Origin of the sequence: Microvirga pakistanensis, from assembly GCF_004458765.1 — a bacterium.
Taxonomy (GTDB): Bacteria; Pseudomonadota; Alphaproteobacteria; order Rhizobiales; family Beijerinckiaceae; genus Microvirga; species Microvirga pakistanensis.
Genome location: NZ_SPJX01000186.1, coordinates 1 through 54,723, shown reverse-complemented (window position 1 = coordinate 54,723; position 54,723 = coordinate 1). Strand labels below are relative to the sequence as shown.

Sequence of the window (54,723 nt, the reverse complement as noted above, 5' to 3'; positions counted from 1 at the left end):
GTGTCGCCTCCTCCGGGAAGTTCCTAGAGTGTCAGCAAGAGGACAACGCCATGCTTGACACCCTGCGCGACATCACCATCGAACCCGCCGCCATCGACGTGCCGGAGGGCCCGCAAGCCGATTACGAGCGGGTGCGCCGGATCATCGCGTTCATCTCCGAGCGCTGGCGCGAGCAGCCCTCGCTGGAGGCCATCGCCGACCATGTCGGCCTCTCGACCACCCATGTGCACCACCTCTTCCGGCGCTGGGCGGGGTTGAGCCCCAAGGCCTTCCTCCAGGCGATCACCCTGGACAACGCCAAGGCGCTGCTCGCCTCCTCGGCGAGCGTCCTGGACGTGACCTACGAGGTCGGCCTCTCGGGCCCGGCCCGCCTGCACGATCTCTTCGTGACCCACGAGGCCATGACGCCGGGGGATTACAAGGCCGGCGGCGCGGGCCTGGCCATGCGCTACGGCTTCCACCCCTCCCCTTTCGGCGAGGCGATCCTGGTGGCGACCGAGCGGGGGCTCGCCGGCCTTGGCTTCGTGGATGACGGCGACCGGGAGGCGGCGCTCGCCGACATGACCCGCCGCTGGCCGAAGGCGCTCTACGTGGAGGATCATGCCGGCACCGCGCCCCTGGCCCGGCGAATCTTCGATCCGTCCCGGTGGGAGGCGGAACAGCCCCTGCGGGTCGTCCTGATCGGCACGGATTTCGAGGTGAGGGTCTGGCAGACCCTGCTGCGAATCCCCCGCGACAAGGCCACCACCTATTCGGACATCGCCCGCCACATCGGCAAGCCCGCCGCCTGCCGGGCCGTGGGCGCGGCGGTGGGCAAGAACCCGGTCTCCTTCGTGGTCCCCTGCCACCGGGTGCTCGGCCGCTCCGGCGCGCTCACCGGCTATCACTGGGGGCTCACCCGCAAGCAGGCGATCCTGGGGTGGGAAGCGGGGCGCACTTGGTGAGTTGCCCCCACCGGCGGCATCACCGGTCCTGTGCCGATGCGGCGAGGCACCCTCGCCCGTCGGGCCCGGCCTTGAGCCGGGCATGACGGAAGGGCCGGAACCGGAGAGGTCCTGAAGGGGTCTGCCCCCTGCAGGTTGGCCCTTGTGACAGCGATGCAACACGGCCTGTCCCCGATGAATTGAGCGAAACAAGCCCTCAACATCGTCTTGCAGCGCTTAAAACCCCTTCTTATATCAGCGCCAGCAGGGGGCTCCGGTCAGGGGCCGACCTGTTTCGTCAATCAACATGTAAGCCATGGGCCGGGCTGCTTTTAGGGCTCGGCGGTCTGCTTGAAAGTGAGGGATCCCGCCATGGGTAAGGTCATCGGTATCGACCTCGGCACCACAAACTCCTGCGTCGCTGTCATGGAAGGCACGACGCCCAAAGTCATCGAGAATTCCGAAGGCACCCGGACGACCCCGTCCATCGTGGCCTTCACGGACGAGGGCGAGCGCCTCGTCGGCCAGCCGGCCAAGCGCCAGGCTGTCACGAACCCGTCGCGCACCTTCTTCGCCATCAAGCGCCTGATCGGGCGCACCTTCAACGACCCCATGACCCAGAAGGACATGGGCCTCGTTCCATATCACATCGTGAAGGGCGGCAACGGCGACGCCTGGGTCGAGGCGGACGGCAAGACCTACTCGCCTTCACAGATCTCCGCCTTCACGCTCCAGAAGATGAAGGAAACCGCGGAGGCCCATCTCGGCCAGCCGGTGACGCAGGCCGTCATCACGGTTCCCGCCTACTTCAACGACGCCCAGCGCCAGGCCACCAAGGACGCGGGCAAGATCGCCGGCCTTGAGGTCCTGCGCATCATCAACGAGCCGACCGCTGCGGCCCTGGCCTACGGCCTGGACAAGAAGCAGTCCGGCATGATCGCGGTCTACGACCTCGGCGGCGGCACCTTCGACGTGTCGGTCCTCGAGATCGGCGACGGCGTGTTCGAGGTGAAGTCCACCAACGGCGACACCTTCCTGGGCGGCGAGGACTTCGACATGCGCCTCGTCGAGTACCTGGCGGCCGAGTTCAAGAAGGAGCAGGGCATCGACCTGACCAAGGACAAGCTCGCCCTTCAGCGCCTGAAGGAAGCCGCCGAGAAGGCGAAGATCGAGCTGTCCTCGGCCGCTCAGACCGAGATCAACCTCCCCTACATCACGGCGGATGCGTCGGGTCCGAAGCACCTCGCCCTCAAGCTCTCGCGCGCCAAGTTCGAGCAGCTCGTGGACGACCTCGTGCAGAAGACCATCGAGCCCTGCCGCAAGGCCCTCAAGGACGCGGGCATCAACCCCGGCGACATCGACGAGGTTGTCCTGGTCGGCGGCATGACCCGCATGCCGAAGATCCAGGAAGTGGTGAAGAACTTCTTCGGCAAGGAGCCCCACAAGGGCGTGAACCCGGACGAAGTCGTGGCTATCGGCGCGGCGATCCAGGCGGGCGTGCTCCAGGGCGACGTGAAGGACGTGCTGCTCCTCGACGTGACCCCGCTGTCGCTCGGCATCGAGACCCTCGGCGGCGTGTTCACCCGCCTGATCGAGCGCAACACCACGATCCCGACGAAGAAGAGCCAGGTCTTCTCGACCGCGGAAGACAACCAGAATGCGGTGACGATCCGCGTCTTCCAGGGCGAGCGCGAAATGGCGGCGGACAACAAGCTGCTCGGCCAGTTCGACCTCGTGGGCATTCCGCCCGCACCGCGCGGCGTGCCGCAGATCGAGGTCACCTTCGACATCGACGCGAACGGCATCGTGAACGTCACGGCCAAGGACAAGGCCACCGGCAAGGAGCACCAGATCCGCATCCAGGCCTCCGGCGGCCTGTCGGACGCCGACATCGAGAAGATGGTGAAGGACGCCGAGGCTCACGCCGAGGAAGACAAGAAGCGCCGCGAACTCGTCGAGGCGAAGAACCAGGGCGAAAGCCTGATTCACGCTACCGAGAAGTCGCTCACCGAGTACGGCGACAAGGTCGGTGAATCCGACAAGCAGGGCATCCAGACCGCCATCGACGCGCTCAGGCAGGCTCTCGCCGGCGAGGATTCCGAGGTCATCAAGGCCCGCACCACGGACCTGATGCAGGCTTCCATGAAGCTGGGCGAGGCGATGTACGCGGCTCAAGCGGCCGCCGGCGAGCCCGGCGAGCAGCCCGAAGGCGGCGACAACGCCCAGAAGGACGACGTCATCGACGCCGACTTCCAGGAAGTCGACGAAGGCGACAAGAAGAAGCGCGCGTAAGGATCATGCGCACCTTCTGACGATCTTCGGCACCCGGTTCATGGCCGGGTGCCGTTTTCATGAAACGGGCTTGAGAGGCCCACCACGAATGAACGAGCTGCCGCCCGATATCAGCGATGCCTCGGCCTGTGAACGGAACGCTCCGAGCCGGAGTGAGGAAGCAATGAAGCCGCAGATGCAATCGACCCGGATCGGCAGCATGACGGAGCGACCGACTGCTCCCAGGGGCGCCTGACATGTCCAAGCGCGACTACTACGACGTCCTCGGCGTTGCGAGGACCGCGACCGAAGCGGAAATGAAATCCGCCTTCCGTAAGCTCGCGATGCAATACCACCCGGACCGCAACCCGGGCGACCACGAAGCCGAGGTCAAATTCAAGGAAATCAACGAGGCCTATCAGACCCTCTCCGACGCGCAGAAGCGCGCGGCCTACGATCGCTACGGCCACGCGGCCTTCGCCAATGGCGGTGGACCGGGCGGACCAGGCTTCAACGGCGATTTCTCCGACTTCATGTCGGATATCTTCGAGAACTTCTTCGGTGATGCGGGCGGACGCGGCCGGGGTCGCGGCGCCGGCGGACGCGAGCGCGGCGCCGACATGCGCTACAATCTGGAGATCACCCTCGACGAAGCCTTCCACGGCAAGACCGCCGAGCTGAAGATCCCTACATCCATCACCTGCGAAGCCTGCTCTGGAAACGGCGCGAAGCCGGGCTCGAAGCCCAAGACCTGCCCGACCTGCGGCGGCGCAGGCCGCGTCCGGGCCACTCAGGGCTTCTTCTCCATCGAGCGCACCTGCCCGAACTGCCATGGGCGCGGCGAGGTGATCGACGACCCGTGCCCGTCTTGCGGCGGCGCAGGCCGCGTCACCCGGGAGCGTACGCTCTCCGTCAACATTCCGGCCGGAGTCGAGGACGGCACGCGCATTCGCCTGGCCGGCGAAGGCGAGGCGGGCCTGCGCGGAGGCCCCTCGGGCGATCTCTACATTTTCCTGTCGATCAAGCCTCACCCGTTCTTCCAGCGGGACGGCGCCGACCTGTTCTGCCGCGTGCCGATCTCCATGGTGACGGCGGCGCTCGGCGGCGAGTTCAGCGTTCCGACCTTAAGCGGCACCGAAGCGCTGGTGAAGGTGCCCGAAGGCACCCAGACCGGCAAGCAGTTCCGCCTGCGCGGCAAGGGCATGCCGGTCCTGCGCTCCCGGGACGTGGGCGACCTCTACATTCAGGTTGTTGTGGAAACTCCGCAGAAGCTCACCAAACGTCAGCGTGAGCTTCTTGAGGAGTTCGACAAGGAATGCTCGAAGGAAAATCATCCGGAGAGTTCCGGCTTCTTCTCGCGTTTTCGCGAGTTTCTCGATGGTTTGAGCGGATCAAGTTAACTTGACGGTCGTTTCCTTTGAGTTCTAAACAACCCGTGCAATCCGCCCGCTCGAGGGGTCTTCCCAGTGCTTCAGTCGTTCCAACGGCCCACGACCCGGAAAATCCCCCTCAAGAAGGACCGTTTTCAGGACGAGGCCCGCTTTCTGCGCTCCTGGCTTGAACGCCCGCTCGTCGTCGGCGCGGTCACGCCGTCGGGCAAGATCCTGGCGCGGACCATGGCTTCCTACGTCGATCCACGCATTCCGGGACCCGTCGTCGAGCTGGGCCCCGGCACCGGGCCGGTCACCGACGCCCTGATCCGGCGCGGCGTGGAGCAGGAGCGGCTGATCCTCGTGGAGTTCAATCCGGAATTCTGCCAGCTGCTGAAGCGCCGTTTCCCCAAGGCGACCATCGTGCAGGGCGATGCGTACGATCTCAAGGAGACCCTGGCGGGCGTCCTGAAGGAGCCGGCCGCCGCCACCGTGTCGAGCCTACCGCTCTTCACCAAGCCCATGGATCAGCGCCTGGCCCTGCTCGAGGCCGCGCAGGATCTGATGCATCCGAACGCACCCTTCATCCAGTTCACCTACGCGGTCGTGCCGCCGATCCCCGCGCGCTCGCAATCGCACAGGGCCAGAGCCTCCAACAGGATCTGGCGCAACCTGCCCCCGGCCCGCGTCTGGGTCTACAACAAGGTCTCCCATCCATGAGCAATGCTGTGTCTCCCTCGACGAATCCCGTTTCGAAGGAAGACATGCGCGACAGGCTCATCATCGGCCTCGACGTTCCGGGCGTCGAGGAGGCGCGCTCCATCGTGGAGCGCATCGGGGATGCGGGGACTTTCTACAAGATCGGCTACCAGCTCGCCTATGCCGGAGGCTTCGAATTCGCGAGCGAGCTGATCGGGCAAGGCAAGAAGGTCTTCCTCGATCTCAAGCTGCACGACATCGGCAATACGGTCGAGGAAGGCGTGCGCTCCATCGCCCGCATGGGCGTGACGTTCCTGACCGTTCACGCCTATCCGCAGACCATGCGGGCCGCCGTTGCCGGAAGGGCCGGATCGGACCTGAAGATCCTCGCCGTGACCGTGCTCACCTCCTACGACGACAACGATCTCGTCGAGGCAGGCTATGCCCCCGTCGCACCGGAGGAACTCGTGGCCCGCCGCGCGGAGCAGGCCCGTGACATCGGCATCGACGGCATCGTTTGCGCCGCCACGGAAGCGCCGCGCGTACGCGGCATCGTCGGGCGCAACCGCCTCATCGTGACCCCCGGCATTCGCCCCGCTGGCGCGGAAGCGGGCGACCAGAAGCGCATCGTCACCCCGGGCGAGGCGATCCGCGACGGCGCAACCCATCTCGTCGTGGCGCGCCCCATCGTGAAGGCCGCCGACCCACGCGCTGCGGCGCAAGCCATCGTGCGGGAAATGACCGGAGCGTGAGCGCCCTCCGTCAAGGCGTCGTTTCCAAGTGACAGAAACCGAGTTACAGAGCAGCGGACCATCTCGGCCATTCGGGAGACCGTCTTGAGCAGCCGCTATCTCATCTCGGACCAACGCGTCTTCTTCGCATTCACCGGCCCTGCCCGGCAGGTTGACGCCGCCTCTTTCCGACCCATCGGGGAGAAGGGCCCTGTCGCGGTGGACAAGGGCCACGCCTATTGGGGCCCATACCGGTTCGAGGCCGACCCTTGCACCTTGAGCTGCGTGCTGCCCGGTCTTCTCTATAAGGACAGCAAGGCCGTTTATGCCTATGGCGCGAAGCTCGGAAAGACGGATCCTGCCTCCTTCAGGCTCCTCAAGCATCCGCTTCCCTGGCTGGCTCTGGCCGCGGATTGTCATCAGCGCTTCATCTTCGAGAGTCTGACGGGCGGCTTCCTGGCTCAGTCCGAGTCCCTGGCCGCCAACCGGGCGAAGCTCACGAAGGTGCTCTCCATCACGCGTGTGCCGATCGAAGGGAGCGAAAGCGACTGGATCGAGAAGCTCAGGCAGGCCTACGTGCCTGCAAGCCTTCCCGCCGGCGAAGAGGAGGAGACGACAATGGTGCTGACGGACGAGGGATGCTGTCTCGAGACAAGACGCGTCGTTCCCTGCGACCCGTCGAGCTTCGAGGCGATCACGGACGACACGGGTCGGGACAAGGATCACTTCTTCCGAGGCTCGACGATCATGCCTGAAGTGGACAAGAATTCGGTGGAGCATGTCGAGGACGCCGTCTTCAGGGACAAGAACCATGTATTCTGTTTGTGGGGTCCCTACACACCTGTTCCGAAGGCCGACCCGAAGAGCTTCCGTCTGATCGAGCCGTACTTTTATCCGGTTCGCTATGCCATCGACGACAAGGCAGCCTATTGCTTGATGTACGGCGCGCAGCGCATGAAGGTGAAGCGGTTCACGCTTCCCGAGCCCAATGCCTTACGTCCGATCAAGTCCGAGCCTGACCAGGAGGGCCGAATCGTGCTCGGCCTTGCCACCGACGGCAACACCACCTTCAAGGATGGCGTGCCGGTCAGATCCGCTTCGCGCCCCTAGGGCATCGTGCGGAAAGGTGGACCCGGTTTTCCGCCCTGCACGATGCTCTTATCTAAGGCGAAAGCATCGGATCGATCCCAAAAGTGCAAATCCACTTTTGGGTCCGATGCTGCGGAAGAGCTTGACGCATCGCGCCCGCCGGGGTTCGCTGCACACCCCATCACAGAGGAGCCCTTCATATGCCCAAAGGCTATGTCATCGCCCGCGTCACCGTCACCAACCCCGAGGCCTACGCGGAATACGCCAAGGGTGCGACGGCGGCGATCCAGCAATATGGCGGACGTCCGCTGGTGCGCGGCGGGGCCTATGAGGCGCTGGAGGGCGAGGCTAGGCCCCGCAACGTGGTGATCGAGTTCGACTCGGTCGAGCAGGCCCGCACCTATTACCATTCCCCCGAATACCAGGCGGCGAAGGCCAAGCGCGACGGCGCCTGTGTGGCCGAGTTCGTGCTGGTGGAAGGAGCCTGAAGCGATGCCGAAGGGTTATTGGATCGGCCGGGTCGATGTGCAGAACCCGGATGCCTACCAGAATTATGTGAAGGCCAATGCGGTGCCGTTCGCCAAGTACGGCGCCCGCTTCCTGGTGCGCGGCGGCGGCTTCCGGGTGGCGGAAGGCGGCTCGCGCGACCGCAACGTCGTGATCGAGTTCCCCTCCTACCAGGCCGCGCTCGAATGCTGGGATTCGCCGGAATACCAAGCGGCCAAGGCGGAACGCGACGGGCATGCGGTGGCCGATATCATCATCATCGAGGGCTACGAGGGGCCGCAACCGAGTTGATCCCTGAAACATATGCCATCCGACCTGGGCGTGAGAGCGATCTCGGGGCTCTCGCGGATGTGGAGCGCTCCGCCTCCGTGACCTATTTCGAGGCCCTCGGAGGTCCGCGCCAGACGGCTGACGTTCTGCCCGCTGCCGTGGTCGAAGCATCGCATGCCGCGGGTCTCCTGTGGGTCGCAGCCGACCGGCGGGATGTGCCCGTAGGTTTCCTGGCGGCCGAGGCGATCAACGACTTTCTGTTCGTGAAGGAAGTCAGCGTCGCGCGCGAGCACCAGCGCGCCGGGCTCGGCCGCAGGCTGATTCAGGCAGCCGAGGATCATGCGCGGGCGGCGCCTTATGGTGCGATAGCCCTGACCACTGATCGCTTCATCCCATTCAACGGTCCCTTCTACGAGAGAATCGGCTTCCGGGAAGTGCGCGCTGAACAGGCTCCACTTAGCCTCAGGACTCTCTTGGCGCAGGAGATCGCGAGCGGCTTCGAGGGAAAGCGACGGATTTTGATGCTGAAGCCCGTCGCAGCTTTGCAGGACTCCACCATGCCGCTATATGCCTCACGCAGGCAAACAGGAGATCGAGCATGAGCGAAATGCGACTTGTCGTGGTCGGAGCGGCCGGACGCATGGGGCGCATGCTCATCAAGGCCGTGACTGAGGCGGAGAACTGCCGCCTCGTTGGCGCCATCGAGCGCGAGGGCTCCCCTGCCCTGGGGCAGGATGCGGGTGTGCTCGCAGGGCTTGCGCCTCTCGGCGTGAGCGTGACGGCGGATCCCCTGCCCGTCTTCGCCCAGGCCGACGGCGTCCTCGACTTCACGTCGCCCGCCGGCACCGTGTCCTTCGCAGGTCTCGCCGCCCAGGCCCGCATCGTGCATGTGGTCGGCACCACGGGCCTGCAGGAGGAGGATTTCGCGAAGCTCGAGGCCGCCGCCCGGCACGCGCGCATCGTCCAGTCGGGCAACATGTCGCTCGGCGTGAACCTGCTCGCGGGCCTCGTGCGCAAGGTGGCCGAGACCCTGGGCGAGGACTTCGACATCGAGGTGCTCGAGATGCATCACCGCATGAAGGTGGATGCGCCCTCGGGCACGGCGCTTCTGCTCGGCGAGGCTGCCGCGGAGGGGCGCGGGATTTCCCTCAAGGAGCGCTCGGTGCGCAGCCGCGACGGCCATACCGGCGCGCGCAACCCGGGCGATATCGGCTTTGCCACCCTGCGCGGCGGCTCGGTGGTCGGCGAGCATTCCGTGATCTTCGCTGGCGCGGGCGAGCGCCTCGAGCTCTGGCACCGCGCGGAGGATCGCAGCATTTTCGCGCGCGGCGCCGTGAGAGCCGCCCTCTGGGGCTTCGACAAGAAGCCCGGCTACTACACGATGGCCGACGTGCTCGGCCTCAAGGACCTCTGAGACAATCATCACGAAACGGAGACGCTGAGAGATGGATCGCCTTCTTGTGCTCGCCCGCCATGGCCAGAGCGAATGGAACCTCAAGAACCTGTTCACCGGCTGGAAGGATCCGGGCCTGACCGATCTCGGCATCGAGGAGGCGCGCAATGCCGGCCGCCGCCTGAAGGACATGGGCGTTCGGTTCGACGTGGCCTACACGTCCGCTCTCGGACGCGCCCAGCGCACCTGCAAGCTGATCCTGGAAGAGATCGGCCAGCCCGATCTCAAGACCATTGCCGACCAGGCGCTCAACGAGCGCGATTACGGCGATCTCTCGGGCCTGAACAAGGACGATGCCCGCGCCCGCTGGGGCGAGGAGCAGGTTCACGTCTGGCGCCGCTCCTACGACGTTCCACCTCCCGGCGGCGAAAGCCTCAAGGACACCGTGGCCCGCGTCCTGCCCTATTACATCCGCGAGATTCTCCCCCGCGTGATGCGCGGCGAGCGCGTGCTCGTGGCCGCTCACGGCAATTCGCTGCGCGCGCTCGTGATGGTGCTCGACGGCCTCACGGCCGAGACGATCCCGAGCCTCGAGCTCGCAACCGGCATCCCGCTGGTCTATCGCCTCAATGCCGATACGACGGTGGCCAGCAAGGACGTGCTGGAGGGATAAGACAGCTCTTCGCACCTCTCTCCTGTCATGGTCGTCCCCGGACGTGATCCGGGGATCAGTCCCGGCCATCCCTTGCCGGAAAGGCACTTCGCACCCGCGATCGGGATCACCGGCCCGAGGCCGGCGACGACAGGGGAGAACGAGGCGTGCCACGATAACCCGATGTCTCCGCTGACCCTCGCTCCCGGCCTCGTCTATTACCCGGATTACCTGGACCGTCCGGCCCAGGAACTCCTGCTTCGATCTCTGCGCCAGATTACCCGCACTGCGCCCCTGTTCACGCCGCGCATGCCGCGCACGGGCAAGCCCTTCTCGGTGCGCATGACCAATTGCGGGAGGCTCGGCTGGGTGTCGGACATCGCGGGCTATCGCTACCAGCCCACTCATCCCGAGACAGGCGAACCCTGGCCCGCCATACCCGATCAGGTTTTGCAGGCCTGGGCCACGTTGAGCGGTTACGTCCATCCGCCCGATGCCTGCCTGATCAACTTCTACAATCCCGAAGCCCGCATGGGCCTGCATCAGGACAAGGACGAGGCGGAGTTCGACGCTCCCGTCGTCTCGCTCTCGTTGGGCGATACGGCCTTGTTCCGCCATGGCGGGCTCGACCGCCGGGACCCGACCCGTTCGATCCGCCTCAGGTCCGGTGACGCAATCGTGTTCGGCGGGCCGGCCCGCCTGATCTATCATGGCATCGACCGGCTGATCTCCGGCAGCTCGGACCTGCTGCCGCAGGGTGGGCGGCTCAATCTCACCTTGCGCAAGGTCGAAAAACCGCTCTAGCCTTTTCTGCCACAAGAATGCTCAAGGGGCCTCCATGAAAATCCTTTCTGCTGCTGCATTCGGCTTCATCCTGTCCGTTCAGGCGGCTTTCGCCGCGGACCCCGTCTTCCCGCCGGCCTCGCGCATCGGCCTTTCTCCCCCGCAGGACATGACCCTGTCCAAACGCTTCAGCGGGTTCGAGAACGAGGAGCGCGCCGCCGCGATCACCTTCGCGGAAATGCCGGCCGGGGCATTCGGCCAGCTCGCCTCGGGGTTGAACAAGGACGTGCTGAAGAGGCAGGGCCTGGAGCTGAAGACCAGAGAGAATGTGAAGCTCGGCTCCAACGAGGCCATCCTCGTCAGCGGCACGATGCTCAAGCCCCGGATGGGCCGCAAATGGCTTCTTCTGGTCAAGGACGAGGCCTTGACCGGCCTCGTCGTGGCCGAGGTGAGCGGCGGCCAGGACGGCTACAGCGACGAGGAGATCCGAAACGCCCTGAAGAGCGTTGCCCTGCGCCATGACGTGTCCCTGGAGGAGCAGGTCTCGGCCCTGCCGTTCCGGGTCGTCGAGAAGGCCGGCTTCCGGCCCGTCCGCGTGGTCGCGGGCAATTCCGTGCTGTTCACGGATGGGCCGAAGGACACGATCAAGGCCGTGGAGCAGCCGCTGATGATCGTCGGATCGTCCCTGCAAGCCGTGCCATCGTCCGGCGAGCAGCGCAAGCAGTTCGCCCAGGCGGCTCTTCATGCCAACCAAATCTTGAGGGACGTCCGGATCGAGCGCTCGGATTCCTTCCGTCTAAAGGGTCAGGATTGGCACGAGATCGTCGCGAGGGCGGTCGAGGCGGAATCGGGCCAGCCCATCGTGGTGATGCAATCCATCCGCTTCGACGCGGATCGCTACATCCGCATGGTCGGCCTCACCCGCCAGGAGCAGAGAGATCAGAATCTTCCGCGCTTCCGAGCCATCGCCGATGGGATCGAGTCCAAATTCTAGGGCCTCGGACGTGCATTCGAACTCACGTCTGGGGCTTTAAGTTCTCGATTGTTTAGCATCTTTTCACGCGAAACCGGTTCCCACTTTCGCACCCGATGCTCTAAGCCTCCCGGCTCGGAAACGCCGGGAGCGACCATCCGCGCAGGATCGCAAACGCCCTCAGGCCGAAGGCCGCGCCAAAACCTGCGGCCGCCCCCCAGATCGGCGGAAGGCCGATCACCTGCAGCGTCACCGTAACGGCGGCTCCCAGCGCCGCTGCGGTCACATAGATCTCCTGCCGCAGGACGAGAGGCGTGCTCCCCGCGAAGATGTCGCGGATGATGCCGCCGAAGGTCGCCGTGATGGTCCCGAGCGCGATGGCCGACAAGGCGGGAACGCCGGCGGCAAGAGCCTTGGCCGTGCCGGTAATGGCGAAAAGGGCCAATCCCAGGGCATCCGCCCACAGGAGCACGCGGCCCCGCCTGCCGCCTTCGAGAGCCGCAACGTTCTTCGGACCCAGGGCAAAGACGGCCTCGGCGACGACCAGGCAGACGAGCACGTCCGTGGGATCACCCACCCAGAAGACGGGCCGAATGCCGATCAGAAGGTCCCGCACCGTCCCGCCGCCCACGCCCGTGAGCGTCGCCAGCAGGGCGAACCCGAACGGGTCCATGCCCTTGCGGGCCGCCATCAGTGCGCCCGTCAGCGCGAAGACGGCGACGCCGATGACCTCGAAGGGGATCTGCTGGAGAAGCTCCACTGAGGATTTACGAAGCGGAGGAAGAATTGTCGGCGGTCTCGGAGCCTGCCCCGTTCGCCGGAGCCTTGGGGCCGCCCTTGGCCACGCCGACCAGGGCGGGACGCAGGACGCGGTCGCCGATCACGTAGCCGGACTGCACTACCTGCACCACGGTGCCGTTCGGCACGTCCGGGTTCGGCACTTCGAACATGGCCTGATGCACGTTCGGATCGAACTTCTGGCCCTGCGGCTCGAGCTTCTTCACGCCGTGGCGCTCCAGGGTCTTGAGCAGGTCGCGCTCGGTGAGATCGATGCCTTCGATGAGGCCCTTGAAGGCTCCCTCGGCGCCAGCCCGGGCCTCCTCCGGCACGCTCTCGATGGCGCGGCGCACGTTGTCGGCCACATTGAGCATGTCCCGCGCGAAATTCGCCACGGCATAGGTGCGGGCGTCCGCCACCTCGCGCTCCGTGCGGCGGCGCAGGTTCTCCATATCTGCCATGAGACGCAGGAATTTGTCCTTCAGATCGGCCTTTTCGGCCTCGAGAACGGCGATCGGGTCGGCCTGAGATTCAGCGGCGGTCACGGTTTCGGCGCCGTTGGCGGTCTCGGCCTGGGGATTGATGGTCTGGTTTTCCGTGTCGTTCGGGTTCATGGTCGATCAACTGAAAGGTGGCAAAAAGGGTCAGGGCACATATCAGGTCGAAGCGCTCACAAATCAAGCGCTTCGCCGGTGAAACGGCTCCGCTTCCTCCGTCTTGAACACGTCGAGCAGAACGCGGCGGATCGTGGCCTGGCGGCCCGCATGGGTCACCTTGGTGCCCGTCAGATCCGTCACGTAGAACACGTCCACCGCCTTCTCGCCGAAGGTGACGATGTGGGCCGAGGCGATGTTGAGGTTGAGCTTTCCCAGAGCCGTGGTGAGATCGTACAGCAGGCCCGGCCGGTCGAGGCCCGAGATCTCGATGACGGTCTGCCGGCTCGAGAGCGAATTGTCGATCGTGACCTCCGGGGGCACGTGGAATGCTTTCGAGGGTTTCGCCGGACGCTTGCTCTCCACGAGATCCGCGATCTTCACCTCGCCCTTCAGCGCGCGCTCGATGGCCTTTGCGACGCGCTCTGCGCGGCGCAACTCATCCTCGTCGCGGTCGAAGGCCCGCGACAGCACGATCGTGTCGAGCGCCATGCCGTCCGTCGTCGTGAAGATCTGCGCATCCACGATGTTGCCCCCCGCCGCGGCGCAGGCGCCGGTGACGATGGCGAGCAGGCGCGGATGGTCGGGCGACAGGATGGTGAGCTCCGTGACGCCCCGGAAATGATCGGTCTCGTAGGATGTGGTGACCGTGCGCCCGGCCTTTTCCGCATCGCGGACGAAATGAGCCTGCTTCACGCGTCGCTCGTCGTCCGTCTTCAGCCAATAGGCCGGCGTGTGGCGGGCCGCGTAGGCCTCGAATGCTTCGCCGGACCAGTCGGGGAGCGCCGCCCGCAGCTGCTCCTGCGCGAGGCGGATCCGATCGGAGCGCGCCACGTCCGCCGCGCCGCCGCCGAGCAGCACCTCGGTTTCGTGATAGAGCGTGCGCAGGAGCTGGCCCTTCCAGCCCGTCCAGGTGCCGGGGCCCACGGCCTTGATGTCGGCGATGGTGAGCACGAGCAGCAGCTTCAGGCGCTCCATGGTCTGCACCACATCCGCGAAGCTCTTGATGGTGGCGGGGTCCGACAGATCGCGGCTCTGGGCCGTATTCGACATGAGCAGGTGATGCTCGATGAGCCAGGCCACGGTGTTCGTCTCGGCCTCCGTGAGGCCGAAGCGCGGGCCGAGCTTGCGCGCGATCGCGGCGCCGGCGATCGAGTGATCCTCCGGGCGCCCCTTGGCGATATCGTGCAGGAAGACGGCGACGTAGAGCGCCCGGCGGTTCTGGATCGTGCCGAAGATCTGGTTGGCGAGCGGATGCTCGTTGCCGAGCTGCCCCGCCTCGATTTCCGTGAGCACGCCGATGGAGCGGATGAGGTGCTCGTCGACCGTGTAGTGGTGATACATGTTGAACTGCATCATCGCGACGATGCGCCCGAAATCCGGGACGAAGCGGCCGAGCACGCCCGCCTCGTTCATGTGCCGCAACACCACCTCCGGCGCGTTCCTGGACGTGATGATGTCGAGGAAGAGCTTGTTCGCCTCCGGATCGCGGCGCAGTTTCTGTCCGATGAGCTTCAGGGAACGGGTCGCCAAGCGCGTCGCATCGGGATGGATCGCGAGATTGTGCTTGTCCGCGAGCCAGAACAGGCGAATGAGATTGACGGGATCGCGCCCGAACACATCCTCGCCGCTCACATTGATGCGGTTGTTGTCGATGACGAAATCGTTGCCTTCGAGCGCGCCGCCGCGACGGCGGCGAAAGCGCCCGAACATGCGATCGAGCATGGGACGCTTCTTCGTCTGGCGCGCCTCAAGCTCCGCGCACACGATGGCCGTCAGGTCGCCCACGTCCTTGGCGATCAGAAAGTAGGCCTTCATGAAACGCTCGACCGCCGACAATCCACCGCGAGGCGAAAATCCGATGCGCTCGGCGATGATGCGCTGCAGATCGAAAGTCAGGCGCTCCTCGGCGCGGCCCGTCGCGAAGTGCATATGGCAGCGCACGCGCCACAGAAACTCCTCGCATCGCAGGAAGAGCTTGAACTCGTCGGGCGTGAAGAGCCCCGCCTTCACGAGTTCCCGCGGCTTCTTCACCTGATAGACGTATTTGCCGATCCAGAAGAGCGTGTTGAGATCGCGCAATCCTCCCTTGCCGTCCTTCACGTTGGGCTCGACGAGATAGCGCGACGCGCCGGCCTTCGTCACGCGCGCATCGCGCTCCTTCAGCTTGGCATCGACGAATTCCGCCGCGGACGTGGCGACGATCTCCCGGTCGAAGCGCTGCACGAGAGTGTCGAAGAGCGCGCGATCCCCGAACAGGAAGCGGACCTCCAGAAGCGAGGTGCGGATCGTCATGTCGGCCGCGGCCTCGCGCATGCAATCCTCCACCGAACGGGTGGCATGGCCGACCTTCAGCTTGAGATCCCACAGCACGTAGAGCATCGCTTCGACGACGCTCTCGCTCCAGGCCGTCTGCTTGTAGGGGAGCAGAAACAGCAGGTCGACGTCGGAGCCTGGCGCCAGGGTTCCACGGCCGTAGCCTCCGGTCGCCACCACGGCGATGCGCTCGCCCGATGTCGGGCTTCCGGCCGGATAGAGATGCCGCACCACCGCCTCGTGCACGAGGCGGACGAGATCATCCATATGCGCCGAGAGAAACTTGGCGCAGACGAGGCCGTCCTTGGCTTCCAGCAGCTGCTCCTCCGCCTGCGCGCGGCCTTCCTCGAGGTAGAGCTTGAGTTCGGGCACGAGCCTGGCTCGCAGCTCGCCCGCATCGCGGATCGGCTGATCGCCGAGGCTCTTCAGGATGGCGTCTGGATTCTGGAGCGGCATGGAACAACCGTGATCGGAAACGTGTTCTGGCTTATCACCGTGTGCGCCGGCCCCCAAGAGCGGGCTGGACTTATCCGGTAGGACGGATAGAGTGTTCTTTATACGAAATTCTGTTTGACAGAAGAAACTCTCTGTTTCATATAACGAACACGCGCCGATTTGAGCAAGCAGCTTGCGGGCGCGAAACAAGTGCAGCTAAAGCGCCGGGCGCGGCAGGATCCAATCCCAAGCTCCCATGCGCACAACATGGGACCTTCCACATGAGCCTGACCCGCCGCCTTCTCCTGGCCGCTTCCATCGCCACAGGCCTGACCTCCTTCGCCACCGGCGCGTTCGCACAGCCGAAGGAGATCAAGATCGACTTCGCCACCTATAATCCGGTGAGCCTCGTCCTGAAGGACAAGGGCTTCCTGGAGAAGGAACTGGAGAAGGACGGCATCGGCGTCCGCTGGGTCCAGTCGCTCGGCTCCAACAAGGCGCTCGAGTTCCTCAACGCGGGCTCCATCGATTTCGGCTCCACCGCCGGCGCCGCGGCCCTGATCGCCAAGATCAACGGCAACCCGATCAAGTCGATCTACGTCTATTCCCGTCCGGAATGGACCGCCCTCGTCACCCGCAAGGACACGGGCATCGCCAAGGTCGAGGACCTCAAGGGCAAGCGCGTCGCCGTCACCCGCGGCACCGATCCGCACATCTTCCTGGTGCGGGCCCTCCAGGAAGCCAAGCTCACCGAGAAGGACGTGAAGCTCGTCCTGCTGCAGCACCCGGACGGCCGCACGGCCCTCGAGCGCGGCGACGTGGACGCCTGGGCCGGTCTCGACCCGCTGATGGCCGCCGCCGAAGCGGAGAGCGGCGCGCAGCTCTTCTACCGTAACGCGGCCGCCAACACCTGGGGCGTGCTGAACGTGTCCGAGAGCTTCGCCAAGGACAACCCGGCTCTCGTCGGCCGCGTGCTGAAGGCCTACGAGCAGGCCCGTCAATACGCCCTCGCCAATCCGGCCGAGTTGAAGAAGTCCCTCGTGACCTACACCAAGCTGCCGGAAACGGTGATCGATCGCCAGCTGGAGCGCACGGAACTCACCCATTCCGCCATCGGTCAGCCGCAGGCCGACACGATCATCGCCGCGGGCCTTGCCCTGCAGCAGGCCGGCGTCGTTCCCGCCGACACCAACGTGCGCGCCGTCGTCGATACCCTGATAGATCGCCAGTTCGCGACAGCGGCCGCTCAATGACTTCGTCACGGGAGAGCGCCGTGTCAGGCCAAGCCACAAGCCACGCCTGGTCCTCCCAACAGGGTGCCGCCGCTCTCGCGGCTCCCTCCCCTGCCGAGAAGCGTCGCGCCTTCGACTGGCGCATCCTTCTCGGCTTTTTGCTTCCCGTCGCGGTTGCGCTTCTCTGGGAAGCCGCCGTGCGTTTCGGCCTCGCGCAGGGACGCCTCGTTCCGCCGCCGAGCCGCATCGCCGCGACGCTCTGGGCCCTCGCGGAGACGGGTGAATTGTGGACCCATGTCGGGGTCACGCTCTGGCGCATCGCCAGCGGGTTCGTTCTGGGCGCCGCCGCCGGCATCGTCCTCGGCGCGCTCTCCGGCGCCAGCAGCACGGTCCGCCGCCTGCTCGATCCCACCCTTCAGGCCCTGCGCGCCATCCCGTCCATCGCCTGGGTGCCGCTCTTCATTCTGTGGCTCGGCATCTTCGAAGCCTCGAAGGTGGCGCTGATCGCGGTCGGCGTGTTCTTCCCCGTCTATCTCGGCATTGCGGGCGCGATCCTGTCCGTCGACCGCAAACTCGTGGAAGTCGGCCACGTGTTCCGCCTCTCGCGGATCCAGCTCGCGAGGCGTATCCTGCTGCCGGCCGTTCTGCCGGAAGCGGTGATCGCGCTGCGCTCCGGCCTCGGCCTCGGCTTCATGTTCGTGGTCGCGGCCGAGTTCATGGGCGCCTCGGAGGGGCTCGGGTACCTGCTCGTCGACGGGCAGCAGATGGGCAAGCCCGATCAGATCCTCGCAGCCATCATCGCCTTCGCCCTTCTGGGCAAGATCGCCGACAGCCTGCTCGTCGGCCTCACCAAGCCCCTCGTGCGCTGGCAGGATACCGTGCGGGAGAGACTGTGATGCTTCAGCTCGAACACCTCTCCAAGACCTACGCCGACGGCACGCGCGCGCTGTCCGACATCAATCTCTCCGTTCGCGAGGGCGAGATCGTGTCTCTCATCGGGGGCTCGGGCTGCGGCAAGACCACGTTGCTGCGCCTCGTCGCCGGTCTCGACCAGACGAGCGCGGGCGCGATCCGCCTCGACGGCGAAGCTCTCTCCGGCCCGCATCCGTCCGTCGGGATCGTCTTCCAGGAACCGCGCCTTCTGCCATGGCTCACGGTGTCCCAGAACATCGCCTTCGGGCTCGCCCATCTCAGCCCGGCCGGGAGGAAATCCCGAGTGAGGCATGCGCTCGAGAAAATCGGCCTGTCGGAACATGCCGAACGCTGGCCACGCGACCTGTCGGGCGGCCAGCAGCAGCGCGTCGCGATCGCCCGCGCCTTCGTGACCAACCCGAAAGTGCTGCTTCTCGACGAGCCCTTCTCGGCCCTCGACGCGTTCACCCGCGCGAGCCTGCACGAGCATCTGCTGGGGCTGTGGGAAGAGACGCGCCCCACCGTCGTTCTCGTGACGCACGACGTGCAGGAGGCGGTGACGCTCGCCGACCGCGCCGTCGTCATGCAGCCGAAGCCCGGCCGCATCTTCGACGAATTGCCGCTCACCCTCGCCCGCCCGCGCGACAAGACGGGCTTAGCCTTCGAAAGTTCCGTTCGTCGCGTCTTGACGGCGCTCGATCATTCCCTCAACACGCCTCAACAGCAGCCGCAGCGCGAGCGCGACCGACAGGCCGCGGCGCTGTGGTGGTAACAAGGATAGGCCCCATGGACTCGACCGAACTGCGCGCCCTCCAGGCGCCGCTGAAGGACCAATACCGCAGCAATCCGGACGCCGCCGTCATCACGCTGAAGGCGCAGGGCACCCTCGACGACCAGCACATCGCCTGCAAGGTCGAGACCGGCCGCGCGCTCGCCGTGGCGGGCCTTCACCCGGCTACCGGCGGCTCGGGCGCGGAGCTGTGCTCCGGCGACATGCTGCTCGAAGCGCTCGTCGCCTGCGCGGGGGTGACCCTGAAGGCGGTTGCGACCGCGCTCGAAATCGATCTGCGTCATGGGACCGTGAAGGCGGAGGGCGACCTCGATTTCCGCGGCACGCTCGGCGTCGACAAGACCGCGCCGGTCGGCTTCAAGAACATCCGTCTCTCCTTCGAGGTGGACACGGATGCGCCGCAGGAGAAGATCGATCAGTTGCTCAAGCTGACCGAGCGCTATTGCGTGGTGTTCCAGACCCTCAACAACAAGCCCGAGCTGAGCGCGACGCTCGCGCGCCAATAGACCTTGCGGTCAGTAGCCCGCCATCAAGGTGCGCGGCGCGGTGCTGATGAGGGCAGCCGTACCGCCCCGCACCTCCTGAACGGTCAGGGCGCGGTCGTTGGTGCCGTTGGGGTTGAACCGAAACACGCCATCGGCCCCGGCGAAGCCCGCTCCGCTCGTGAGAACGCTGGCATTGTAGGCCTGCGGTCCCTGCATGCGGGCGAGCGCCGCCGCCAGCGTCACCGCATCGTAGGACAGGGTCGCGAGGCGGACCGGCTCGCTGCCGAAGCGCGCCCGGTAGCGGGCGGCGAAATCCATGAAGCCACGCTTGTCCGGCGCCGCGAACCAGCCGCCCTGGAGCGCCGGCAGCCCGAACACCCGTGCCTCGTCCCACACCCCGGTCCCGAGCGGCTTCACCCTCTGCGGATCGAAGCGGACGGTCTGCAGCGCCTGCGCGACCGCAGGCAGGCCGTCGCCATTGTCGGGGATGAACAGGGCATCGGCCTGTGGCGATGCTCCCCCGATGACGGTGCCCAGGCGCTGCACGGCGCTCTGCGGCTGCCCGGCCGGATAGCGTTCGATGGCGACGATGCGCATGCGGTTTTCGGCAGCCGCTTCCCGCAGCTGCGCCTCCGCCACGGCACCATAGGCCGTGGCGGGAATCAGGGCCGCGACGGAGCGGCGGTTCTGCGAGGCGGCATACGCGATGATGCGGTCGACCTCCACCTGGACCATGAAGCTCAGGAGATAGACGCCTTGCGTAGCGGCGGCCCTGTCGGAGGAAAAGCCGATGAGGGGCTTGCCCGCCTGCTGAGCCGCCTGCCCCGCCGCCTGGACCGAACCGGCGAAAAGCGGACCGAGGATGAGTTCAGCGCCTTGTGCAAGGGCCTGATCGGTGGCCTCCCGAGCGCCCTCCGGCGTACCGCGATCGTCCTTCACGAGAACGGTGAGGTCCGCAGCCTGGAATTCGCTGATCGCCAGCTCGGCGGCGTTGCGCATGCTCTGCGCCACCATGGCTCCTTGCGCGGAACCGGACAGCGGCAGGATCAGCGCGACTTTCACGGGACCGTTGCCGATGGTGCTGCTGCCGATCGGCGTATGGGGGCTCCCAGGAGCGAAATCCCGTCCGGGAGTGCCCGGCAGCTGACCGGTCGAGGCGTGCTCAGGAGGGATATCGGCACGAGAGGCGGGCTCATGGGAAGCGGATTTCTGCGCGGGCCTGCTCGGCTTGTGCGCCCGGCGGGGAGACCCCATGCATCCTTGCAGCGCCAGCGTGCCCGTCAGCAGCAAGGCCAGTGCCACCCGAGCGACTGGACTCCTCGCCCCGCCCCTGACATGCGATGCCATCTCCGCCCCCTTCTTGGAAACAGCTCATCGGATCTGGAGTCAACCTTGGCCGTAAAAGGTAAACATTGTTCTCAAGACCCCTGTTTCGGCAGAACGAGGCTGCTTCCGCCCCGCAGGGCGTTCATGCGAGAATGAACGGCAATGACACAGAGAATCGACAACCGGACCAAACGGCGCGAGCCGGCAGAGCGGACCGCCACCTTCACGGCCTTCGGGTTGGCCGCAGAAGCCAAACCCCTGACGGCAGGCCTCTACGTGGTCGCGACGCCTATCGGCAACTTGCAGGACGTTTCCTTCCGGGCCCTGAACGTGCTGGCGGCGGCGGATGCGATCCTGGCCGAGGACACGCGGGTGACCAAGACGCTGCTCGCCCATTACGGCATCACCACGCCGCTGGTGGCCTACCACGAGCATTCCAACGATGCCGTGCGCGAGCGGATGGTTCATCGGATCCGCGAAGGCCAGGCCCTGGCTCTGGTGTCGGATGCCGGCACCCCGCTCGTCTCGGACCCCGGCTACAAGCTCGTTCAGGCGGCCATCGAGGAGGGTTTGCCGGTCACGCCCATTCCCGGACCCTCGGCGGTGCTCACGGCTCTCGTGGCCTCGGGGCTGCCGACCGACCGCTTCTTCTTCGAGGGCTTCCTGCCTCCGAAGAGCGCGGCACGGCGCGCGCGGCTCACCGAGATCGCCGCGATCCCCGGCACATTGATGCTCTTCGAAGGTCCGCATCGCCTTCCCGAGATGCTGGCGGACGCCGCGGCCGTTCTCGGCGAGCGGCAGGCCGTGGTTGCGCGCGAGCTCACCAAGATGTTCGAAACGATCCGGCGCGGGACCCTGCCGGAACTCGCGGCGCAATTCGCGGAAGAAGGCCCGCCGAAAGGCGAGATCGTGGTGCTGATCGGCGAGGCCACGAAGGAGATGCACGCGGCGGAAGCCGACGCCGCGCTCGACGGCAGGCTCGAAGCGGCGCTCAGGAATCATTCCATCAAGGATGCGGCCGCGCTGGTTGCGGCGGAACTCGGCCTGCCGAAGCGCGAGGTTTATGCCCGCGCGCTCGAACTCGCGAAAAGAGACGCATGAGGACGGCTCTCGAGCGCCGGCGCGTCACGTTCCTGCGCGGCCATCGCGCGGAATGGATCGCCCTTCTGTTCCTCCTCGCGAAAGGCTATCGCCCACTCGCGCGCCGCTATGCCGCCGCGGGCGGCGAGATCGATCTCATCGTCACGCGCGGCGACACCATCGCCTTCGTCGAGGTGAAGGCGCGCGGAGCGATGGACGACGCGCTGTCCGCCATCACCGCCATGAAGCGTCGGCGCTTCTCCCGCGCCGCGCGGGCCTGGCTGGCGCGCCATCCGCGGGCGCAGGGAAAGACATGGCGCGCGGACGCGGTGTTCATCGCACCGCGCTGCCTCCCGCAACACCTCGTCTCGGCGTTCGAACTGGAGATGATCTGAAGGTCACACGTTCCGTGTGACGGCATGAGAGCTGCGCGCTGCGCTCTCCAAAGGTGGAGCATCGGATTGAACCCCAAAAGTGGAGTCCCCTTTTCACGTCCGATGCTCTAAGCCGCCAGCTTGCGCGGATCCCTCACCGCATCGCGGATCATGCGGGCCATCTCCTGCACAATGTGATTGCCGCCCCCCTTCGGCAGGTAGAGATTGACCATGAAGGGGGGAAGCAGCGGCAGGCCCGTCTCCGGACCCAGCACTTCCAGGTTGGCCGGCACGGTGGATGCCATCCAGGCCATCACGGCGGTATCGGCGGCAACGGTCGCCACCTGCGCCGAGGTGTTGGTGGAATCGAAAACCTGCCGCCACTCGATCCCGGCCTTCTGGAGGGCCTCGCGGATCGGAGCGCGGAACGCGCAATCGGAACAGCCGATGGACACCGGCAGCGGCCGCTTCCAGGCCGCCTCGCCTCCACGCGCGCCGACCCAGACGAGACGGTCCATCACGAGGTTTTCACCGTCCGCGTCGCACAGAAGTTCGGTCGCCATCACCACGTCCACCTTCCCGGCCGCGAGCTTTCCGCGAAGCTCGGCGCTCGATCCGCTGTGAAGCGTGATCTGCACGCGCGGATAATTGCGCGCGAAGCCCTTCAGGAAGGTGGGCAGGTAGGTGGTGATGATGTCGCTGGGAATGCCGAGCCGGATTTCACCTTCGAACTCGGGCGTCGTCATCTCGGTCCAGATCTCGTCGTTCATGGCGAGCAGGCGTTTCGCCCGCCCGAACAGCCGCTCGCCCGCCCGCGTCAGGGTCACGCCGCGCCTGTCGCGCGTGATCAGCTCTTCGCCCAGGGTCTCCTCAAGCCGCTTGATCTGCTGGCTCACGGCCGCCTGGGTCAGGTTGAGGACACCGGAGGCGGCCGTCATGCCGCCCGTGTCCACCACCGCCACGAAGGCCCTTAGAAGGCTGACGTCGAGGTTGTGGGGCATGGCTCACCTCCATAATGGATGTTTATCTTACATATAATGAACATTCGTTTCACTTATGCAAGGGCCGGGACCATACTCTTCTCATCACCTCATGGAGAGTGTCATGTCGAACTTCTCAAGCACCTGCACGGAAGCCTATTGCGAGACCTCGACGGCGCCCGCTTCCGGCCTGAGGAACCTGTTCTCCGCCGTGATGCGTGAAATCCGCATCCGCCGCGCCCTGCGGGAAGTGGCGGCTCTGGACGATGCCTTGCTTCAGGATATCGGCCTCGGGCCCGGCAATTTCGAGGATGCCATCCGTCACGGACGTAATCGCTAAGGCGCGAACACCGTGACGGCCGAGGGCCTGATGGAGAAATGCGCGGGCGTCCGGGTCACGATCTCGCCATCCGCATTGATGGGCCGCGGCCTCCTCGTGCGGATGTCGAATTCCCTGGCGCGGATGGCCCGCACCTCGCTCCAGGCGCCGTGTTCGCCGGAGCGGAACGAACGCGCCATGAAGGCGAGCTTCCAGGCGCGCTCGAATTCCAGGCTGTAGAGATCGAGATGCTGGTCGTCGATCGCCGCATCCTTCTCCACGGCATTCCCCCCGCCATAGAAGCGTCCGTTCCCCACCGCGATCTGCAGGGTGCGCACGCGGACGGACTCGGATTCGCTCGTGATCGTCGCGCGAAAGGGTTGGGCCTGCGCCAGAACCTTCATGGCCACGAGCGCATAGCCGAGCCGCCCGAAGCGGCGTTTGATGTCTCGGGTCAGTTGCTGCGCCAGCTCCGCCGAGAGCCCCAGGCTCGCCACGTTGAAGAAGGGCTGGCCGTTCACGAGGCCGAGATCGATTCGGCGGGTATGCCCGTCGGCGATGACCTGCGCCGCGCTGTCCAGATCGAAGGGAATCTCGAGCGTCCGCGCCAGATCGTTGGCCGTGCCGAGCGGCAGAATGCCGAGCGGCAGGCCGGCCTCGATGACGCCGAGAGCCGCCGCGTTCAGGGTTCCGTCTCCCCCGCCGACCACGGCGCACTCGACCCCGTCCCGATGCTTCACGATGAGAGGCGACAGATCCTCACGCCGGCCGCATTCCACATGAACGGGCTCGATTCCATGCGCCTCGAGGGCTTCGATGGCTGCCTGCGTCTGGGCTTCGCCGCTGCGGCTCTTGGCGTTGACGATGAGGAGGGCGCGGCGTGACATGATCTATCAGATGTGGAAGCTTGGGCTTTTCCGCAAGGGATCCAGGATCCTCAAGCGGAGCCATTCGATAACACGTCTCCGCCTTTTTCGTTCATTCAGGCCCGCACAAGAGTTGCGTTCCCCGAGAATCAGGCCAATAAACCCGCTTCTCCAAGGAGGCTTGCCCCATGACCCTCACCGTTGCGATCCAGATGGATCACATCAACAGCATCAAGATCGCGGGCGATACCGGATTTGCTCTGCTGCTCGAAGCGCAACGGCGAGGTCACCGGATCCTGCACTACACCCCGGACCGCCTGTCGCTGCGCGACGGCAAGGTGATCGCAATGGTGGATCCCATTGAAGTGCGGGACGAAGAGGGGAACCATTTCACGTTGGGCACACAGGAGCGGGTCGACCTCTCGACCGTCGACGTGGTGCTCATGCGCCAGGACCCGCCCTTCGATCTCGCCTACATCACCGCCACGCATTTCCTGGAGCGCATCCATCCGAAGACGCTGGTGGTGAACGATCCGGCGCATGTGCGCAACGCGCCCGAAAAGATCTTCGTCACGCAGTTTCCGCATCTCATGCCGCCGACCCTGATCTCCCGCGACAGGGCGGAAATCGAGGCGTTCCGCCGCGAACATGGCGAGGTGGTGATGAAGCCGCTCTACGGCCATGGCGGCGCCAGCGTGTTCAAGGTCGGCCGCGAGGACCCGAATTTCGGCTCGCTCTACGACCTCTTCGCCAATCTGTTCCGCGAACCGTGGGTGATCCAGCGCTTCCTGCCCAGGATCACGGAGGGCGACAAGCGCATCATTCTCATCGACGGCGAGGCTGCAGGCGCGATCAACCGCGTTCCGGCCGCCAACGACATCCGATCCAACATGGTGCGCGGCGGTGCGGCGAAACCCACGGATCTCACGCCGCGCGAGCGCGAGATCTGCGAGACCATCGGCCCCGATCTCAAGCGCATGGGGCTCATCCTGGTCGGGATCGACGTGATCGACGGCCATCTCACCGAGATCAACGTGACAGCCCCGACCGGCATCCGCGCCATCAAGCGCCTCGGCGGCCCGGATCTCGCGGTGAGCGTGTGGGATGCCATCGAGGGCAAGGTGAAGCGCGGATAACAGATGTGGTCGCGGATGAAGCGCAGGGAGCAGCCGGCATCATTCAGCGATACCGCCTGCGTCATGGCCGGGCTCGTCCCGGCCATCCCGAGGAAGAAAAGCGCGGCGCCTCACGGAAGCGGAATCACCGGCACACGGCCGGTGATGACGTGGCACTGAACGTTCAAGCCGCCAGTTCGGCGATCACAGCATTAAGCACCGGGAAGCCCTTCTCCGTCACCGCGAGGCGTGCGGTGTCGAGGCGGATGAGCCCCTCCTCCTGCATGATACGCAGGCCGCGCTGATTGAGCGGCTTTCCGGTGAAGGCCTCGTAGCGGCGCGGATCGATGCCTTCCTTCAGGCGAAGCCCCATGAGGAGGAACTCGTCCCCCTCCGCCTCCGAGGTCAGCACCTCCTCGTCGATCACGCCGTGGCCTTCGCGCTCGACACGCTCCAACCACGTCTCGGGATGCTTCTCGGTGGAGGTGGCCAGCCGCGCATTGCCGGTGACGAGGCGACCGTGGGCGCCGGGGCCGATGCCTGCATATTCCCCATAGCGCCAGTAGAGCAGGTTGTGCCGCGACTCCGCGCCGGGCCTGGCGTGGTTCGAGATCTCGTAGGCCGGGAGCCCGTGCTTCTCGCAGGTCTCCTGCGTGATGTCATAGAGCGCGCGGCCCGTCTCCTCGTCGGGCACCGTGATCTTGCCGGCATCGTAGAGCCGCTGGAACCAGGTGCCCGGCTCGATCGTGAGCTGATAGAGCGAGAGGTGCTCCACGGCATAGCCGATGGCCTGCTCGAGCTCGGCCGCCCAGGCCTCAGGCGTATGCCCGGGGCGGGCATAGATCAGATCGAAGGAATAGCGCTCGAAAATAGAGGCAGCGATCTTCACGGCGGCCAGGGCCTCGTCGACGGAATGCATGCGCCCGAGGCGCTTCAGGTCGGCATCGTTGAGCGCCTGGACGCCGAGGGAGACCCGGTTGATGCCGGCCCCGCGATAGCCGCGAAAGCGCTCGGCCTCGACGCTGGTGGGGTTGGCCTCCAGCGTCACCTCGGCCTTCGGATCAATGGACCAGGCTTCGCCGATGGCGTCGAGGATCGCGCCGACCGTCTGCGGCCTCATGAGCGAGGGCGTGCCGCCGCCGAAGAAGATGCTGGTGACCGTCCGTCCAGGAATGCGCGCCGCCGTATGGGCGATCTCGCGCTTGAAGGCCGCCAGGAACCGCTCCTGATCCACCGGCTGGTGGCGGACATGGCTGTTGAAATCGCAATAGGGGCATTTGGAGGCGCAGAAGGGCCAATGGACATAAACGCCAAAGCCCACATCGCGCGTCGGATGATCGATCATGCGGCGTATATGGCAGCTCTTGCCCCTCACGTCACGGGTGGCGTTGTCGCGTGGTCGATACCGGCGCACCCCATCCTGCCTCTGCCTCGCAGGAATACAGAAACGAGGCACACACTTTGGTGAACCTCTTGCCGAAGCAGTTGTTCATCCTTCATGAGGCTTCCACCCTAGCCTCTGCCGAGGCCCGGGCTTAGGATCGGCGGCAGTAGAGTTCAAAGGACCCATCATGCGGCACTGGCGCGGCCCATTCGACCGGCAGGGCTATCACCACGGAAATCTGAAGGAAGCCCTGATCGAGGCAGCGCAGCGCTTCATCGCCGAGCGCGGCCTTGGCGGCTTCACCCTGGCCGATGCCGCCAAGCTCGTCGGCGTCACCCCGGCGGCCCTGTATCGCCATTTCCGCGGCCGCGAGGCGCTGGTGGCCGAAGTGGCCTTTCGCGGCTTCGACGAGCTCGCCAAGCGGCTTGGCAAGGCTCTGCAGAGCGAAGGCACGGCGCTCGAGCGCTTCACCCGCATGGGCGAGGCCTACCTCGCCTTCGCGGAGCAGGAGCCCGGCTTCTATGCTGCCATGTTCTCGGCCAAACCCGTGGACGGCGCGGATTGCGGTCCCTGGGGCAAGGGCGCTTCGGAGAAGAGCGGTCCGGAGGGGCCTCGGACGGCCGGCAATGCCTTCGACTATCTGGTTCAGGCCCTCTCGACGACCTTCCCGGAAGGATTCCAGGGCGTCGACGCCCGCTTCATTGCCATCGAGGTCTGGGCGCTCTCCCATGGCATTGCGACCCTCGACGCCGCAGGGCAGCTACCGAAGGGACCGGGCCTGCCGGACAAGTACGAGCTGCTGCGTGCGGGCGTGCTCGCCCTGGTCCATGGGGCTTTGAAAGGCAAGGCGCAGACGGCCGGCCGCTGATCCTCCCCGACCGAGCCCAACTGCCTGCCCCATTCACGTGGAAAATTCGAACGACCTTCCCTTGAAAGCGCCAAGATCGATACGCATGTTAATGTTGTTAGCATTAACATAGCGAGACCCAACGATGTCTGACTCTGCTTCAACCGCCTGGAATCAGGGCCCCCATGCGGGGCCTTGGAATACCGGCGCTCACCGCCGCTGCGGGCGCTCACCCCGACGCGGTCTGGAGATCGTCGCCATCATCCTGGGCTTCATCTTTGCCTGGCCGCTCGCGCTGGCCTACCTGGTGTGGAAAATGTGTGGATATCCCAAATACGACGAGGCGAAAGCCTTCTTCCGCGACACCCTCGGCCGCGCGTCTGAGGATCTGTTCGGGTCGCGCCGCGCCGCGGGCGGCTTCGCCTATGCGAGCTCCGGCAATGCGGCCTTCGACGACTACCGCCGCAGCGAGTTGGAGCGCCTCGAGGAAGAGCGCCGCAAGCTCGACGAGGAGGCCCGCGCCTTCCGTGACTTCGTGGAAGAGCTGAAGCGCGCCAAGGACCGCGAGGAGTTCGATGCCTTCATGGCCAAGCGCCGCGGCAACGGTCCGACCAACGTTTAAATTCTTAAGCCAGGAGAAGCGCCCCGTCGGGGCGCTTCTTCGTTCAAGCGCATCGTTTGCATCGCCGCCACCGGATTTGATCCGAGGATCAGTCCCGGCCGTCCCTGCCTGGGGACGCACGGTGCCTCACTGAGGTGGGATCACCGGCACAAGGCCGGTGAAGGCATGGAGATGCTTGCGGAGCCTATGTTCTCTTCAAACACCCCGCCGCGAGCGTCACGAAGGCGCGCGCCCGGTGGGAGAGCCCTTCCGGCTGCGGGTTCGACCAGTCGATGCCGTGCTTTTCCTCGGACGACAGCTCGCCGAAGGTCTGGGTGAAGCCGTCAGGCCGGAACATCGGATCGTAGCCGAACCCCTTATCGCCCCGCGGCGGCCAGACGACCTCTCCGAAAACGCGGCCCTCGAACAATTCCTCATGCCCGTCCGGCCAAGCGATGACGAGAGCGGACACGAAGTGCGCCCGCTTGTCCGTGGCCTCGCGCTTCTCCAGTTCCCGCTGGACTCGCTCCATGGCGGCCCGGAAATCCCGGTTCGGGCCGGCCCAGTCCGCTGTGAACAATCCCGGCGCGCCGTCGAGCGCATGGACGCAGAGCCCCGAATCGTCGGAAAGCGCCGGCAGGCCCGTCGCCTTCGAGGCGGCGTGCGCCTTGATGGCGGCGTTCTCGGCGAACATGTGCCCGGTCTCCTCGGGAACGGGCAGGCCGAGCTCGCCCGCCGACACGGCTTCGATCCCGAACGGCGCCAGCAGCTCCTGCATCTCGCGAAGTTTGCCCCCATTGTGGGTGGCGATGACGACCTTGCCGGTGAGAGGACGGTGCCGCATCACGCTACCGCCTTTTTCTGTAGCTCGACAAGCTGCGCCACGCCCTCCTTGGCAAGGCGCAGGAGGTTCAGGAACTCGTCTTCCGAGAAGGGCTTGCCCTCCGCCGTGCCCTGCACCTCGACGATCCCGCCGGAGCCCGTGATGACGAAGTTGGCGTCCGTCTCGGCCGCGGAATCCTCCGCATAATCGAGATCGAGCACCGGCTGTCCCTGGTAGATGCCGCAGGAAATGGCGGCCACCGGCTCGCGCAGGGGATTGATCGAGATGATCGAGCGGCCCTGCATCCAGGTGAAGCATTCGTGCAGGGCCACCCAGGCGCCGGTGATGGAGGCGGTGCGGGTGCCGCCATCGGCCTGGATCACATCGCAGTCGAGCACGATCTGGCGCTCCCCGATGGCCGGCAGGTTCACGACCGCGCGGAGCGAGCGGCCGATCAGGCGCTGGATCTCCTGGGTCCGGCCGGAAGGCTTGCCGGAATTCACCTCGCGCTTGGTTCGCTCATGGGTGGCGCGGGGCAGCATGGAATATTCCGCCGTCACCCAGCCCCTGCCCGTCCCGCGCAGCCACGGCGGGCCCTTTTCCTCGAGCGAGGCGGTGCAGAGCACCTTGGTGTTTCCGAAGGAAACGAGGCAGGATCCCTCCGCATAGCGCGCGACGCCGCGCTCCAGGGTGACGGGACGCAGTTCGCCGGGGGCGCGATTGGACGGGCGCATGGTCGTGATCTCCTGAGGCTTGCCTGGATGCCTGTTTGGGGCCAGAGCACGCATTAGGCAAGCTCAAGCCTTGCCTAATGGGCCGCCGATCCGCACATAATGCTCACTTGCAGGGTGGAAGTGTGAAAGCGTAGAACCCTTACATGCATGCAACCGGTCCCCTCTCGAACCTCTCGGACAGCCGCGCCATCGCGGAGCTGAACGACCGTTCCCGCGAGATTTTCCGCCGGATCGTCGAGAGCTACCTCATGACCGGCGAGCCGGTCGGCTCACGCCATCTCTCGCGCATCCTGCCGATGACGCTCTCTCCGGCCTCGATTCGCAACGTGATGGCGGATCTGGAGGCCGCAGGCCTGATCTTCGCGCCTCATACCAGCGCCGGGCGCCTGCCGACGGAAATCGGCCTGCGCTTCTTCGTCGACGCCATGCTGGAGATCGGCGACGTGTCCGCCGACGAGCGGGCCCGCATCGAGGCTCAAATGCGGGCCGCCGCGAGCGGCCACACCATGGAATCCGCTCTGGCCGAAGCCTCGGCTTTGCTGTCGGGGGTCTCGCGCGGCGCAGGCGTGGTGGTGACGTCGAAATCGAATGCCCGCCTGAAGCATATCGAGTTCGTGCGGCTCGATCCGACCCGCGCGCTCGTGGTGCTGGTATCGGAGGACGGCTCCATCGAAAACCGCCTTCTCGACCTGCCCGCAGGCCTGCCCGCCGGTGCGCTGACGGAGGCCGGCAACTTCCTCAATGCACGCATTCAGGGCAAGACGCTGGGTGACCTCAAGCGTGAGATCGTCACGCGCCGCGAGGAGATGGAGCGTGCGCTCGATGAGCTGACCGCCAAGCTCGTCGAAGCGGGACTGGCCACGACGGTCGGATCGGCGGAATCGCGCCAGCTCATCGTGCGCGGCCAGGCCAACCTGCTCGACGACCTGAAGGCCGCGGACGACCTCGAGCGGATCCGTTTGCTCTTTTCCGATCTCGAAACGCAGACCGATGTGATCGATCTGCTCAGCCGCGCCGAAGGCGGCGAAGGCGTGCGCATCTTCATCGGATCCGAGAACAAGCTCTTCTCGCTCTCCGGCTCCTCGATGATCGCCGCGCCGTTCCGCGACGGCAACCAAAAGATCGTCGGCGTTCTCGGCGTGATCGGTCCGACACGGCTGAACTACGCGCGTATCGTGCCGATGGTGGATTACACCGCCAAGGTGATCTCGCGCATTCTTGAACAGGGACGCTGAACCTCAAGCGACGCTTCACGCCAGTGGCCGGCCCGTGTTCACAAAGCCTTGAAAATCAAGGATCGGACGCTTGAAGCGTCCCGCTGTGATGGCGTCCTTCCATGGCGATCGCGTGCAACACATTGACCCAAATAGGAAACCATTGCCTCCCCAGGCGTTAAACCTCCGGCCCGCGGAAAGCGGCCCTTTCCCATCATCGCAGGAGGTTTCTGTGAAGACGCTCTCGATTATCGCCAGCACTGGTCTCATGGTGCTCGGAACCATCGGCCTTGCACAGGCCCAGGTCAGCGGGACGCCCGCGTCTCCCTTCCCGAACGCGGCTCCGCACGAGATCCGCACGATCAACGGCGTTCCGTGCCGCACTGTTCTCGACCGCGAGAGCGGAGCTCGCGTTCCGGTGCAATGCGCCGCGCCGACCGGCATGGTCGGCATGGATCCCACCTCGACCGGCAGCATTCTCGTGAGCCCGCCGGCCGGCGGCGTGGTATCTGGCTCCCCGAACGCTGCCTTCCCGCTTGCGGCCCCGCATGAAATCCGCACCATCAATGGTGTTCCGTGCCGCACCGTCCTCGTCGAGGGCACGAGTGAGCGCGTTCCCGTCGAGTGCGCTCGCTAACGGAACCCTTCAAAGCATGGCAAGCGCGTTCTCAAGCCTGCGCTTGTCGTGCCTTGGGCCGGAACAGCCCATAGAGCATTAGAATTCCCACAAGCAGCCCTCCGGCCAAGACTGGCGCCCGCCAGTCGCCAGTTGCGACGCGCACGATCACGAGGCCAGCGCAAACAACGCTGCCGAGGACCGGCAGAATCAACGGGATTTCGAACCGCCCGCGCGGTTCGCCGTCACGGTTCTTCAAGATGACGAGCGCACCGTTGAGAAGCGCGAACACCGTCAGCAGCAGGAGCACCGTCGCCGCGGCGAGCTGGCCGATGGTGCCGACGAGGGCAAGCGGAGCGGCAACGGCGAACAGCGCCAAGATGGCGAGATGGGGCGTGCGGCGCCGTTGGTGGACCCGCCCCAGCCAAGCCGGAAGCAATCCCTGGTGAGCCATGCCGTAAGCGAGGCGCGAAGCGGTCACGTAGTTGACGAGAGCGGTATTGCCGACGGCAAACAGCGTAATGGCCGTATAGACGATCGGCGGCAGCCAGGGTGCGGCCCTGTCCATCACGGCCGTTAGCGGCCCTGGTGCGGCCGCAAGCTCCCGCCATGGCAGAACCGACACGGCCGTGACTGATACTGCGACATAGATCACGGCGGAGATCGCCATGGCGGAGATGAGGCCAATGGGAATGGTGCGTTCCGGATCACGGCATTCCTCGGCCACGTTGATGGTGTCCTCGAACCCCAGGAACGCGAAGAACGTCAGCACCGCGCCCTGGAGCACGAGCAGGATCATCACGTCGCCTGCGCCTTCTCCCGGAGGCGGCGTCTCCAGAAGATCGACCGACCCCCAATGGCTGATGCCGACCGCCACCACCAGCAGAAGCCCGCCCGCCTCGATGCAGGTGCACAGCACGTTGACCCACATGGATTCGCGGATGCCTCTCAGCACCAGGCCCGTGAGAAGAAGCAGAAAGCCCAAGGCGAGCAGGGTCACGGTTTGCTCTCCGCCGCCGGTCAGGCTTGCGAGATTGGCCGCGAGGACACGGGACTGGGTGGCGACGGAGGTGAGGGCCGAGCAGGCGACGGCCAGCCCCACCACGAACCCGACGAGAGGCGAGCGATAGGCGCGCTCGGCAATATAGGCCGCACCGCCCGCACGCGGATAGCGCGAGCCGAGAGAGGCATAGGTCAGTGCCGTGAGCAGAGCGGCCACCAGTGCCACTAGGAAGGCAAGCCAGACCGCATTGCCAACCTGCCCGGCCGCCTGTCCAATCAGGCCGTAGATCCCGGAGCCCAGCATGCTGCCGAGGCCATAAAGCGTCATCTGGAATGGGCCGATCGAGCGGTGGAGTTCCGGGCGCTCGTTCTCGCCGAAGGCATCCGAGACATCCGTCATGAGGGGAGGATTCGCCATGGCAACCTTCCGCAACGCCTGTGATCCGCAGGATTAGGTAGGGCGGACAAGGCTATTTCGAAGCGGGCACCCCAGCCCATGCACTGAGAACATGCCCTGACGCCCTATTGTGGCTTGCCATGCGTTATCCTGCTGTTATGGAAGGGGTATGATTCTTGCTGCCGCCTCTTTGGAACCTTTGCGGATGACGCCGCCGTAGCGCGTCCCGTGCGCCTTGAATCGACATTCCGAATCCCGGTTCCGGCCAGCCTGCCCTTCGCGGCGGCAATCCGCTCATGCGCGGCGCCCTTCAACAGCCCTGGTGCACAGGGCACGAGACCTTTCCCATGACCGATCTGTCCCGCCTCAAGGCCGAGTGGTTTCCGAACGTCCGCAGCGATCTTCTCGCCGGGACGGTGGTGGCCCTCGCGCTTATCCCTGAAGCCATCGCCTTTTCGATTATCGCAGGAGTCGACCCTCAGGTCGGACTCTACGCCTCCTTCTGCATCGCCGTCGTCATCGCCTTCGCGGGCGGGCGACCCGGGATGATCTCCGCCGCCACGGGCGCGATGGCGCTCGTGATGGGATCGCTCGTGAAGGATCACGGCCTTCAGTACCTGCTCGCCGCCACGCTTCTGACGGGCGTCTTTCAGATCCTGGCTGGCCTCCTGCGCCTTGGCGACCTGATGCGTTTCGTCTCCCGCTCGGTTGTGACGGGTTTCGTGAACGCGCTCGCCATCCTCATCTTCATGGCGCAGCTGCCCGAATTCAACGGCGCGGGGCCGCTCATGTTCGGCATGGTCGCCGTCGGGCTCGCCATCATCTATGGATTGCCGCGCCTGACGAAGGCGGTTCCCTCCGCCCTCGTCACCATCGTGCTGCTGACGGCGGTAGCCATCTCGTTCGGGTTCGATCTTCGCACGGTCGGCGACATGGGTCAGCTACCGAGCGATCTGCCGACTTTCGCCCTGCCGGACATTCCGCTGAACCTGGAGACCCTAAGGATCATCCTGCCCTATTCGCTGACGCTTGCCATGGTGGGCCTGCTCGAATCTCTCATGACGGCCGCCATCGTGGACGAGATGACGGATACGGACAGCTCCAAGAACCGGGAATGCGCTGGCCAGGGCATCGCCAACATCGTGGCGGGTCTGTTCGGCGGCATGGCGGGCTGCGCCATGATCGGCCAGTCGGTCATCAACGTCTCGTCCGGCGGACGGGGGCGCCTGTCCACGCTTTGGGCCGGCGCGTTCCTGCTCTTCCTCATCCTGGTGCTCGACAAATGGGTGCGCCAGATCCCCATGGCCGCGCTGGTGGCGGTGATGATCATGGTCTCGATCAACACCTTCCAGTGGGGTTCGATCCTGGCCATGCGCCTTCAGCCGAAAAGCTCCAGCATCGTCATGCTGGCGACCGTCGCCGTGGTGGTCTTCACCCACGATCTGGCCAAGGGCGTGCTGGCGGGCGTGATCCTCAGCGGCATCTTCTTTGCCCGCAAGGTCGCCAAGTTCTTCAGCGTGGCCTCGACCCGCGACGGCAAGGTGCGGACCTACCGGGTGGATGGCGAGATCTTCTTCGCCACAGGCGAGGCCTTCCACGGCGCCTTCGATTTCCGCGAAGAGGACCTGGACAGGATCGTCATCGATGTCCACGCGTCCCATTTCTGGGACATCACCGGCATCAACGCCCTCGACCGGGTCGTGCTGAAGTTCCGCCACCATGGCATTCCGGTGGAGATCGTGGGCCTCAACGCGGCCAGCGCCACGCTGGTGGATCGACTGGGCACCCACAACCGGGAAGGCGCCACGCTTCCCTTGGGCCACTGACCCCATCCCCGTCGCGGGCCACTCGTCAGAAGACGGGGGATTCCTGAAGGTCAACCGGCTCATGTCTCTGGGGCCGGTTGACCTTGCGGACCGTCCATCGGGCAGCCTGATTTGCAGGCCGATGGGTTTAAGCCGGCGCCTGCCCTGCCTACATGAGGGAGTGTGTCGTCCTTTCGGGAGACCAAGCATCATTTTCGGGCTTTCAGGCCTGTCTTCGGCGCTCCTGTCCTGGCGCGGCACCAGCTTCCCTTGGCTTTAGAGAGCCTTGCTGCTATTGCGGCCTCAACAGTTCTTATCCTTGTAAGATTATGACCGCTCGCACCTTCGACAACATTCGGAACTTCTCCATCGTGGCGCATATCGACCACGGTAAGTCGACCCTGGCCGACCGGCTGATCCAGACCACGGGCGCGCTCTCCGCCCGTGAGATGACGGAGCAGGTGCTCGACAACATGGATATCGAGCGCGAGCGGGGCATCACCATCAAGGCGCAGACCGTTCGCCTCGAATACAAGGCCCAGGACGGCAAGACCTATATTCTGAACCTGATGGACACTCCCGGCCACGTGGACTTCGCCTACGAGGTCTCCCGGTCGCTCGCCGCCTGCGAGGGCTCGCTGCTGGTGGTGGACGCCTCCCAGGGTGTCGAGGCCCAGACCCTTGCCAACGTCTACCAGGCCATCGACGCCAACCACGAGATCGTGCCCGTCCTCAACAAGATCGACCTGCCCGCCGCCGATCCGGACCGGATCAAGGAGCAGATCGAGGAAGTGATCGGCATCGACGCCTCGGACGCCGTTCCGATCTCGGCAAAGACCGGCATCAACATCGAGGGCGTGCTGGAGGCCATCGTCCACAAGCTGCCGCCGCCGAAGGGCGACCCGGACGCGCCGCTGAAAGCGCTTCTCGTCGATTCCTGGTATGACGCCTATCTCGGCGTGGTCGTTCTCGTCCGCATCGTCGACGGAACCATGAAGAAGGGCCAGACCATCAAGATGATGGGTACCGGCGCCTCCTACGGCCTCGACCGCGTCGGCGTTTTCAACCCGAAGATGAACGAAGTGGCTCAGCTCGGGCCGGGCGAGGTCGGTTTCTTCACCGCTTCGATCAAGGAGGTCGCCGATACCCGCGTCGGCGATACGATCACCGACGAACGCAAGCCCACCGCTCAAGCGCTGCCCGGCTTCAAGCCCGTGCAGCCCGTGGTGTTCTGCGGTCTCTTCCCGGTGGATGCCGCCGATTTCGAGAACCTGCGCGCGGCCATGGGCAAGTTGCGATTGAACGATGCGAGCTTCTCCTACGAGATGGAGACTTCAGCCGCACTCGGCTTCGGCTTCCGCTGCGGCTTCCTGGGGCTGCTGCACCTCGAGATCATCCAGGAGCGCCTGGAGCGCGAGTTCAACCTCGATCTCATCTCCACCGCACCGAGCGTGGTCTATCACCTGCGCATGACCGACGGCACGGTGAAGGAGCTGCATAACCCGGCTGACATGCCGGACGTGATGAAGATCGATGCCATCGAGGAGCCGTGGATCCGCGCCACCATCCTCACCCCCGACGAGTATCTCGGCGCGGTGCTCAAGCTCTGCCAGGATCGCCGCGGCGTGCAGATCGACCTCAACTATGTCGGCAAGCGCGCCATGGTGGTTTACGACCTGCCGCTCAACGAAGTGGTGTTCGACTTCTACGATCGCCTGAAGTCGGTTTCGAAGGGCTACGCCTCGTTCGACTACCACATCTCCGATTACCGCGAGGGCGACCTCGTGAAGATGTCCGTACTCGTCAACGGCGAGCCGGTGGACGCGCTCTCTATGCTGGTGCACCGCACCCGCGCTGAAGGCCGCGGCCGCGCTATGTGCGAGAAGCTGAAGGAGCTGATCCCGCCGCACATGTTCCAGATCCCGGTGCAGGCGGCCATTGGCGGCAAGATCATCGCCCGCGAGACCATCCGGGCGCTGCGCAAGGACGTGACGGCCAAGTGCTACGGCGGCGACGCCAGCCGCAAGCGCAAGCTGCTCGACAAGCAGAAGGAAGGCAAGAAGCGGATGCGCCAGTACGGCAAGGTCGACATCCCGCAGGAAGCCTTCATCGCAGCGTTGAAGATGGACAGCTGAGGCCGCTGCTTTCTGTAGCGATGGTAACGACGCAAGAGCGTACCGGTGCAAGCCGGCACGCTCTTTGTTCGTGCGACAACCGTCACCAGGATCTTGGGAAACGCACGCCGTTCCCACTCTTGGGAGGCCGCCTGCCGACGCAGGGTCCAGGCTCACTCCCGAAAGAGTGGAACCCACCCCTCCGGTTCGAGTTCAACCAAGGCACAGGGCCTGCTCCCACCATAACCCAATCAGCACAGCGTCTTCTTGGTTGCTGAGCTTTCGCGCCATGGAGCGCTCGACGGGGAGCAGGCCTGGAGAGACCATTCCAAGAACTCCGCCTCAAGGAGAGCCCATGCCGACCTCCCTGCGATCCGTGCTGCCCACCCTGCTCGCGCTCCTTCTCGGCTATGCCCTCATGCAGATCGGCAACACCCTGCAAGGCACCCTGCTGAGCGTGCGTGGGAACCTCGAGAATTTCTCGCCCACGCAGATTGGCGCCGTCGGCGCCGCGTTCTGGGTAGGGATCGTCGTCGGCTCCCTTTGGGTCGGTCGGGTGATCCAGCAGGTCGGCCACGCGCGGACCTTCGCGGCCCTTGCGGCGGTCGCTTCCTCCGCTGCGCTGCTTCATCTTCTGGTGGTCACGCCGACGGTGTGGATGGCCGCACGGGCGGTCACCGGCTTCTGCTTCGCCGGGTTGTTCATCGTGGTGGAAAGCTGGCTCAACGCCTCCGCGACACCCCAGAACCGCGGACAGATCATCGGCCTCTACGGCATGACGGGCCTGATCGCCGGGATCGGCGGGCAGATGCTCCTGCCCGCCGGCGATCCTGCCGGGTTCAGGCTGTTCTGCTTCGCGGCCATGCTCATCTCGCTCGCGCTCGTGCCGATGGCCCTTTCGCGGGCCAGCGCGCCCGCCCATGCGGTCGGCGAGGTGTCGATCAACCTCAGGCGCCTTTACCGCCAATCTCCCTTCGGCGTCGTGGCCGCCGTTCTCTGCGGCATCACGACGAGCTCGTTCTTCGCCCTCGGGCCGGTCTGGGCTCAGCAGCGCGGATTGAGCACGACCGAGATCGCGGTCTTCATGGCTTTCGGCACGTTGGGCGGCTTCCTGACCACATGGCCGCTCGGCTGGCTCTCCGACCGCATGGACAGGCGCCACGTGATCATCGGCGCAGCCGCCATGGCAGCCTCGATCCTGGGCGCACTCGTTCACTTCGTGCCGGAAGACGTCGCCACTTGGCTGCTGTTCATCTACGGGGCGATCTTCGGCGGCAGCGTCATTCCCACCTACAGCATCGTCACCGCGCACGTGAACGACATGGTCAGGCCGGGAGAGTTCGTCTCCGCCTCGGGCGGTCTTCTCATTCTTCAGGGATTGGGGGCCGCATCGGGGCCGGTGATCTCCGGCATCGCCATGTCCGAGTTCGGGCGGATCGGGCTTCCCTATGTCGTCATCGTCGCGCAGGCCCTCATGGCGGTCTGGGGCGCCTATCGGAGCCTCCAGCGTCCGGCCGCGTCCGAGGCCGACAAGGAAGGCTTCGTTCTCGAACCACCCATCCCCGTGGGCACGGCGCTGGCGCCGGCCCACGAGGGCGCTCACTGACAGGAGATCTTCAGACCAGCAGCGATTGCCCGCCGTCGATCCAGACCGGCGTGCCGGTGATGTGCCGGGAGCGGTCGGAGGCCAGGAAGAGCACGAGTTCGGCCACATCCTCGCTCGTGCCGGGCTCGCTCCCCGTGAGCGGAATGGGACCTCGAGGATACTCGGCCGGGACCTTCGCCTCCTCGGTGTTCCGCTGCTGGGTATTCTCCTGGATCTCGGTGTCGATCTTGCCCGGGCAGACCACATTCACCCGGATCTTGTGCTTGGCGAGCTCGACCGCGAGCATCTGCGCCATGGCCACCTGCGCGGCCTTGGTGGCGGAATAGGCGGTCGCGCCCGCACTCGTGAAAGTGCGTGAGCCATTGATGGAGGCCGTGATGATGATCGAGCCGCCGGCGCGCTTCAGATGCGGCACGGCATGGTGCAGCGTCAGATAGGTTCCGCGCAGGTTCGTGTTGATGGTGCGGTCCCATTCCTCCGGCTGCAGCTCGTCGATGGGAGCCCACACGCCGTTGATGCCCGCATTGGCGAAGACCACGTCGAGGCGCCCATAGGCCGCCACCAGATCGGCAACCGCCTTTCTCATCTGACCGTCATCCGCCACATCCGCCACGAGCGGAAGGGCCTTGCCGCCAGCATGCCCGATCTCGTCCGCCGTCTTGCGGATTTCGTCTTCGGTGTGGCTGAGCACCCCCACCATCGCGCCCTCGCGCGCCAACCGCAGGGCTGCCGCCTTGCCGATGCCCGACCCTGCGCCCGTGACGAGCGCAACCCGACCCTGAAGCTCCATGTCAATCTCTCCTCGATCACGGACCGCTATGGACCTGAACCATGGGAGAGAGCGCTGGTTCCTCGGCGTCTCAGGCCGTCCCTGCCCGGCGCCCGGACGCATCCACCACGAGTTCGCCGTCCTCCTTGCGGAACTCGCCCTGCTGCGCAGGCAGGATGTCGAGCACGGCTTCCGAAGGGCGGCAGAGGCGCACGCCCAGCGGGGTGACCACGATGGGACGGTTGATCAGGATGGGATGCGCCGTCATCGCATCGAGCAGGTGATCGTCGCTGACGGACGGATCGCCGAGGCCGAGTTCATGATAGGGCGTTCCCTTCTCGCGGATCACGTCGCGCACGGCCACACCCATGCGCGCGATGAGTTGGCGCAGGAGAAGGCGCGTCGGCGGCGTCTTCAGGTACTCGATGACGTGAGGCTCGATACCGGCATTGCGGATCAGGCCCAGCGTGTTGCGGGAGGTGCCGCATTGCGGATTGTGATAGATGACTACGTCCATGATCCGTCTCCTCAGGGCTCCGCCAACGGAATTTTCATCAGGCATTCCAGCCCGGTCGAAGCATAGTTCGTTTCGATGCCGCCGCCGAGCTCGTGCACGATGCTGCGATCGATGAGGCGCGTGCCGAACCCCCGGCGCTCGGGCTTCGTGACAGGAGGGCCGCCCTGCTCTCTCCAGCGGATGAGAAGCTGGCGCGAGCCGTCTCCGAGAGTATCCACGTTCCAGTCGATCGAGAGACGCCCCAGAGGCGCGGAGAGCGCCCCGTACTTGCTGGCATTGGTCGCCAGTTCGTGAAAGGCCATGCCGAGGCTCAGGGCCTGCTGGGGTTTGAGCCTGACGGCCTCTCCCCCGGCTTTGATGCGCTGCGGGTCGATGCCGCCATGGGGCCGCAATTCGGCTTCGAGCACATCGCGCAGAGATGTGCTTTCCCAGTAACTCTGCGTCAGCAGATCGTGAGTGGCTGAAAGCGCCATCAGCCGCGCCATGAAATTGGACTGAAGCGCCTCCGGATGCGGGCTGCTGCGCATCGTCTGGATGGCGAGGGACTGGACTGTCGCGAGGGTGTTCTTGACCCGGTGATTGAGCTCGTTGATCAGGAGCGACTGACGCTCCTCCGCCTTCTTGCGGCTCGTGATGTCCAGGCAAGCGCCGATCATGTAAAGCGGATTCCTCTCGGCATCGTAGGTGACGCGGCTGCGATCGTAGATCCAGCGCTCCTCGCCTCCGGGAAGCAGGGCCCGGAACTCATACTCGATCGTCTTGCCGGTCTTGATGGCATCTCCGATCACGCTCAAGGCATAGTTGCGGTCGTCGGGGTGAATGAGGTCTGCGAACTCCTCCACATTTCTCGGCATCTTCCGGACTCCCAAGCCGAATACATTGACCATGGCCGGATCCCATTCCACAGCATCCTGCTGGATATCCCAGCGCCAGGTGCCGGTGCCGGAAGCGTCCAGGGCGGCCAGGAGCTTTTCCTGGGCTTCCTCCAGGCGCTCGACGGCGCGCCTCATGGATGTCGCCGCGAGGACCATGAGCAGAGCTCCCAGCGTAAAAAAGGCAATGCTGGTCACGTCCGCGGCCGAGAAGGGGTCAAGGCCGCCTTTCGGCAGGAAAAACAGGTACCAGGTCGCCGCAATGCTCAAGGCAATGGCCAGCAGACCAGGCCCCAATCCTCCGATGACCGCTGCCAGCAGGACGGCCGGGAACATCGTGATGAAAGGGGTCGTGGGACCAATGACCGCCGTCAGCGCGACGCGCACGAGTGCGGCGACGGCAACGCAACCGGCAGCCGTCGCCATCGCGAGGGGCGAGTTGGCAGGAACGAGCTTGGTGTAACGGGTGAGCAAGGAATGAGCTTCGCGAGAGAGAATGATGAAGCGTTCTTCATAGAGCAAGGCGGCACAAGAGGAAAAAGCGCCCTGGCCCGATCCATCCTCTCATCTTTTCGTATTGCCCCTCGGGCATCTTCCTTCGCAGAAGTGCGGTCCGTCAGAAAGCCGCATGGCCGGCGCAGCTCGATCCCTGCTGCACCCTCAGCCCCGTCAGAAGGCTGCGGACGAGGGCATCATGCTCTTCCCTCGCATCCAGGTTGGAGAAGGAGAGTTCGAGCACCCAATCGTCCGACAGGGGAACGATGAAAGCCTCGATCGTCATGGGACCGGCCGGCAGCTGGGCGTCGATCCAGGTTGCCGACCATCGTGCCGCTCCTGGGGCGAGGGACGCCAGGGATACCGACTGCGCCGGACGCCCGAGAAGGGTCTCATAATCCCGTTGCAGCAGCGCGGCATCCCGGCTTGCCAGATCGGGCTGCGGCAGGCCGCGCAGCTCATTGGAGGAACGAAGGTTCACCACGAGCTCCGCACCGGAGAGAGCCGATTTCAGGCGCGCTTCCATGCCGCCCGCAATCGAGCGCCACTCCTCGGGCAGCGTAAACGAAAAACATTGGCGGGAGTCCGCCCGGCCGGCGACGCGGGTCCGGCGGGCCTGGGGATCGAACCGGACCTGAACGCCGTCCTGGGCCTCGAAGGACGTCGGCAACGGGAGCTTTCCCGCGTGAGCCTTGGTCCCGCCGCAGAGGGCAGCCGCCACAGCCGCAACGCAAGACAGCACTGCAAGGTTCTTGCCCATCATCGATGATCCCTGCCATCGTTCCGCTGATAACAACGCCCAGGAACTGTCCTGGTTGCTTTTCAGCCTTGGCCTTGAGTTGCCCGGCAATGACCCTACCTCGCTCAGGAGCCGACTGAATCTGGGAGAGAACACATGCAGGCTTTGTTGCGCGCCTCGATCATTGCAACCCTTCTTCTTGCGGCGGGACAGGCTTCGGCGGCGACCTGCCGGGATCCCGCCGGGTTCGAGAAGTGGCTCGGCGACATCGAACAGGAAGCGATCGCTCAGGGCATTTCCCCGAGAGCGGTGAAGCAAGCCCTGTCGGGTGTGACATTCGATCAGAGCATCATCAAGCGTGATCGTGGCCAAGGCGTGTTCAAGCAGAGTTTTGCACAGTTTGCCGGGCGCATGGTGTCCCCCGCCCGCCTGAAGGGCGGGGCGAATATGCTGCAGAAGCACGCGGGCACGCTCGCGCGGATCGAACAGCGATACGGCGTGCCGGGCCCTGTACTCGTGGCGATCTGGGGCCTGGAGACCGATTTCGGTGCCGTGCGGGGCAAGCTCCCCGTCATCAGCTCCGTCGCGACCCTGGCCTATGATTGCCGTCGCACGGAATTCTTCCAGGCCCATCTCTTCGATGCCCTTCGCATCGTCGACCGCGGGGACCTGACGCCCGACGAGATGCGCGGCGCATGGGCCGGCGAGATGGGGCAGACACAGTTCATGCCCTCGAGCTACGTGAAATATGCCATCGATTTCGATGGCGACGGACGGGCGGATCTGCTCCGCAGCCCCGCCGACGTGCTGGCCTCGACGGCGAATTATCTGAAGGGGCATGGCTGGGTGAGAGGCGCGGACTGGGCGCCGGGATCGCAGAACTTCGAGGTCATCCGCGCCTGGAACAAGTCGCAGGTCTACGCGCAGACCATCGCTTTTTACGCCACCAAGCTCGCGGGTCGGGACACATCGGCCTTCCAGACCCAGTGAGCAGCTTCACGAACACAAAAGGGCGGGCACTGGGGCCCGCCCTTTTTCGATTCGACGACCGGGATCAGCCCCGCGCGCGGGCGCGGATCATGAAGGTGTCGTAGGCGTATTCGGCCACCTGGAACCAGAGGTATTCCTCGTTGCGGAATGCCTTGTAGCTGTCGTAGATCTTCTTGAAGTCCGCGTTCTTGGACGAGATGTCGTCATAGATCTCGTTCGCGGCCTTGTAGGCGGCTTCCATGATCTCCTGCGAGAACGGACGCAGCTGCGCGCCGTTGCTGATCAGGTTGCGCAGGCCCGCCGGATTCTTGGCGTCGTACTTGGCCTGCGTGTCCACGTTCACGTAGCCCGCCGCAGCCTGAACGGCGGCCTGGTAGGATTTCGGCAGCTCGTTCCACTTCTGCAGGTTGATGAACATGTGGATCGCCGGACCGCCTTCCCAGAAGCCCGGATAGTAGTAGAACGGCGCGACCTTGTTGAGACCGAGCTTGTCGTCGTCGTAGGGCGCCACCCACTCCGCGGCGTCGATGGTGCCGCGCTCGAGCGAGGGATAGAGATCGCCGCCCGCGATCTGCTGCGGCACGACGCCGAGTTTCGCCATGATCTGACCGGCGAGGCCGGCGATGCGCATCTTCAGGCCCTGCAGATCCTGAACGGTCTTGATCTCCTTGCGGAACCAGCCGCCCATCTGGGCGCCGGTGTTGCCGGCCGGGATCGCATAGAGGTTGTGCTTGGCATAGAACGCGTTCAGCAGGTCGTTGCCGCCGCCGTGATAGAGCCAGGCATTGGTCTGGCGGGAGTTCAGGCCGAACGGCAGGTTGGTGCCGATGGCGAAGGTCGGATCCTTGCCGACATAATAGTAGGAGCAGGTGTGCCCCATCTCGACCGTGCCGCCTGCGATCGCATCGGCCGCCTGCGGCGTGCCGACGATCTCGCCCGGCGCGAAGGGCTGAATCAGGAACTTGCCGTCGGTCGCCTCGGCCACGAGCTTCGCGAAGGTCTCGCCGCCTCCGTAAAGGGTGTCGAGAGACTTCGGAAAGGCGGAGGTCAGGCGCCAGCGGATTTCGGGAGCCGATTGGGCGATGGCCGGTTTGGCGATGGTTCCGGCTGCAGCACCGATGGCGGCGGCTTTGAGGAATGCGCGGCGTTTCATGGCGTCTCTTTCACGAATGAAGAATTCAATGCGCCAGCAAGACATAAAGTTTCAACTTGGCGCATCGAAATGTAAAAAGAAGACACCCTCATACGGATCTTGGCCGGAGAAGACAGTGCGTCCGATGCATGCGGCTTCTGCACCGGATGCATGCGCCGGCCCGGAAAGGGTGGAATTCAAGCTCCTAGAAGATGAGCTGGCCTGCGCTCCACGCCAAAAGGATGAGAATGACGAAGCCGAGCAGGAAGAGGCCGAAGAGGATCTTGGCGATCGTCTTGGCGCCCGAAGCCACGCCCGTGAACCCGAGCGCGCCTGCGATCAGCGACACCACGAGAAAGATCAGCGCCCATTTCAGCATCGTCGAAGCCTCATCGTTAACGGTCCAGCTTGACGTATAAGCGCGAAAGCTTGGCGCGGGTTCCCGACCCGGCCAATCCGGTCACATGACGACGGTCACCCTGTCGGCGGCGCGGGTCAGGCCGGTGTAGAGCCAGCGGCTGCGATGCTCGCGGAACGCATAGGATTCATCAAAGAGCACGAGATCGTCCCATTGCGAGCCCTGGGCCTTGTGAACGGTGAGCGCGTAGCCATAGGTGAACTCGTCGGACTCGCGGCGCAGGGCGAAGGGCACCTCCTCCTCCGTGCCCTCGAAGAAGGCCTTGTGGACCGCGACCTCCACGGACCTGCGGCGCGCATCGTCGTCGGACACCACGTCCATGCGGAGGAAGTCGTTGCGGATGCCGCGCAGCGCCTGGATGCTCCAGGTGCCGCCGTTGAGCAGCCCCTTGGTCTTGTCGTTGCGCAGGCACACGAGCTTCTCGCCCGCGGCCGGCATCGGATCGCGATAGCCGTTCAGCTCGCGCAGGCGCGTGTTGTAGAGACGACGCGTCTTGTTCAGCCCCACCAGCACCTGGTCGGCGGCCATCACGGCCGCGGCGTCGATCTCGCGGCGACGGATGATGCGGCTTTCGCCATAGATGCCCGGCTCGAGCCGTCCGCCTTCCCGCACCTTCAGGGAGAGATGAACGATGGGGTTGTCCCTGGCCTGCCGATGCACCTCGGTCAGCATCACGTCCGGCTCGGCCTCCGTGAAGAACCCTCCCCCCTTCACGGGCGGCAGCTGCGCCGGATCGCCGAGCACGAGAACCGGCTTGCCGAAAGACAGAAGATCGCGCCCCAGCTCCTCGTCGACCATGGAGCATTCGTCGATCACGATGAGGTCGGACTTGGCGGCCTGGCTCTGCCGGTTGATGACGAATTGCGGACCGTTCTCGTCGCCCTCGCGCGAGCGGTAGATCATGGAGTGGATGGTCGACGCGTCCGCGCAGCCCTTGGCCCGCAGCACGAGCGCCGCCTTGCCCGTGTAGGCGCCGAACGCCACCTCGCCGTCGACGCCTTCGGCGATGTGGCGGGCGAGAGTCGTCTTGCCCGTGCCCGCATAGCCGAAGAGGCGGAAGACCGGACGATCTCCGCGCCGGAGCCAATCGGCCACGGCCTTCAAGGCGGCATCCTGCTGCGGCGACCAGGTCATGACGATTTCGCCTCGCGGTTCAGACTGTAGAGCAGGCCGAGCACGATGCAGGCGCTGCCGAGGAAGACGTAAGGATCGAGCGGCTCACCATAGAACTGCCAGCCCACGAAGGCGATCAGGGGAATGCGCATGAAGTCGAGCGGCACGACCATGGTGGCATCGCCCTGGCGATAGGCGTTGGTCAGGCAATAATGCGAGAGAAGCCCGCCCGCGCAGATGCCGACGAGCGGCAGGACATGGACGGGTTCGATCGCGAGCCAGAAGGCGCGGCCGATTCCTGCGAGGTTCATGGGAAGCTGCAGCAGGTTCATGAAGAAGAGGATCGAGAACGTGCTCTCGGTTCTGGTCAGCTTCTTGGTCATGATCGCCACGAGCGCGAACGAGAAGGCGACGCCGAGCATCAGAAAACTGGCCGGCTGCAAGGATTCCAGGCCCGGACGAAGGATGATGAGAACCCCGGCGAAACCCAGCGCGACGGCCACGAGCCGCCCCCGCGTCAAGCGTTCCTGAAGCAGCGGTATCGCGAGCAGCGCCACCCAGGCGGGCGCCGTGAACTCGAGCGCAAAAACGGTCGCGAGCGGCAGAAGCGTGAGGCTGAAGGTCCATCCGTCCGTGCCTGCGAAATGCAGGACGTTGCGCGCGAGATGAAGCGGGAAGCGCCGCGGCTTCAACCCCGGCCGCAGGTTCGGCTTGAGCCCTGCGAGAACGAGCAGGATCACGACGCCTGCGAGGTTGCGGACCGCCAGCATCTCGAACACCGAGAAGGCCGGCGCGAGCGCGCGGACGGCAACGGCGGTTGCCGAGAAGGCGAGAAGAGCGCCGCTCATCCAGGCGACGACGGCGAGAAGATTGCGGTGAGGCAAGACGGACCACGGAGATTGGAAGACGTGACGGACGCCTTTCGCTTAGCGCGCCTTGCGCACCGCGTGAAGGGTCAAGCCGGAGGCAGGTTGCCGCGCATGGATCGCGGCTCGATCGAGACACCTGATTCAGCGGTCGCAACTGTCCCTACGTCAGGATCGCGGCGAAGTGATTCTGATGCTGCGCGATGCGTCGACGCGCATCGACGCATCGCCTTCTCGGCACTTTTTTGCGTCGGTCGGGAAAAATTTTTTTCGCGTCGCGAACCGTCGCGAACATGCCCGCGAAACGCGCTCCATTCCTCTCGCGCGAGGGACGTTCTCGGCACAGGTTTCCGGTGGCGGCGCTCGCGCCGCCCGCCGATCGTCAGGCTCGTAACATACTGAGATAAAACGGGTTTCAAGTAGCCAATGAAACTAGTCTGGTAGATCCGAAGTGATGTTGAAGAGTCCCAAGAAGAGACCCTTCGTGACCCTTCACGCGCCTTCTATCGGGCGCTGAAAGCGCAAGTTCAGGCTGCTCGCGCGGCCGAAGTATCCACAGAAAAAGTGCGGATTCTACTTTCTACACTTTCCGTTAATCGGAACCCGCTTGGTATAACGACGTTGCCTTGCAAGCGTGACGGTTGCACGCGAAGGCCCTTGAAGGAGGCGGCTATGCCGACAGACAACAAGAACCCGCTGACAGCGTTGTTCACGGGTGACACCGGTGCGACCAGCACCAAGAAGACCAGCGGAGCCAAGAGAGGCTCCAAGTCCAGCGCGAAGACCAGCGCGAAGAAAGCCAGCACGTCTTCGTCTCGTTCGAGCACGAAGAAGGCCGGCACCAAGACCACGGCCAAGAAGGCGGCTGCCAAGAAGACCACGGCTAAGAAGACGGCCGCCAAGTCCTCGGCGAAGTCTTCTGCCAAGAAGACGGCTGCCAAGAAGACCACGGCCAAGAAGACGGCCGCCAAGAAGACCACGGCTAAGAAGACTGCTGCGAAGTCGTCGGCTTCCCGCTCGACGGCGAAGAAGTCTCCGGCCCGCAAGTCCGCCTCGTCGTCTCGTTCGAGCTCGGCCCGCTCGTCCTCGGCTCGCAAGTCCGCAAGCCGCAGCACCAGCAGCCGCGGCGCGGCGAAGTCTTCCGCCAAGAAGACGGCCGCCAAGTCGACGAAGCGCGCTGCAGCCGCGTCCAGCCGCACTTCCGCTACGAAGAAGTCCGGCAAGGTCGCCAAGCGTTCGACGAGCGCTCGCAAGAGCCCCTCGAAGGCTCGCAAGCGCTAAGCCAAGCATGCCTCATGCGCCAGGGCGGGGCTCAACCCTGTCGACTGGCGCATGGGCCTAAAAAAATCGCCCGGCGCAAGCCGGGCGATTTTCTATGTGGGGGCAGCTCCGGATCGACCGCATCTTCGGGCGGCGACCCGGGTCAAGGGCCTTGGACAGCGCTCTAGCGGCCGGTGCTCATCGGGTCGCTCTGGCCCCAATAGGGCGTGGCGTTGTAGTAGCGGTGGACATGCTCTTCCCATTCCCGGTCGTAGGAGGCATCGTGCCCCTCCGCCGTCCGGCGGGGCGCACCGCGCAGCTGATCCTCCGACAGGTTGAGCTCATAGGCATCGAGCTCGACGTTGTATTTCAGCACGCTCCAGGGAAGCGTGTAGTATTCCTCGCCCAGGCCCATGAAGCCGCCGAAGCTCATGACCGCGTAAGCGACCTTGCCGGACCGTTTCTCGATCATCACGCGCTCGATCGTTCCGATCTTCTCGCCGTCCGAGCGGCGAACCGGGGTGCCTTCCACCTTGTCGCTGGCGATCAGGCTGTGGGTCTCGCGGACGTCGCCGCTTTGTATCGTCGTCTCCATTCTCTCACTCCCTTCATTGGCGATCTGCAAGGCAACGCTCGGGTCCTGAAGCCGTTCCGGTAAGTACCTTGCACGCCAAGGCACACAAGGGTTTGCAAGGTTCGAAAGGGTTCTGGCGGCAGGTTTCCCGCGGGCTGCTTCCGCCCGTGTCCTGCTCTTGCCGGCCGCGGCATCAAGCGCCGCCGTAGGAACCGCACCACCGGCCTCACGTTGAACCCGAGCTTTTTGCCCCAGGACAATGAAGGAGGTTTGCATGCCCGTTCGCCAGAAGCCGGTCGAGGAGCAGGTGATCGTCATCACGGGTGCCTCCAGCGGAATCGGCCTCGCGACCGCGCATATGTTCGCGTCGCGCGGCGCCAAGGGCCTTGTGCTGGCGGCCCGCAACGAGGAGGCCCTGCGCAAGGTCGCCGACGAGCTCAGCCGAGGCGGCACCCGTGCCGTCGCCGTGCCGGCGGATGTGAGCAAGCGCGAGGATCTGGAGCGCATCGCCCGCACGGCCATCGACACGTTCGGCGGGTTCGACACCTGGGTGAACGATGCGGCGGTCGCCGTCTACGGCACCGTCGACAAGATCCCCCTGGAGGATCAGCGCCATCTCTTCGAGGTGAACTACTGGGGCGTCGTCAACGGCTCGCTGATCGCGGCGGACCACCTGCGCGGCCGCGGCGGCACCATCATCAATGTGGGCAGCGTGCTGTCCGAGCGCACCATGATCCTCCAGACGCAATACTCGGCATCGAAGCACGCCGTGAAGGCTTTCACCGACGGCCTGCGCATGGAGCTGGAGGAACAGGGAGCGCCGATCGCCGTGACCCTCATCAAGCCGTCCTCCATCGATACGCCTTACGTCGAGCACGCCCGCAACTATCTCGACAAGGAGACCGCCGTTCCGCCGCCGGCCTATGATCCGCACCTGGTGGCCAAGGCGATCGTCTTCGCGGCCGAGCACCAGCGCCGGGAGCTCACCATCGGCTTCGGCGGATGGGTCATCGGCGCTATGGGCAAGGTCGCGCCGCGCCTGATGGACAAGGCCATGGAGCTGACGGGCTACGGCTCCCAGACGACGAACCAGTCCGAGCGCCAGGGCATGCGCGACAATCTCTACCGCGCCCGCCAGGATGGCGACATGTACTCGTCGCTTCCGGGCGAGCCGCGCAAGACGAGCCTGCTGCTCGAAGCGCAGCTCCATCCCTTCACGACCGCCGTCGTTCTGGCGGGAATCGGCGCCGCGGTCACAAGCCTTCTCCTCGCGCCGATCATGAGCGGCATGCGTTCCGCGCCGCGCGCGAAGCGGCCGCTGCCGCGTTATCAGCCGACGATGCGCCGCACCGGCAATGGCCACGACAAGCGCATCATGGGCCCCGGCCACGTGAGCCAGCGCAGCGCCAGCGAGCGCCGGCCGCAGCCGCGTCACTGACGGATCGCCGAGCGCCGTCACCGACGCCCACCACCGTCATGGCCGCACGTGTTGCGGCCATCCATGTCTTGTTGCGTTACGGCCCTGAAGACGTGGATGCCCGGCTTGAAGCGCCGGGCATGACGAGAGATGAAGAGCCCTGCGCCGCACCCCACGGAAAACCGAATCCCTTTTCCCGCACGATACGCTAGCCTTCCCGCATGAATCCGATTCGATCCCTCGCCCTCATGGCTGCGCTTCTCCTCGGCGGCCCGGCCCTCGCCCCGGGCGCTCTCGCCCAGGACAGGGGCACGCTCGCCCCGAAGCCCCTGCCGCCGCTGGCCAACCCCAACGACCCGAAGCTCGCCGCGAAGGAGCTGTTCGGCCGGAGCGTCGCGCCGGCCTCCCTTCAGGCCCGCGCCATCGGCAGCTACGCGCGGGGCTGCGTGGCGGGCGCCACGGCGATTCCCGTCGACGGGGACACGTGGCAGGTGATGCGCCTGTCCCGCAACCGCAACTGGGGCCATCCGCAGCTCATCGCGCTGCTGCAGCGCCTGTCGGCGCGCATGCCCGAGATCAACGGATGGCCGGGCCTGCTCATCGGCGACATCTCGCAGCCGCGCGGCGGCCCCATGATCACGGGCCATGCCTCGCATCAGATCGGCCTCGATGCGGATGTGTGGCTCACGCCGATGCCCCAGCGCCGCCTGTCGCGGCTGGAGCGCGAGGAGATGTCCGCCACCAACGTGGTGCGGGGCGACTGGCTCGACGTGGATCCGGCCGTCTGGACGCCGCAGCACACGGCGCTCATCCGCGCCGCCGCCCAGGAGAGGGGCGTGGCCCGCATCTTCGTGAATCCGGCGATCAAGAAGGCGCTCTGCCGCGAGGCCGGGCCGGACCGGGGCTGGCTCGCCAAGGTGCGGCCGACCTGGGGCCACAATTACCACTTCCACATCCGCATCGCCTGCCCGGCGGGCGACCCCGTCTGCTCCGATCAGGACCCGCCGCCCGGCGGCGACGGGTGCGGGGCGGATCTCGCGCGCTGGTTCACGCCCGAGATGCTGCGCCCGAAGCCGGGCAAGCCGCGGCCGCCCCTGACCCTCGCGCAGCTCCCGGACGAGTGCCGCCGCGTTCTCGCGGCCCCGTGAGAGTGAGACGATGCGGACGGCGGCTGACGCCGTCCGCTCGGTTGGCGGCTACTCGGCCGCGACGCCGGTGCCGATCGGGCAGGACACGCCGGTGCCGCCCAGACCGCAATAGCCGTTCGGGTTCTTGGCCAGGTACTGCTGGTGGTAATCCTCGGCGAAGTAGAATGGCCCCGCGTCCAGGATCTCCGTGGTGACGGGCCCGTATCCCCGTCCCGCGAGCGCCTTCTCGTAAGCGGCCTTCGAGGCCTCGGCGGCCCGGCGCTGCGCCTCGCCGAACACGTAGATCCCCGAGCGGTACTGGGTGCCCACATCGTTACCCTGGCGCATGCCCTGGGTGGGGTCGTGGTTCTCCCAGAACGTCTTCAGGAGCGCCTCGTAGGAGGTCCTGGCGGGATCGTAGACCACGAGCACCACTTCGTTGTGCCCGGTCATGCCGGTGCACACCTCCTCATAGGTGGGGTTGGGCGTGAGACCGGCGGAATAGCCCGCCGCCGTCACCCAGATGCCGTCGCCCATCTGCCAGAACTTGCGTTCGGCCCCCCAGAAGCAGCCGAGCCCGAAAAGGGCCTTCTCCATCCCGTCCGGGTAGGGCGGCTGCAGGGGCCGCCCGTTGACGAAATGGGTCTCGGCGGTGGGAAGCGGAGCGTTGCGGCCGGGCAAGGCCCGGTCGGGCGTGGGGAGGTCGAGGGGTTTGCGGAAGCTGAACATGGAGGCCTCTCTTGTGACGGGCCTAATGTAAGCATTCCTCGCCTCCGAAAGGAGGGGCCCTCCCCTCACCTTGCCGTGGGGTCCTAGCGGCCCGCGAAGTAGCCGATGGGCTCGAGCGGCTTCTGGCCCAGCCAGAGCAGCAGCGCACCGATCAGGAACCCCGTCACGGAGGCCGGGAGCTGGAGGAGCTGGCTGACGAAAGGATCCCAGAGCCAGGGATAGGTCCGCGCGGCCACCTGCCCCTCGAAGCCCGTCGGGCCGCCCGGGAACAGGGCACCGGCCGCTCCCGAGACGGAGATGAACGAAACCGTGTGATTGACGATGGACCGCGTTCCATCGATCACGAGACCGATGAAGCCGGCTGCGACCAGCAGAAGTCCCAAACTGCGCGCTAGAAATTTCAAGGAAGTATGCCTCTTCGAACGGATAGGATTATCTAGAGCGTTTTCAGGTTGCCGCAAAGTCACCTCATTTAAACTTTCTTCAGTTCGGTCTTGCCTTTTGCACCGGTTTGGCGCTACACGAGCGCTCCGCAGAGATGCGGGGAACCTCATCCGGATCGCACAGAATGCGAACCAGGTTGCAAACCCGGATTGGTTCGACGCTGGAGGGGTGGCCGAGTGGTTGAAGGCGCACGCCTGGAAAGTGTGTATACGGGAAACCGTATCGCGGGTTCGAATCCCGCTCCCTCCGCCATTTATTCCTAGCATGCTGAAATCAGAGGCGTTTGTCTCGGTGACCTGAATGAAGGCGGTGACACGTGTCACCGCCCCGGCAGTCAGGGCGCAGCCGGAAGTGGGTCGCTCAGACTACCTTCAATGTCGCCGAGGCTGGTGGTTCATCCGCCTCCGCGTACCAGCGCATCTCCTTCCAGAGATTGGTCAAACCCATCTTGTACGTTCGCTCGATACGAGGGATGAGGCTGTTGCCCAGCAGCGTCGGTGGGTAGCTCTGGCCGAGTTGTGGCGCTGGATTGGCTCTCAAACCGTCTTGGACGGTTGGTCTCCCGCCTGGGCGGCTCATCTCACCGGCTCTAGCGGTGCCGTCGATCCCCTAGCATCCGTGAACTCAATTCCGCTTCAGTCCGGCCCTGACATTCACAGCCCCAGGGTACGTCGATCACGTTCAGCTAAATCGTTTTCTACCGGCCACCTCAGCATTGCGACTATGGCGGAGCGATGGCTAGCAGAGATCGAGGGCGAGCACACCCGTCAGACAGTTGCCCTGCATCGGATGACAATCAATCAGTTCGCAAACTTCCATTCCGGCAATACATCCGTCCGGAGTGTTGACCGAAAGACAGCGGGCGAGTTTGTAAGCCGCATTCTTATAATGTCGGGGTCCACTCAGAAGACCATAACCCGGAAAATCAGTTCCCTATCATCTATGTGGCGCTGGCTCGCAAAGCGGGGGTTCGTCGAGACCAATCCATGGCAAGGCCAAGGCTCCTTCTCCGCACGGGCCAAACGCAACACGGCAAGGAAACGCGCCTATCGGAGCGATGAACTCTGCACTTTATTTCGAACTCCTGCGGAAGAAGTTATCGGCAGGCGCTATGGGAGCGCAATCTCGGACCTCCAACGGCTGGGTTTCCTAACAGGCTGCCGTCTTGGTGAACTTTGTGATATCCGAGCGGAAGATGTCCGCTTCCGGCCTGGAGATGGAAATTCGGCTTAGGTTTCAAATGTGCCGAGAGGAGACCTTTCGCTGGAGAGGCATGCGGATCATCATTCCACCCGACATATGAATACCGAGACCAAAGAGCCCTCGGGAGTGAAGAATTGCGATTTGCGCTACCTGATTGAGAAAGGCACAGCTCAGCCCTAGATGCAGTTTGGCATTACACTCGGGTCAAGGGGTGACCGTGCTATCGCGCAGAAGGTTCATGCAGCTGATCGGGTCGCTCCCGTTTCTTGGCACCGCATCGCAAGCCCGAGCCACCCAAGGCAGCTTTTACTATAACGGCCCCTCAAGCGACCACTTCGATGGGCAGCGGTTTTTCAACCCTGGCGGAGACCGCTCCCGCAGCTTTGTCGAGTTCCTCCATTGGCAACTTACCAAACATGCGGTGCCCTGGCCTGCGGTCTACCCAAGCCCGTACCAGGATACACCGCCGCCAAAGGTCGGAAGACGCGATCTGCGCGTCAGCTTCGTCGGCCATGCCACCTTCCTGATCCAGATTGCCGGACATAACATCCTCACGGACCCGATCTGGTCCGAGCGCGCCAGTCCCGTGCCGTTTGCAGGGCCACGGCGTTACAATCCGCCAGGCATCCCGTTCGACCGCTTGCCTCGGATCGACACGGTGCTCATCTCGCACAATCACTACGATCATCTGGACTTGGCGACCCTCGTGCGGCTCTGGCGACGCGATCAGCCGAGGATTGTGGCCCCGCTCGGCAACGACACCATTATCCGGGCCCATGATGCAAGCATCACCGTGACCGCGCTGGATTGGGGCGAGCGCGTTGCACTCGCACCCGGTCTCCAGACCTTCGTTGAACCGGCTCATCACTGGTCCGCTCGGGCCACCAACGACCGCAATCATGCGCTTTGGGCCTCCTTTGTGGTGCGCGGCGGTGGGCGTGCGGTCTACTTTGCCGGCGATACCGGATTTGGCCGCGGCCGGCACTTCCAGGCCATTGCAGCCCGGCACCCCCATCTTGACGTAGCCCTTCTGCCCATCGGCGCTTACGAACCGCGCTGGTTCATGGCGCCTCATCACATGAACCCTGATGATGCGGTGCGTGCCTTCGGCATTCTGAAGGCCCAATCTGCCCTTGGCTTTCACTGGGGTACATTCAGGCTTACGGATGAGGGTGTCGACCAGCCATTTCACGATCTGACCAGTGCCTTACGAGCAAGGGGTCTCCCCGCCCAGCGCTTCGTAGCAATGCGACCAGGCCAAGTCTCAATAATCTGATCGGCGCAATGCCTGCACTGGGTCCGACCAGGAAATCCCATAGCCTTCGGGAACGTCTGCTGTTCCCGGCTTGAGCTGACACTCGACATTCTTCGGCTCAGTGGGATCACTGTCCTGGGGCGGTGCATTCCTGTTCCGCCGGTCGATCCTTGAGAATGGAAAACGCCGAGCCTCTTGGACAAGCTGTGCCGATGGTGACCTCACAAGCCATTCGTCAAGCTCGATCGGCTCCTGTTGCAGCAACGCGACACAGCCGATGTTTCTGCTGGGCCGACCTGGAACTGACGCTCGGTTCATGTCGAGTAGCCACTCTTTTTC

At 65.1% G+C, this 54,723-nt stretch carries 57 protein-coding genes and 1 tRNA gene; 35 read left to right on the top strand and 23 right to left on the bottom strand.

Annotation, left to right across the window (positions count from 1 at the left end; genetic code table 11):
- The first annotated feature begins 50 nt into the window (after window positions 1–50).
- The 13 genes from E4K09_RS11115 (at window position 51) to E4K09_RS11055 (ending at window position 11,682) form a co-directional block, all read left to right on the top strand.
- Window positions 51–944: a methylated-DNA--[protein]-cysteine S-methyltransferase gene (locus E4K09_RS11115; protein WP_134496925.1), complete on the top strand. Its 894-nt coding sequence runs from the start codon at window positions 51–53 to the stop codon at window positions 942–944.
- A 351-nt stretch (window positions 945–1,295) separates the two neighbouring features.
- Window positions 1,296–3,215, top strand: coding sequence for a molecular chaperone DnaK (gene dnaK / locus E4K09_RS11110; protein ID WP_134496923.1), 1,920 nt, complete (start codon window positions 1,296–1,298; stop codon window positions 3,213–3,215).
- Window positions 3,216–3,451: 236 nt separating this feature from the next.
- The gene (dnaJ, locus tag E4K09_RS11105) at window positions 3,452–4,594 is read left to right on the top strand and encodes a molecular chaperone DnaJ (RefSeq protein WP_134496921.1); all 1,143 of its coding nucleotides are present in this window, start codon (window positions 3,452–3,454) and stop codon (window positions 4,592–4,594) included.
- A 66-nt stretch (window positions 4,595–4,660) separates the two neighbouring features.
- Window positions 4,661–5,284 (top strand): class I SAM-dependent methyltransferase, encoded by a 624-nt coding sequence (locus E4K09_RS11100; protein ID WP_134496919.1) that lies wholly within the window; start codon window positions 4,661–4,663, stop codon window positions 5,282–5,284.
- A 44-nt stretch (window positions 5,285–5,328) separates the two neighbouring features.
- Window positions 5,329–6,015, top strand: coding sequence for an orotidine-5'-phosphate decarboxylase (gene pyrF, locus E4K09_RS11095; RefSeq protein ID WP_244610450.1), 687 nt, complete (start codon window positions 5,329–5,331; stop codon window positions 6,013–6,015).
- 84 nt (window positions 6,016–6,099) lie between these two features.
- Entirely contained in the window at window positions 6,100–7,104 is a 1,005-nt protein-coding gene (locus tag E4K09_RS11090; protein WP_134496915.1) for a DKNYY domain-containing protein, read from the top strand.
- A 179-nt stretch (window positions 7,105–7,283) separates the two neighbouring features.
- Entirely contained in the window at window positions 7,284–7,571 is a 288-nt protein-coding gene (locus E4K09_RS11085; protein ID WP_134496913.1) for a DUF1330 domain-containing protein, read from the top strand.
- A 4-nt stretch (window positions 7,572–7,575) separates the two neighbouring features.
- Window positions 7,576–7,881 (top strand): DUF1330 domain-containing protein, encoded by a 306-nt coding sequence (locus tag E4K09_RS11080; protein WP_134496911.1) that lies wholly within the window; start codon window positions 7,576–7,578, stop codon window positions 7,879–7,881.
- Window positions 7,878–8,462, top strand: a complete 585-nt coding sequence (locus E4K09_RS11075; protein ID WP_166802267.1) for a GNAT family N-acetyltransferase — start codon at window positions 7,878–7,880, stop codon at window positions 8,460–8,462. The genes E4K09_RS11080 and E4K09_RS11075 overlap by 4 nt, the downstream gene beginning before the upstream one ends.
- 5 nt (window positions 8,463–8,467) lie before the next feature.
- Window positions 8,468–9,274: a 4-hydroxy-tetrahydrodipicolinate reductase gene (gene dapB / locus E4K09_RS11070; protein WP_134497165.1), complete on the top strand. Its 807-nt coding sequence runs from the start codon at window positions 8,468–8,470 to the stop codon at window positions 9,272–9,274.
- Window positions 9,275–9,305: 31 nt separating this feature from the next.
- Window positions 9,306–9,926 (top strand): 2,3-bisphosphoglycerate-dependent phosphoglycerate mutase, encoded by a 621-nt coding sequence (locus tag E4K09_RS11065; protein WP_134496907.1) that lies wholly within the window; start codon window positions 9,306–9,308, stop codon window positions 9,924–9,926.
- 162 nt (window positions 9,927–10,088) lie between these two features.
- Entirely contained in the window at window positions 10,089–10,709 is a 621-nt protein-coding gene (locus tag E4K09_RS11060) for an alpha-ketoglutarate-dependent dioxygenase AlkB family protein (RefSeq protein ID WP_134496905.1), read from the top strand.
- 34 nt (window positions 10,710–10,743) lie between these two features.
- Window positions 10,744–11,682 carry a hypothetical protein gene (locus tag E4K09_RS11055; protein ID WP_134496903.1) on the top strand — a complete coding sequence of 313 codons (939 nt, stop codon included), beginning with the start codon at window positions 10,744–10,746 and terminating at the stop codon, window positions 11,680–11,682.
- 100 nt (window positions 11,683–11,782) lie between these two features.
- On the opposite strand, the gene E4K09_RS11050 is transcribed toward E4K09_RS11055, so the two are convergent.
- The 3 genes from E4K09_RS11050 to E4K09_RS11040 form a co-directional block, all read right to left on the bottom strand.
- Complete coding sequence (locus tag E4K09_RS11050; RefSeq protein ID WP_280177454.1) at window positions 11,783–12,421, bottom strand: trimeric intracellular cation channel family protein; 639 nt, start codon at window positions 12,419–12,421, stop codon at window positions 11,783–11,785.
- Window positions 12,422–12,428: 7 nt separating this feature from the next.
- Window positions 12,429–13,052 (bottom strand): nucleotide exchange factor GrpE, encoded by a 624-nt coding sequence (grpE, locus tag E4K09_RS11045; protein WP_134496902.1) that lies wholly within the window; start codon window positions 13,050–13,052, stop codon window positions 12,429–12,431.
- Between the two features lie 63 nt (window positions 13,053–13,115).
- The gene (locus E4K09_RS11040) at window positions 13,116–15,863 is read right to left on the bottom strand and encodes a [protein-PII] uridylyltransferase (protein ID WP_134496900.1); all 2,748 of its coding nucleotides are present in this window, start codon (window positions 15,861–15,863) and stop codon (window positions 13,116–13,118) included.
- Window positions 15,864–16,123: 260 nt separating this feature from the next.
- Between E4K09_RS11040 and E4K09_RS11035 the strand changes: the two genes are divergently transcribed.
- Genes E4K09_RS11035 through E4K09_RS11020 form a run of 4 tightly spaced genes read left to right on the top strand, consistent with a single transcriptional unit; the run spans window position 16,124 to window position 19,282 of the window.
- The gene (locus E4K09_RS11035; protein ID WP_134496898.1) at window positions 16,124–17,095 is read left to right on the top strand and encodes an aliphatic sulfonate ABC transporter substrate-binding protein; all 972 of its coding nucleotides are present in this window, start codon (window positions 16,124–16,126) and stop codon (window positions 17,093–17,095) included.
- Between the two features lie 20 nt (window positions 17,096–17,115).
- Window positions 17,116–17,970, top strand: a complete 855-nt coding sequence (locus E4K09_RS11030; protein ID WP_425293838.1) for an ABC transporter permease — start codon at window positions 17,116–17,118, stop codon at window positions 17,968–17,970.
- Complete coding sequence (locus E4K09_RS11025; RefSeq protein ID WP_134496894.1) at window positions 17,970–18,758, top strand: ABC transporter ATP-binding protein; 789 nt, start codon at window positions 17,970–17,972, stop codon at window positions 18,756–18,758. The genes E4K09_RS11030 and E4K09_RS11025 overlap by 1 nt, the downstream gene beginning before the upstream one ends.
- 14 nt (window positions 18,759–18,772) lie before the next feature.
- Entirely contained in the window at window positions 18,773–19,282 is a 510-nt protein-coding gene (locus E4K09_RS11020; RefSeq protein WP_134496892.1) for an OsmC family protein, read from the top strand.
- Window positions 19,283–19,291: 9 nt separating this feature from the next.
- On the opposite strand, the gene E4K09_RS11015 is transcribed toward E4K09_RS11020, so the two are convergent.
- Window positions 19,292–20,608, bottom strand: coding sequence for a penicillin-binding protein activator (locus E4K09_RS11015; protein WP_134496890.1), 1,317 nt, complete (start codon window positions 20,606–20,608; stop codon window positions 19,292–19,294).
- A gap of 141 nt (window positions 20,609–20,749) precedes the next feature.
- Between E4K09_RS11015 and rsmI the strand changes: the two genes are divergently transcribed.
- Window positions 20,750–21,688 carry a 16S rRNA (cytidine(1402)-2'-O)-methyltransferase gene (gene rsmI, locus E4K09_RS11010; protein WP_134496888.1) on the top strand — a complete coding sequence of 313 codons (939 nt, stop codon included), beginning with the start codon at window positions 20,750–20,752 and terminating at the stop codon, window positions 21,686–21,688.
- Window positions 21,685–22,062 (top strand): YraN family protein, encoded by a 378-nt coding sequence (locus E4K09_RS11005; protein ID WP_134496886.1) that lies wholly within the window; start codon window positions 21,685–21,687, stop codon window positions 22,060–22,062. Before rsmI ends, E4K09_RS11005 begins: the two co-directional genes overlap by 4 nt.
- Before the next feature lie 107 nt (window positions 22,063–22,169).
- Here the strand turns inward: E4K09_RS11005 and E4K09_RS11000 are convergent, their stop codons facing one another.
- A complete protein-coding gene (locus E4K09_RS11000) occupies window positions 22,170–23,042 on the bottom strand; it encodes a LysR family transcriptional regulator (RefSeq protein ID WP_134496884.1) in 873 nt (290 codons plus the stop codon).
- Window positions 23,043–23,145: 103 nt separating this feature from the next.
- On the opposite strand from E4K09_RS11000, the gene E4K09_RS10995 reads away from it, so the two are divergent.
- Window positions 23,146–23,361, top strand: a complete 216-nt coding sequence (locus tag E4K09_RS10995; RefSeq protein ID WP_134496882.1) for a YjiS-like domain-containing protein — start codon at window positions 23,146–23,148, stop codon at window positions 23,359–23,361.
- On the opposite strand, the gene E4K09_RS10990 is transcribed toward E4K09_RS10995, so the two are convergent.
- Window positions 23,358–24,227 (bottom strand): lipid kinase, encoded by an 870-nt coding sequence (locus tag E4K09_RS10990; RefSeq protein ID WP_134496880.1) that lies wholly within the window; start codon window positions 24,225–24,227, stop codon window positions 23,358–23,360. The genes E4K09_RS10995 and E4K09_RS10990 overlap by 4 nt on opposite strands.
- Before the next feature lie 167 nt (window positions 24,228–24,394).
- Here E4K09_RS10990 and gshB point away from each other — a divergent pair, with 167 nt between their 5' ends.
- Complete coding sequence (gshB, locus tag E4K09_RS10985) at window positions 24,395–25,342, top strand: glutathione synthase (RefSeq protein ID WP_134496878.1); 948 nt, start codon at window positions 24,395–24,397, stop codon at window positions 25,340–25,342.
- A 163-nt stretch (window positions 25,343–25,505) separates the two neighbouring features.
- Here gshB and hemW read toward each other — a convergent pair whose 3' ends face one another.
- Window positions 25,506–26,666, bottom strand: coding sequence for a radical SAM family heme chaperone HemW (hemW, locus tag E4K09_RS10980; protein WP_134497161.1), 1,161 nt, complete (start codon window positions 26,664–26,666; stop codon window positions 25,506–25,508).
- A gap of 226 nt (window positions 26,667–26,892) precedes the next feature.
- On the opposite strand from hemW, the gene E4K09_RS10975 reads away from it, so the two are divergent.
- Together E4K09_RS10975 and E4K09_RS10970 are read left to right on the top strand one after the other, a co-directional pair.
- Complete coding sequence (locus E4K09_RS10975) at window positions 26,893–27,573, top strand: TetR/AcrR family transcriptional regulator (RefSeq protein ID WP_134496876.1); 681 nt, start codon at window positions 26,893–26,895, stop codon at window positions 27,571–27,573.
- A gap of 124 nt (window positions 27,574–27,697) precedes the next feature.
- Entirely contained in the window at window positions 27,698–28,174 is a 477-nt protein-coding gene (locus E4K09_RS10970) for a DUF2852 domain-containing protein (RefSeq protein ID WP_134496874.1), read from the top strand.
- Window positions 28,175–28,358: 184 nt separating this feature from the next.
- Here the strand turns inward: E4K09_RS10970 and rdgB are convergent, their stop codons facing one another.
- Together rdgB and rph are read right to left on the bottom strand one after the other, a co-directional pair.
- Window positions 28,359–29,000 (bottom strand): RdgB/HAM1 family non-canonical purine NTP pyrophosphatase, encoded by a 642-nt coding sequence (gene rdgB, locus E4K09_RS10965; protein ID WP_193557274.1) that lies wholly within the window; start codon window positions 28,998–29,000, stop codon window positions 28,359–28,361.
- On the bottom strand, window positions 28,997–29,710 hold the full coding sequence (gene rph, locus E4K09_RS10960) for a ribonuclease PH (protein WP_134496870.1): 714 nt from the start codon (window positions 29,708–29,710) through the stop codon (window positions 28,997–28,999). Before rph ends, rdgB begins: the two co-directional genes overlap by 4 nt.
- A gap of 143 nt (window positions 29,711–29,853) precedes the next feature.
- Between rph and hrcA the strand changes: the two genes are divergently transcribed.
- Together hrcA and E4K09_RS10950 are read left to right on the top strand one after the other, a co-directional pair.
- Window positions 29,854–30,945, top strand: a complete 1,092-nt coding sequence (gene hrcA, locus E4K09_RS10955) for a heat-inducible transcriptional repressor HrcA (protein WP_134496868.1) — start codon at window positions 29,854–29,856, stop codon at window positions 30,943–30,945.
- A 211-nt stretch (window positions 30,946–31,156) separates the two neighbouring features.
- Window positions 31,157–31,561 carry a hypothetical protein gene (locus E4K09_RS10950; RefSeq protein WP_134496866.1) on the top strand — a complete coding sequence of 135 codons (405 nt, stop codon included), beginning with the start codon at window positions 31,157–31,159 and terminating at the stop codon, window positions 31,559–31,561.
- Between the two features lie 31 nt (window positions 31,562–31,592).
- Here E4K09_RS10950 and E4K09_RS10945 read toward each other — a convergent pair whose 3' ends face one another.
- Window positions 31,593–32,960, bottom strand: a complete 1,368-nt coding sequence (locus E4K09_RS10945) for an APC family permease (RefSeq protein ID WP_134496864.1) — start codon at window positions 32,958–32,960, stop codon at window positions 31,593–31,595.
- A gap of 326 nt (window positions 32,961–33,286) precedes the next feature.
- On the opposite strand from E4K09_RS10945, the gene E4K09_RS10940 reads away from it, so the two are divergent.
- The 3 genes from E4K09_RS10940 (at window position 33,287) to E4K09_RS10930 (ending at window position 38,464) form a co-directional block, all read left to right on the top strand.
- Window positions 33,287–34,765, top strand: coding sequence for a SulP family inorganic anion transporter (locus E4K09_RS10940; RefSeq protein WP_134496862.1), 1,479 nt, complete (start codon window positions 33,287–33,289; stop codon window positions 34,763–34,765).
- A gap of 308 nt (window positions 34,766–35,073) precedes the next feature.
- Complete coding sequence (lepA, locus tag E4K09_RS10935; protein ID WP_134496860.1) at window positions 35,074–36,879, top strand: translation elongation factor 4; 1,806 nt, start codon at window positions 35,074–35,076, stop codon at window positions 36,877–36,879.
- Between the two features lie 334 nt (window positions 36,880–37,213).
- Window positions 37,214–38,464 (top strand): MFS transporter, encoded by a 1,251-nt coding sequence (locus tag E4K09_RS10930; RefSeq protein ID WP_134496858.1) that lies wholly within the window; start codon window positions 37,214–37,216, stop codon window positions 38,462–38,464.
- A 10-nt stretch (window positions 38,465–38,474) separates the two neighbouring features.
- Here the strand turns inward: E4K09_RS10930 and E4K09_RS10925 are convergent, their stop codons facing one another.
- From E4K09_RS10925 to E4K09_RS10910, 4 genes are all read right to left on the bottom strand, one after another.
- Complete coding sequence (locus tag E4K09_RS10925) at window positions 38,475–39,254, bottom strand: SDR family oxidoreductase (RefSeq protein WP_134496856.1); 780 nt, start codon at window positions 39,252–39,254, stop codon at window positions 38,475–38,477.
- A 70-nt stretch (window positions 39,255–39,324) separates the two neighbouring features.
- Window positions 39,325–39,750, bottom strand: coding sequence for an arsenate reductase (glutaredoxin) (arsC, locus tag E4K09_RS10920; protein WP_134496854.1), 426 nt, complete (start codon window positions 39,748–39,750; stop codon window positions 39,325–39,327).
- An 11-nt stretch (window positions 39,751–39,761) separates the two neighbouring features.
- Window positions 39,762–41,096 carry a sensor histidine kinase gene (locus tag E4K09_RS10915; RefSeq protein WP_134496852.1) on the bottom strand — a complete coding sequence of 445 codons (1,335 nt, stop codon included), beginning with the start codon at window positions 41,094–41,096 and terminating at the stop codon, window positions 39,762–39,764.
- Window positions 41,097–41,238: 142 nt separating this feature from the next.
- Entirely contained in the window at window positions 41,239–41,880 is a 642-nt protein-coding gene (locus E4K09_RS10910; protein ID WP_134496850.1) for a hypothetical protein, read from the bottom strand.
- A 132-nt stretch (window positions 41,881–42,012) separates the two neighbouring features.
- Between E4K09_RS10910 and E4K09_RS10905 the strand changes: the two genes are divergently transcribed.
- Window positions 42,013–42,846 carry a lytic murein transglycosylase gene (locus tag E4K09_RS10905; RefSeq protein WP_134496848.1) on the top strand — a complete coding sequence of 278 codons (834 nt, stop codon included), beginning with the start codon at window positions 42,013–42,015 and terminating at the stop codon, window positions 42,844–42,846.
- A gap of 64 nt (window positions 42,847–42,910) precedes the next feature.
- Here E4K09_RS10905 and E4K09_RS10900 read toward each other — a convergent pair whose 3' ends face one another.
- The 4 genes from E4K09_RS10900 to E4K09_RS10885 form a co-directional block, all read right to left on the bottom strand.
- Window positions 42,911–43,999, bottom strand: a complete 1,089-nt coding sequence (locus tag E4K09_RS10900; protein ID WP_134496846.1) for a TRAP transporter substrate-binding protein — start codon at window positions 43,997–43,999, stop codon at window positions 42,911–42,913.
- A gap of 184 nt (window positions 44,000–44,183) precedes the next feature.
- Window positions 44,184–44,357 (bottom strand): DUF1328 domain-containing protein, encoded by a 174-nt coding sequence (locus E4K09_RS10895; protein WP_134496844.1) that lies wholly within the window; start codon window positions 44,355–44,357, stop codon window positions 44,184–44,186.
- 81 nt (window positions 44,358–44,438) lie between these two features.
- Window positions 44,439–45,530 (bottom strand): ATP-dependent DNA helicase, encoded by a 1,092-nt coding sequence (locus E4K09_RS10890; protein WP_134496842.1) that lies wholly within the window; start codon window positions 45,528–45,530, stop codon window positions 44,439–44,441.
- Window positions 45,527–46,393 carry a DMT family transporter gene (locus tag E4K09_RS10885; RefSeq protein WP_134496840.1) on the bottom strand — a complete coding sequence of 289 codons (867 nt, stop codon included), beginning with the start codon at window positions 46,391–46,393 and terminating at the stop codon, window positions 45,527–45,529. Before E4K09_RS10885 ends, E4K09_RS10890 begins: the two co-directional genes overlap by 4 nt.
- Window positions 46,394–46,559: 166 nt before the next feature.
- Here E4K09_RS10885 and E4K09_RS29630 point away from each other — a divergent pair, with 166 nt between their 5' ends.
- The gene (locus E4K09_RS29630; protein WP_134496838.1) at window positions 46,560–46,769 is read left to right on the top strand and encodes a hypothetical protein; all 210 of its coding nucleotides are present in this window, start codon (window positions 46,560–46,562) and stop codon (window positions 46,767–46,769) included.
- 133 nt (window positions 46,770–46,902) lie between these two features.
- Here the strand turns inward: E4K09_RS29630 and E4K09_RS10875 are convergent, their stop codons facing one another.
- Window positions 46,903–47,628, bottom strand: a complete 726-nt coding sequence (locus E4K09_RS10875) for a hypothetical protein (RefSeq protein WP_134496836.1) — start codon at window positions 47,626–47,628, stop codon at window positions 46,903–46,905.
- Window positions 47,629–47,819: 191 nt separating this feature from the next.
- A complete protein-coding gene (locus E4K09_RS10870; protein WP_134496834.1) occupies window positions 47,820–48,230 on the bottom strand; it encodes a PRC-barrel domain-containing protein in 411 nt (136 codons plus the stop codon).
- 253 nt (window positions 48,231–48,483) lie between these two features.
- Between E4K09_RS10870 and E4K09_RS10865 the strand changes: the two genes are divergently transcribed.
- Window positions 48,484–49,647: an SDR family oxidoreductase gene (locus E4K09_RS10865; RefSeq protein ID WP_134496832.1), complete on the top strand. Its 1,164-nt coding sequence runs from the start codon at window positions 48,484–48,486 to the stop codon at window positions 49,645–49,647.
- Window positions 49,648–49,847: 200 nt separating this feature from the next.
- Window positions 49,848–50,774, top strand: coding sequence for a penicillin-insensitive murein endopeptidase (gene mepA / locus E4K09_RS10860; protein WP_134496830.1), 927 nt, complete (start codon window positions 49,848–49,850; stop codon window positions 50,772–50,774).
- 48 nt (window positions 50,775–50,822) lie between these two features.
- On the opposite strand, the gene msrA is transcribed toward mepA, so the two are convergent.
- The gene (gene msrA / locus E4K09_RS10855; RefSeq protein ID WP_134496828.1) at window positions 50,823–51,482 is read right to left on the bottom strand and encodes a peptide-methionine (S)-S-oxide reductase MsrA; all 660 of its coding nucleotides are present in this window, start codon (window positions 51,480–51,482) and stop codon (window positions 50,823–50,825) included.
- Between the two features lie 83 nt (window positions 51,483–51,565).
- The gene (locus tag E4K09_RS10850; protein WP_134496826.1) at window positions 51,566–51,886 is read right to left on the bottom strand and encodes a PetM family of cytochrome b6f complex subunit 7; all 321 of its coding nucleotides are present in this window, start codon (window positions 51,884–51,886) and stop codon (window positions 51,566–51,568) included.
- A gap of 202 nt (window positions 51,887–52,088) precedes the next feature.
- On the opposite strand from E4K09_RS10850, the gene E4K09_RS10845 reads away from it, so the two are divergent.
- The 3 genes from E4K09_RS10845 (at window position 52,089) to E4K09_RS10840 (ending at window position 54,405) form a co-directional block, all read left to right on the top strand.
- Window positions 52,089–52,178: transfer RNA gene (locus E4K09_RS10845), tRNA-Ser, on the top strand.
- Between the two features lie 48 nt (window positions 52,179–52,226).
- Window positions 52,227–53,159, top strand: coding sequence for a DUF6538 domain-containing protein (locus E4K09_RS31025; protein ID WP_425293837.1), 933 nt, complete (start codon window positions 52,227–52,229; stop codon window positions 53,157–53,159).
- Window positions 53,160–53,367: 208 nt separating this feature from the next.
- A complete protein-coding gene (locus tag E4K09_RS10840) occupies window positions 53,368–54,405 on the top strand; it encodes an MBL fold metallo-hydrolase (protein ID WP_134496824.1) in 1,038 nt (345 codons plus the stop codon).
- Here E4K09_RS10840 and E4K09_RS29755 read toward each other — a convergent pair.
- Window positions 54,394–54,723, bottom strand: a 330-nt coding sequence (locus tag E4K09_RS29755) for a hypothetical protein (RefSeq protein WP_204985712.1), incomplete at its 5' end; no start/stop codon positions are given. The genes E4K09_RS10840 and E4K09_RS29755 overlap by 12 nt on opposite strands.

What these genes read in the sequence shown, in the direction of transcription:
- E4K09_RS11115 (WP_134496925.1), top strand. Translation starts at nt 51, where the DNA reads ATGCTTGACACCCTGCGCGACATCACCATCGAACCCGCCGCCATCGAC.
- dnaK (WP_134496923.1), top strand. Translation starts at nt 1,296, where the DNA reads ATGGGTAAGGTCATCGGTATCGACCTCGGCACCACAAACTCCTGCGTC.
- dnaJ (WP_134496921.1), top strand. Translation starts at nt 3,452, where the DNA reads ATGTCCAAGCGCGACTACTACGACGTCCTCGGCGTTGCGAGGACCGCG.
- pyrF (WP_244610450.1), top strand. Translation starts at nt 5,329, where the DNA reads ATGCGCGACAGGCTCATCATCGGCCTCGACGTTCCGGGCGTCGAGGAG.
- E4K09_RS11085 (WP_134496913.1), top strand. Translation starts at nt 7,284, where the DNA reads ATGCCCAAAGGCTATGTCATCGCCCGCGTCACCGTCACCAACCCCGAG.
- E4K09_RS11080 (WP_134496911.1), top strand. Translation starts at nt 7,576, where the DNA reads ATGCCGAAGGGTTATTGGATCGGCCGGGTCGATGTGCAGAACCCGGAT.
- dapB (WP_134497165.1), top strand. Translation starts at nt 8,468, where the DNA reads ATGCGACTTGTCGTGGTCGGAGCGGCCGGACGCATGGGGCGCATGCTC.
- E4K09_RS11065 (WP_134496907.1), top strand. Translation starts at nt 9,306, where the DNA reads ATGGATCGCCTTCTTGTGCTCGCCCGCCATGGCCAGAGCGAATGGAAC.
- E4K09_RS11060 (WP_134496905.1), top strand. Translation starts at nt 10,089, where the DNA reads ATGTCTCCGCTGACCCTCGCTCCCGGCCTCGTCTATTACCCGGATTAC.
- E4K09_RS11055 (WP_134496903.1), top strand. Translation starts at nt 10,744, where the DNA reads ATGAAAATCCTTTCTGCTGCTGCATTCGGCTTCATCCTGTCCGTTCAG.
- grpE (WP_134496902.1), bottom strand. Translation starts at nt 13,052, where the DNA reads ATGAACCCGAACGACACGGAAAACCAGACCATCAATCCCCAGGCCGAG.
- E4K09_RS11040 (WP_134496900.1), bottom strand. Translation starts at nt 15,863, where the DNA reads ATGCCGCTCCAGAATCCAGACGCCATCCTGAAGAGCCTCGGCGATCAG.
- E4K09_RS11035 (WP_134496898.1), top strand. Translation starts at nt 16,124, where the DNA reads ATGAGCCTGACCCGCCGCCTTCTCCTGGCCGCTTCCATCGCCACAGGC.
- E4K09_RS11025 (WP_134496894.1), top strand. Translation starts at nt 17,970, where the DNA reads ATGCTTCAGCTCGAACACCTCTCCAAGACCTACGCCGACGGCACGCGC.
- E4K09_RS11020 (WP_134496892.1), top strand. Translation starts at nt 18,773, where the DNA reads ATGGACTCGACCGAACTGCGCGCCCTCCAGGCGCCGCTGAAGGACCAA.
- E4K09_RS11015 (WP_134496890.1), bottom strand. Translation starts at nt 20,608, where the DNA reads ATGGCATCGCATGTCAGGGGCGGGGCGAGGAGTCCAGTCGCTCGGGTG.
- rsmI (WP_134496888.1), top strand. Translation starts at nt 20,750, where the DNA reads ATGACACAGAGAATCGACAACCGGACCAAACGGCGCGAGCCGGCAGAG.
- E4K09_RS11005 (WP_134496886.1), top strand. Translation starts at nt 21,685, where the DNA reads ATGAGGACGGCTCTCGAGCGCCGGCGCGTCACGTTCCTGCGCGGCCAT.
- E4K09_RS11000 (WP_134496884.1), bottom strand. Translation starts at nt 23,042, where the DNA reads ATGCCCCACAACCTCGACGTCAGCCTTCTAAGGGCCTTCGTGGCGGTG.
- E4K09_RS10995 (WP_134496882.1), top strand. Translation starts at nt 23,146, where the DNA reads ATGTCGAACTTCTCAAGCACCTGCACGGAAGCCTATTGCGAGACCTCG.
- E4K09_RS10990 (WP_134496880.1), bottom strand. Translation starts at nt 24,227, where the DNA reads ATGTCACGCCGCGCCCTCCTCATCGTCAACGCCAAGAGCCGCAGCGGC.
- gshB (WP_134496878.1), top strand. Translation starts at nt 24,395, where the DNA reads ATGACCCTCACCGTTGCGATCCAGATGGATCACATCAACAGCATCAAG.
- hemW (WP_134497161.1), bottom strand. Translation starts at nt 26,666, where the DNA reads ATGATCGATCATCCGACGCGCGATGTGGGCTTTGGCGTTTATGTCCAT.
- E4K09_RS10975 (WP_134496876.1), top strand. Translation starts at nt 26,893, where the DNA reads ATGCGGCACTGGCGCGGCCCATTCGACCGGCAGGGCTATCACCACGGA.
- E4K09_RS10970 (WP_134496874.1), top strand. Translation starts at nt 27,698, where the DNA reads ATGTCTGACTCTGCTTCAACCGCCTGGAATCAGGGCCCCCATGCGGGG.
- rph (WP_134496870.1), bottom strand. Translation starts at nt 29,710, where the DNA reads ATGCGCCCGTCCAATCGCGCCCCCGGCGAACTGCGTCCCGTCACCCTG.
- hrcA (WP_134496868.1), top strand. Translation starts at nt 29,854, where the DNA reads ATGCATGCAACCGGTCCCCTCTCGAACCTCTCGGACAGCCGCGCCATC.
- E4K09_RS10945 (WP_134496864.1), bottom strand. Translation starts at nt 32,960, where the DNA reads ATGGCGAATCCTCCCCTCATGACGGATGTCTCGGATGCCTTCGGCGAG.
- E4K09_RS10940 (WP_134496862.1), top strand. Translation starts at nt 33,287, where the DNA reads ATGACCGATCTGTCCCGCCTCAAGGCCGAGTGGTTTCCGAACGTCCGC.
- lepA (WP_134496860.1), top strand. Translation starts at nt 35,074, where the DNA reads ATGACCGCTCGCACCTTCGACAACATTCGGAACTTCTCCATCGTGGCG.
- E4K09_RS10930 (WP_134496858.1), top strand. Translation starts at nt 37,214, where the DNA reads ATGCCGACCTCCCTGCGATCCGTGCTGCCCACCCTGCTCGCGCTCCTT.
- E4K09_RS10925 (WP_134496856.1), bottom strand. Translation starts at nt 39,254, where the DNA reads ATGGAGCTTCAGGGTCGGGTTGCGCTCGTCACGGGCGCAGGGTCGGGC.
- arsC (WP_134496854.1), bottom strand. Translation starts at nt 39,750, where the DNA reads ATGGACGTAGTCATCTATCACAATCCGCAATGCGGCACCTCCCGCAAC.
- E4K09_RS10910 (WP_134496850.1), bottom strand. Translation starts at nt 41,880, where the DNA reads ATGATGGGCAAGAACCTTGCAGTGCTGTCTTGCGTTGCGGCTGTGGCG.
- E4K09_RS10905 (WP_134496848.1), top strand. Translation starts at nt 42,013, where the DNA reads ATGCAGGCTTTGTTGCGCGCCTCGATCATTGCAACCCTTCTTCTTGCG.
- E4K09_RS10900 (WP_134496846.1), bottom strand. Translation starts at nt 43,999, where the DNA reads ATGAAACGCCGCGCATTCCTCAAAGCCGCCGCCATCGGTGCTGCAGCC.
- E4K09_RS10895 (WP_134496844.1), bottom strand. Translation starts at nt 44,357, where the DNA reads ATGCTGAAATGGGCGCTGATCTTTCTCGTGGTGTCGCTGATCGCAGGC.
- E4K09_RS10890 (WP_134496842.1), bottom strand. Translation starts at nt 45,530, where the DNA reads ATGACCTGGTCGCCGCAGCAGGATGCCGCCTTGAAGGCCGTGGCCGAT.
- E4K09_RS10870 (WP_134496834.1), bottom strand. Translation starts at nt 48,230, where the DNA reads ATGGAGACGACGATACAAAGCGGCGACGTCCGCGAGACCCACAGCCTG.
- E4K09_RS10865 (WP_134496832.1), top strand. Translation starts at nt 48,484, where the DNA reads ATGCCCGTTCGCCAGAAGCCGGTCGAGGAGCAGGTGATCGTCATCACG.
- mepA (WP_134496830.1), top strand. Translation starts at nt 49,848, where the DNA reads ATGAATCCGATTCGATCCCTCGCCCTCATGGCTGCGCTTCTCCTCGGC.
- msrA (WP_134496828.1), bottom strand. Translation starts at nt 51,482, where the DNA reads ATGTTCAGCTTCCGCAAACCCCTCGACCTCCCCACGCCCGACCGGGCC.
- E4K09_RS31025 (WP_425293837.1), top strand. Translation starts at nt 52,227, where the DNA reads ATGAAGGCGGTGACACGTGTCACCGCCCCGGCAGTCAGGGCGCAGCCG.
- E4K09_RS10840 (WP_134496824.1), top strand. Translation starts at nt 53,368, where the DNA reads ATGCAGCTGATCGGGTCGCTCCCGTTTCTTGGCACCGCATCGCAAGCC.